The 57,671-nt window shown below is 50.6% G+C and carries 54 protein-coding genes, 1 tRNA gene, 1 other RNA gene and 3 pseudogenes (2 of these 59 cut by a window edge); 11 read left to right on the top strand and 48 right to left on the bottom strand.

The window, feature by feature from the left end:
• Positions 1-582, top strand: partial view of an EFR1 family ferrodoxin gene (locus ACEVJK_RS05615; protein ID WP_374740181.1) — the 3' portion only. It extends 177 nt beyond the left edge of the window; only the last 582 of its 759 coding nucleotides appear in the window; its start codon lies off the left edge, out of view; the stop codon is at positions 580-582.
• A 286-nt stretch (positions 583-868) separates the two neighbouring features.
• On the opposite strand, the gene ACEVJK_RS05610 is transcribed toward ACEVJK_RS05615, so the two are convergent.
• Complete coding sequence (locus ACEVJK_RS05610) at positions 869-1,537, bottom strand: N-acetylmuramoyl-L-alanine amidase (protein ID WP_374740179.1); 669 nt, start codon at positions 1,535-1,537, stop codon at positions 869-871.
• 273 nt (positions 1,538-1,810) lie between these two features.
• Between ACEVJK_RS05610 and ACEVJK_RS05605 the strand changes: the two genes are divergently transcribed.
• The 3 genes from ACEVJK_RS05605 (at position 1,811) to radA (ending at position 4,416) form a co-directional block, all read left to right on the top strand.
• Complete coding sequence (locus tag ACEVJK_RS05605; protein WP_240287650.1) at positions 1,811-2,278, top strand: spore coat protein CotJB; 468 nt, start codon at positions 1,811-1,813, stop codon at positions 2,276-2,278.
• Complete coding sequence (locus tag ACEVJK_RS05600; RefSeq protein ID WP_147571795.1) at positions 2,279-2,905, top strand: manganese catalase family protein; 627 nt, start codon at positions 2,279-2,281, stop codon at positions 2,903-2,905.
• A gap of 137 nt (positions 2,906-3,042) precedes the next feature.
• Complete coding sequence (gene radA / locus ACEVJK_RS05595; RefSeq protein WP_374740178.1) at positions 3,043-4,416, top strand: DNA repair protein RadA; 1,374 nt, start codon at positions 3,043-3,045, stop codon at positions 4,414-4,416.
• A gap of 438 nt (positions 4,417-4,854) precedes the next feature.
• Here radA and ACEVJK_RS05590 read toward each other — a convergent pair whose 3' ends face one another.
• Positions 4,855-5,052, bottom strand: coding sequence for a hypothetical protein (locus ACEVJK_RS05590; protein ID WP_374740177.1), 198 nt, complete (start codon positions 5,050-5,052; stop codon positions 4,855-4,857).
• Between the two features lie 499 nt (positions 5,053-5,551).
• Between ACEVJK_RS05590 and ACEVJK_RS05585 the strand changes: the two genes are divergently transcribed.
• Positions 5,552-6,544 carry a tyrosine recombinase XerC gene (locus ACEVJK_RS05585; RefSeq protein WP_147571775.1) on the top strand — a complete coding sequence of 331 codons (993 nt, stop codon included), beginning with the start codon at positions 5,552-5,554 and terminating at the stop codon, positions 6,542-6,544.
• Between the two features lie 3 nt (positions 6,545-6,547).
• Positions 6,548-6,910, top strand: a complete 363-nt coding sequence (locus ACEVJK_RS05580) for an SdpI family protein (protein ID WP_147571776.1) — start codon at positions 6,548-6,550, stop codon at positions 6,908-6,910.
• A 40-nt stretch (positions 6,911-6,950) separates the two neighbouring features.
• Here the strand turns inward: ACEVJK_RS05580 and ACEVJK_RS05575 are convergent, their stop codons facing one another.
• The 9 genes from ACEVJK_RS05575 to murD all read right to left on the bottom strand — a co-directional run bounded on the left by ACEVJK_RS05575 (position 6,951) and on the right by murD (position 17,232).
• Positions 6,951-7,898 (bottom strand): DMT family transporter, encoded by a 948-nt coding sequence (locus tag ACEVJK_RS05575; protein WP_262670329.1) that lies wholly within the window; start codon positions 7,896-7,898, stop codon positions 6,951-6,953.
• A 131-nt stretch (positions 7,899-8,029) separates the two neighbouring features.
• On the bottom strand, positions 8,030-10,003 hold the full coding sequence (gene ligA, locus ACEVJK_RS05570) for an NAD-dependent DNA ligase LigA (RefSeq protein ID WP_374740176.1): 1,974 nt from the start codon (positions 10,001-10,003) through the stop codon (positions 8,030-8,032).
• Positions 9,996-10,586: a VanZ family protein gene (locus tag ACEVJK_RS05565; protein WP_374740175.1), complete on the bottom strand. Its 591-nt coding sequence runs from the start codon at positions 10,584-10,586 to the stop codon at positions 9,996-9,998. The genes ligA and ACEVJK_RS05565 overlap by 8 nt, the downstream gene beginning before the upstream one ends.
• Before the next feature lie 86 nt (positions 10,587-10,672).
• Positions 10,673-11,404 carry a sporulation protein YunB gene (gene yunB / locus ACEVJK_RS05560; RefSeq protein WP_147571780.1) on the bottom strand — a complete coding sequence of 244 codons (732 nt, stop codon included), beginning with the start codon at positions 11,402-11,404 and terminating at the stop codon, positions 10,673-10,675.
• Positions 11,405-11,449: 45 nt separating this feature from the next.
• Positions 11,450-12,718, bottom strand: coding sequence for an aminotransferase class I/II-fold pyridoxal phosphate-dependent enzyme (locus tag ACEVJK_RS05555; RefSeq protein ID WP_374740174.1), 1,269 nt, complete (start codon positions 12,716-12,718; stop codon positions 11,450-11,452).
• Positions 12,719-12,750: 32 nt separating this feature from the next.
• Positions 12,751-13,749: a M42 family metallopeptidase gene (locus ACEVJK_RS05550; protein ID WP_374740173.1), complete on the bottom strand. Its 999-nt coding sequence runs from the start codon at positions 13,747-13,749 to the stop codon at positions 12,751-12,753.
• Positions 13,750-13,772: 23 nt separating this feature from the next.
• Entirely contained in the window at positions 13,773-14,798 is a 1,026-nt protein-coding gene (locus tag ACEVJK_RS05545) for a M42 family metallopeptidase (protein ID WP_374740172.1), read from the bottom strand.
• A complete protein-coding gene (locus tag ACEVJK_RS05540) occupies positions 14,791-15,831 on the bottom strand; it encodes a M42 family peptidase (protein ID WP_340405721.1) in 1,041 nt (346 codons plus the stop codon). Before ACEVJK_RS05540 ends, ACEVJK_RS05545 begins: the two co-directional genes overlap by 8 nt.
• 15 nt (positions 15,832-15,846) lie before the next feature.
• A complete protein-coding gene (gene murD, locus ACEVJK_RS05535) occupies positions 15,847-17,232 on the bottom strand; it encodes a UDP-N-acetylmuramoyl-L-alanine--D-glutamate ligase (RefSeq protein WP_240287670.1) in 1,386 nt (461 codons plus the stop codon).
• Positions 17,233-17,391: 159 nt separating this feature from the next.
• On the opposite strand from murD, the gene rnpB reads away from it, so the two are divergent.
• An RNA gene (rnpB, locus tag ACEVJK_RS05530) (RNase P RNA component class A) lies at positions 17,392-17,746 on the top strand.
• 515 nt (positions 17,747-18,261) lie between these two features.
• On the opposite strand, the gene ACEVJK_RS05525 is transcribed toward rnpB, so the two are convergent.
• The 7 genes from ACEVJK_RS05525 to ACEVJK_RS05495 all read right to left on the bottom strand — a co-directional run bounded on the left by ACEVJK_RS05525 (position 18,262) and on the right by ACEVJK_RS05495 (position 23,951).
• Positions 18,262-18,990 (bottom strand): YebC/PmpR family DNA-binding transcriptional regulator, encoded by a 729-nt coding sequence (locus ACEVJK_RS05525; RefSeq protein WP_240287672.1) that lies wholly within the window; start codon positions 18,988-18,990, stop codon positions 18,262-18,264.
• A gap of 118 nt (positions 18,991-19,108) precedes the next feature.
• The gene (locus ACEVJK_RS05520; RefSeq protein ID WP_186852582.1) at positions 19,109-19,282 is read right to left on the bottom strand and encodes a hypothetical protein; all 174 of its coding nucleotides are present in this window, start codon (positions 19,280-19,282) and stop codon (positions 19,109-19,111) included.
• 112 nt (positions 19,283-19,394) lie between these two features.
• A complete protein-coding gene (locus tag ACEVJK_RS05515) occupies positions 19,395-19,763 on the bottom strand; it encodes a thioesterase family protein (RefSeq protein ID WP_147571787.1) in 369 nt (122 codons plus the stop codon).
• A 30-nt stretch (positions 19,764-19,793) separates the two neighbouring features.
• Complete coding sequence (locus ACEVJK_RS05510) at positions 19,794-20,459, bottom strand: TIGR03936 family radical SAM-associated protein (protein WP_186852583.1); 666 nt, start codon at positions 20,457-20,459, stop codon at positions 19,794-19,796.
• The gene (locus tag ACEVJK_RS05505) at positions 20,452-22,290 is read right to left on the bottom strand and encodes a TIGR03960 family B12-binding radical SAM protein (RefSeq protein WP_147571789.1); all 1,839 of its coding nucleotides are present in this window, start codon (positions 22,288-22,290) and stop codon (positions 20,452-20,454) included. The genes ACEVJK_RS05510 and ACEVJK_RS05505 overlap by 8 nt, the downstream gene beginning before the upstream one ends.
• A 33-nt stretch (positions 22,291-22,323) precedes the next feature.
• On the bottom strand, positions 22,324-22,935 hold the full coding sequence (locus tag ACEVJK_RS05500; protein ID WP_340405722.1) for a peptidase M50: 612 nt from the start codon (positions 22,933-22,935) through the stop codon (positions 22,324-22,326).
• Entirely contained in the window at positions 22,935-23,951 is a 1,017-nt protein-coding gene (locus ACEVJK_RS05495; RefSeq protein ID WP_374740170.1) for a M23 family metallopeptidase, read from the bottom strand. The genes ACEVJK_RS05500 and ACEVJK_RS05495 overlap by 1 nt, the downstream gene beginning before the upstream one ends.
• 112 nt (positions 23,952-24,063) lie before the next feature.
• On the opposite strand from ACEVJK_RS05495, the gene ACEVJK_RS05490 reads away from it, so the two are divergent.
• Positions 24,064-24,140, top strand: a tRNA-Pro gene (locus tag ACEVJK_RS05490).
• A 246-nt stretch (positions 24,141-24,386) separates the two neighbouring features.
• Positions 24,387-24,998, top strand: coding sequence for a hypothetical protein (locus tag ACEVJK_RS05485; protein ID WP_147571793.1), 612 nt, complete (start codon positions 24,387-24,389; stop codon positions 24,996-24,998).
• Between the two features lie 199 nt (positions 24,999-25,197).
• Here ACEVJK_RS05485 and aroQ read toward each other — a convergent pair whose 3' ends face one another.
• The 23 genes from aroQ to ACEVJK_RS05370 form a co-directional block, all read right to left on the bottom strand.
• Positions 25,198-25,632 (bottom strand): type II 3-dehydroquinate dehydratase, encoded by a 435-nt coding sequence (gene aroQ / locus ACEVJK_RS05480; protein WP_340405717.1) that lies wholly within the window; start codon positions 25,630-25,632, stop codon positions 25,198-25,200.
• Positions 25,629-26,867, bottom strand: coding sequence for a shikimate kinase (locus ACEVJK_RS05475; protein ID WP_374740169.1), 1,239 nt, complete (start codon positions 26,865-26,867; stop codon positions 25,629-25,631). Before ACEVJK_RS05475 ends, aroQ begins: the two co-directional genes overlap by 4 nt.
• A complete protein-coding gene (pheA, locus tag ACEVJK_RS05470) occupies positions 26,867-28,018 on the bottom strand; it encodes a prephenate dehydratase (RefSeq protein ID WP_240287686.1) in 1,152 nt (383 codons plus the stop codon). Before pheA ends, ACEVJK_RS05475 begins: the two co-directional genes overlap by 1 nt.
• A 26-nt stretch (positions 28,019-28,044) precedes the next feature.
• Entirely contained in the window at positions 28,045-29,139 is a 1,095-nt protein-coding gene (gene aroC / locus ACEVJK_RS05465) for a chorismate synthase (RefSeq protein ID WP_240287688.1), read from the bottom strand.
• Entirely contained in the window at positions 29,120-30,364 is a 1,245-nt protein-coding gene (gene aroA / locus ACEVJK_RS05460) for a 3-phosphoshikimate 1-carboxyvinyltransferase (RefSeq protein ID WP_374740168.1), read from the bottom strand. Before aroA ends, aroC begins: the two co-directional genes overlap by 20 nt.
• A gap of 4 nt (positions 30,365-30,368) precedes the next feature.
• Positions 30,369-31,445: a 3-dehydroquinate synthase gene (aroB, locus tag ACEVJK_RS05455; RefSeq protein ID WP_147571771.1), complete on the bottom strand. Its 1,077-nt coding sequence runs from the start codon at positions 31,443-31,445 to the stop codon at positions 30,369-30,371.
• A gap of 2 nt (positions 31,446-31,447) precedes the next feature.
• Entirely contained in the window at positions 31,448-32,461 is a 1,014-nt protein-coding gene (gene aroF / locus ACEVJK_RS05450) for a 3-deoxy-7-phosphoheptulonate synthase (RefSeq protein ID WP_240287690.1), read from the bottom strand.
• Between the two features lie 459 nt (positions 32,462-32,920).
• The gene (gene abc-f / locus ACEVJK_RS05445; RefSeq protein ID WP_374740167.1) at positions 32,921-34,414 is read right to left on the bottom strand and encodes a ribosomal protection-like ABC-F family protein; all 1,494 of its coding nucleotides are present in this window, start codon (positions 34,412-34,414) and stop codon (positions 32,921-32,923) included.
• 729 nt (positions 34,415-35,143) lie between these two features.
• Positions 35,144-36,025, bottom strand: a complete 882-nt coding sequence (gene xerD / locus ACEVJK_RS05440; protein ID WP_374740166.1) for a site-specific tyrosine recombinase XerD — start codon at positions 36,023-36,025, stop codon at positions 35,144-35,146.
• 25 nt (positions 36,026-36,050) lie between these two features.
• A complete protein-coding gene (locus tag ACEVJK_RS05435) occupies positions 36,051-36,671 on the bottom strand; it encodes a stage II sporulation protein M (protein WP_262670316.1) in 621 nt (206 codons plus the stop codon).
• Positions 36,672-36,951: 280 nt separating this feature from the next.
• A complete protein-coding gene (gene scfB / locus ACEVJK_RS05430) occupies positions 36,952-38,376 on the bottom strand; it encodes a thioether cross-link-forming SCIFF peptide maturase (protein ID WP_374740165.1) in 1,425 nt (474 codons plus the stop codon).
• A gap of 103 nt (positions 38,377-38,479) precedes the next feature.
• Positions 38,480-38,620, bottom strand: coding sequence for a six-cysteine ranthipeptide SCIFF (gene scfA, locus ACEVJK_RS05425; RefSeq protein WP_087393998.1), 141 nt, complete (start codon positions 38,618-38,620; stop codon positions 38,480-38,482).
• 149 nt (positions 38,621-38,769) lie between these two features.
• Positions 38,770-39,192 carry a TIGR04086 family membrane protein gene (locus tag ACEVJK_RS05420; protein ID WP_147571765.1) on the bottom strand — a complete coding sequence of 141 codons (423 nt, stop codon included), beginning with the start codon at positions 39,190-39,192 and terminating at the stop codon, positions 38,770-38,772.
• Positions 39,193-39,272: 80 nt separating this feature from the next.
• The gene (yajC, locus tag ACEVJK_RS05415) at positions 39,273-39,548 is read right to left on the bottom strand and encodes a preprotein translocase subunit YajC (protein WP_147571764.1); all 276 of its coding nucleotides are present in this window, start codon (positions 39,546-39,548) and stop codon (positions 39,273-39,275) included.
• Positions 39,549-39,654: 106 nt separating this feature from the next.
• Positions 39,655-40,800: a tRNA guanosine(34) transglycosylase Tgt gene (gene tgt, locus ACEVJK_RS05410; protein ID WP_374740164.1), complete on the bottom strand. Its 1,146-nt coding sequence runs from the start codon at positions 40,798-40,800 to the stop codon at positions 39,655-39,657.
• Positions 40,801-42,084: 1,284 nt separating this feature from the next.
• Positions 42,085-42,855 (bottom strand): helix-turn-helix domain-containing protein, encoded by a 771-nt coding sequence (locus tag ACEVJK_RS05405; RefSeq protein WP_374740163.1) that lies wholly within the window; start codon positions 42,853-42,855, stop codon positions 42,085-42,087.
• Between the two features lie 41 nt (positions 42,856-42,896).
• Entirely contained in the window at positions 42,897-43,280 is a 384-nt protein-coding gene (locus ACEVJK_RS05400; RefSeq protein WP_374740162.1) for a RidA family protein, read from the bottom strand.
• Positions 43,281-43,303: 23 nt separating this feature from the next.
• Positions 43,304-44,296 carry an NAD(P)-dependent oxidoreductase gene (locus ACEVJK_RS05395; protein ID WP_374740161.1) on the bottom strand — a complete coding sequence of 331 codons (993 nt, stop codon included), beginning with the start codon at positions 44,294-44,296 and terminating at the stop codon, positions 43,304-43,306.
• Positions 44,297-44,337: 41 nt separating this feature from the next.
• Positions 44,338-45,342, bottom strand: a complete 1,005-nt coding sequence (locus ACEVJK_RS05390) for a proline racemase family protein (protein WP_374740160.1) — start codon at positions 45,340-45,342, stop codon at positions 44,338-44,340.
• Between the two features lie 23 nt (positions 45,343-45,365).
• The gene (ilvD, locus tag ACEVJK_RS05385; protein ID WP_374740159.1) at positions 45,366-47,021 is read right to left on the bottom strand and encodes a dihydroxy-acid dehydratase; all 1,656 of its coding nucleotides are present in this window, start codon (positions 47,019-47,021) and stop codon (positions 45,366-45,368) included.
• 185 nt (positions 47,022-47,206) lie between these two features.
• Positions 47,207-48,508, bottom strand: coding sequence for an amidohydrolase family protein (locus tag ACEVJK_RS05380; RefSeq protein WP_374740158.1), 1,302 nt, complete (start codon positions 48,506-48,508; stop codon positions 47,207-47,209).
• Positions 48,509-48,616: 108 nt separating this feature from the next.
• Positions 48,617-49,285, bottom strand: a complete 669-nt coding sequence (locus tag ACEVJK_RS05375; protein WP_374740157.1) for a hypothetical protein — start codon at positions 49,283-49,285, stop codon at positions 48,617-48,619.
• An 18-nt stretch (positions 49,286-49,303) separates the two neighbouring features.
• Entirely contained in the window at positions 49,304-49,975 is a 672-nt protein-coding gene (locus tag ACEVJK_RS05370; RefSeq protein ID WP_374740264.1) for a DUF5058 family protein, read from the bottom strand.
• 386 nt (positions 49,976-50,361) lie between these two features.
• Between ACEVJK_RS05370 and ACEVJK_RS05365 the strand changes: the two genes are divergently transcribed.
• A complete protein-coding gene (locus ACEVJK_RS05365; protein ID WP_374740156.1) occupies positions 50,362-51,561 on the top strand; it encodes a PucR family transcriptional regulator in 1,200 nt (399 codons plus the stop codon).
• A gap of 430 nt (positions 51,562-51,991) precedes the next feature.
• On the opposite strand, the pseudogene tnpA reads toward ACEVJK_RS05365, so the two are convergent.
• A pseudogene (tnpA, locus tag ACEVJK_RS05360) lies at positions 51,992-52,195 on the bottom strand (IS200/IS605 family transposase); the annotation flags it as partial.
• A gap of 180 nt (positions 52,196-52,375) precedes the next feature.
• Positions 52,376-52,589: pseudogene (locus tag ACEVJK_RS05355) on the bottom strand (type II toxin-antitoxin system YafQ family toxin).
• 26 nt (positions 52,590-52,615) lie between these two features.
• Here ACEVJK_RS05355 and ACEVJK_RS05350 point away from each other — a divergent pair.
• Complete coding sequence (locus ACEVJK_RS05350; RefSeq protein WP_374740263.1) at positions 52,616-52,843, top strand: type II toxin-antitoxin system RelB/DinJ family antitoxin; 228 nt, start codon at positions 52,616-52,618, stop codon at positions 52,841-52,843.
• An 856-nt stretch (positions 52,844-53,699) separates the two neighbouring features.
• Here ACEVJK_RS05350 and ACEVJK_RS05345 read toward each other — a convergent pair.
• From ACEVJK_RS05345 to ACEVJK_RS05325, 5 genes and pseudogenes are all read right to left on the bottom strand, one after another.
• Positions 53,700-54,482, bottom strand: a pseudogene (locus ACEVJK_RS05345) (transposase); the annotation flags it as partial.
• Positions 54,483-54,788: 306 nt separating this feature from the next.
• Positions 54,789-55,469: a GntR family transcriptional regulator gene (locus tag ACEVJK_RS05340; RefSeq protein ID WP_374740155.1), complete on the bottom strand. Its 681-nt coding sequence runs from the start codon at positions 55,467-55,469 to the stop codon at positions 54,789-54,791.
• 94 nt (positions 55,470-55,563) lie between these two features.
• Entirely contained in the window at positions 55,564-56,355 is a 792-nt protein-coding gene (locus ACEVJK_RS05335) for an aldolase/citrate lyase family protein (protein WP_374740154.1), read from the bottom strand.
• Between the two features lie 64 nt (positions 56,356-56,419).
• Complete coding sequence (locus tag ACEVJK_RS05330; protein ID WP_374740153.1) at positions 56,420-57,412, bottom strand: 4-hydroxy-2-oxovalerate aldolase; 993 nt, start codon at positions 57,410-57,412, stop codon at positions 56,420-56,422.
• Between the two features lie 13 nt (positions 57,413-57,425).
• Positions 57,426-57,671, bottom strand: partial view of a hydroxyacid dehydrogenase gene (locus ACEVJK_RS05325; RefSeq protein ID WP_374740152.1) — the 3' end only. The gene runs 714 nt beyond the window's last position; only the last 246 of its 960 coding nucleotides appear in the window; the start codon falls outside the window, past its right edge; the stop codon is at positions 57,426-57,428.

The raw sequence follows: 57,671 nt of genomic DNA, 5'->3' as shown, positions 1-57,671 counted from the left end.
CATATCTTTGAGGAATATCTTAGAGCCGTAGAGCTGCTGGGGGACAAAAGGGCCTATTTTGTCCTGACTTGTGGCAGTGATATTGGCGGCGCAGGGCGATATCTAGCGGAATTATGCCAGGCAAAGGGGCTTATTTACCGAGGAACCCTAGAGGTGGTAATGCCAGAAAATTATATTGCGTTGTTTCCTGTGCCGGAAGAACAGGAGGCAGAGCAGATCATTGAGAGAGCAGTCCCTGTCCTTCAACATGGTGTTAACTGGATCGCCCAGGATAGGGACTTCCCCCAACGTAAAGTAGGGATTGTGGATCGCATCAAAAGTGGCTTAGTCAACCGTGCCTTTTACCGCTTTGTGATAAAGGCAGACCTCTTTTACGCAAAAGACTCCTGTGTTGGGTGTGGAAAATGTGTTGCAAACTGCCCTTTGAATAACGTGAAACTCAATAACCAAATCCCTGTATGGGGAAAGCACTGTACACATTGTATGGCCTGCATCTGCAACTGCCCTGCCCAGGCGATTGAATATGGAAGTCGGAGCAAAAATAAACCCCGATACCGATGTCTGCCCTATAAGAAACAATGATGCTCTGTCTTCCTATAAAAAGGAGATCCCATCCAACCCGATGGGATCTCCCTTTTTGTAGCCTAAAACCACTCGCCTAGCAAGTGGTTCAAAATAGCGATAAGCAAGTTTGCTATATAAATAGGAGTATGGTCTGCCCACTGCACAAAGAGTAGAGAAGGGAGGGCTTCATGTGCGAATGAATAACAGTTTATCATAAGATATGTAACTCAGTAGTGTCATCCGTGAGGAATAAAGGGCTATGCCCGCATAGAGACAACCACCAGCGAAGCTGGTGGTTGTGTTCTTATGGAGCGGTCAGCCAGGCCCCCACCAGAACAGCGGCCAGTTGTTTCTGATAATCTGGATCCAACAGTTGTGCCTCCTCTTCTGGATTCGTTAAAAATCCACACTCCACCAGGACGGCTGGACAACTAATATGATTCATAAGATAGACCGTATCCGGAATTTGCTTTACCGACCGCTCATTTTCTGGCTGGAGTGTCCCCTTGACTACCGCCTGAATATGTTCCGCCAGTTCCTTAGAGCCCTCTGTGGGCGCATAGAATACCTGTGCGCCGTGATAGCGATTATTCGGATAAGTATTCTGATGGATACTAAGCAGAGTGGCACTTCTTTGTCCCTCAATAGCAGCCACTCTATTTTTTAGATCAGATACCTTCTTTTCACGCAGTGAAACCGCACTGTTGTCGTGGAGGGAAATATCTTCTTCTCGAAGGACCATGGGAGATACTCCGTAAAAGGCCAAAATATCCCGCATCCTCAATACCACTGCCAGATTAATCTGACTTTCCGGCATACCAGTGAGTGAGACAGCACCCCCATCTTCTCCACCATGCCCGGCATCCAGAATCAGATTGGCCTGGCTATTTACTAAAGAGGAAGATGACGCTATTCTATCCATTCTCCCCATGCATAAGCGCAGCGACCAGTTCAGCAAAAACAATACTGTCACGATAGCCAATCCTAGCAATAACATCCGCCGCCTCATAAGACCACCTCGACCTAACATATGGAGACGGACAAGAGCAATATTCCCTATTTAAAATAAAATTTATTTTGGCCACCAAATCTTGTCTTCCTTGGTAAAGAAATAGAGAAGATAACCAGAAAGCCCAAAAGTTCCATCCTTGACTCCCTTTTTCTCCAGGGACCACGTTACCGGTCAGACCATACACTGGGATGAGGGCCCATCCGCCCCTCAAATCCAACCAAGGAGGGAATCCCTTTGAATCAAGAGATCGGTAGTTCCTGCCCCCTGCAGACTAGCTGCCCTGATAATTATGGTACTCTGCCGTCCTGTGCAGGACTGGCAGTCCCTTACGTCCCATTTCAGCAGGATAGACCCAATAAATATTCCCAAAGTGAGGCTCTGAGCAACGGTACACTCTTTCCAGGCCTCAACCTCCCCTTCCATTTGAAGGTGGAAGGTTCCACTTTGCCCACAAATCCGCTGGTAGAGCTCCAGGCTCTGGAATTCGTCGTACTAGAACTTGGGATTTATCTTGACACCCATCCTGACGATACGGAGGCATTCACCCTTTTCAAGCAGTATGCCGCCATGGAAAAGTCGGCCAAAGCCGCTTACGAAAGCAAATTCGGACCCCTGACCAAAGCCGCGGCGGCGACTGGAGAGCGATACAACTGGCTCCAGGAGCCCTGGCCTTGGAATTTCCAGCAGAATGAGGTGAAGTAAATGTTTATTTATGAAAAGAAGCTTCAATTTCCAGTAAAAATTGCCACTCCAAATCCTAAGTTGGCCGCTTTTATTATCAGTCAATATGGTGGTCCAGATGGAGAACTAGGTGCCTCTATGCGCTATCTATCCCAGCGTTATGCCATGCCTTATGCTGAGGCAAAAGGCGTATTGACGGACATCGGCACTGAGGAGCTGGGCCATATGGAGATGGTAGCCGCCATCGTTCACCAACTGACTCGAAACCTCACCGACGAAGATGTGCGAAATAATCCAACCTTTGCTCCTTATTTCGTAGACCACACCACAGGTGTCTATCCTACTGCCGCTTCCGGGTTCCCTTGGAGCGCCGGCTCTATCCAATCTACCGGCGATGTCATTGCCGACTTGACTGAAGACTTGGCGGCCGAACAAAAGGCCCGCCTCACCTATGATAACATTCTCCGCCTTTCCGATGACCCAGATGTCAACAACGTCATCCGTTTTCTGCGAGAGCGGGAAATTGTCCACTTCCAGCGATTTGGCGAGTGTTTGCGCCTGTGCAAAGAGAAGATGGACGCAAGAAACGTCTACCTTACTAACCCGGCCTTTGACAAAGCACAACCCAGGACTCCTGCTAGAGGTTAAAAAAACAGCCAGGCTCCCCTTTATTAGGGGGCCTGGCTCTTCTCAAAGCTGATAGAAACTGTCCGTACAGATTTACAATAAGGCGAAAACCTGCTAGAATAAAATAAATCAAACTCGGCACCAGAAGGAGCAGGACGATGAAAGCAAAGACTCTCTTTTACTGTACAGAATGCGGGAACGAGATGCCAAAATGGCAGGGGAAATGTCCTGCCTGCGGCGCATGGAATACGGTGGTAGAGCAACCCACAGAAAAGCCCGTCAAAAAAGCAGGAATTAACCATCCCAGAGGTTCCGCGGCTGGCGTGGCCGGTCACCGTCCCAAACTCATGAAAGATGTGGAGATCACAGATGAGCTGAGATTTTGTACAGGAATGGGAGAGCTGGACCGGGTTCTGGGAGGCGGTGCGGTCAAGGGATCGCTGGTTCTGATAGGCGGTGCTCCTGGCATTGGAAAGTCCACACTTATGCTGCAGATCTGCGATAATCTGTGCCGGTTTGCCACAGTTTTGTATGTATCAGGAGAGGAATCCGAACGGCAGATCAAACTCCGAGCGCAGAGGCTAAACGTGGCAGAGGAGGGGCTTCATCTGCTGGCGGAAACCGATCTGGAGAACATGATTGATTCAGTTCATCATCTCCAGCCTGATGTGCTCATTGTGGATTCTATTCAGACTTTATACCACGGGGATGTGAATGCCGCCCCTGGAAGCATAAGCCAAGTAAAGGAATGCACACTGGCGTTGATGCAGCTTGCAAAGGGAGAGGGAATTACTGTTTTTGTCATCGGACATGTGAACAAAGAGGGCTTTATTGCCGGGCCTAAGGTGCTGGAGCATATGGTAGACTGTGTCCTTTATTTTGAAGGTGAGAGGCATATGGCCTACCGCATTTTAAGGGCGGCCAAGAACCGCTTTGGCGCGACCAATGAGATTGGTGTTTTTGAGATGGAGGATGGTGGACTGTGTGAAGTGCCAAACCCCTCGGAAACTCTGTTAGCTGGCCGTCCCATGGATGCTCCGGGTACCTGTGTTACCTGTGTTATGGAGGGAGTACGCCCGGTGCTGGCAGAGATCCAGGCCCTAGTGGTGCCCAGCAGCCTAGGAAATCCTAGAAGAGTGAGCAATGGCTTCGAATATAACCGCACCATGTTGTTGCTGGCCGTGCTGGAAAAACGCGGCGGCCTTTTACTGGGAAATTGTGACAGCTATCTAAATGTCATTGGAGGGCTAACATTAGACGAACCAGCGGCAGATTTAGCAGTTGTGTTGGCTATGGCCTCCAGTTTTCGGGACAGACCGGTACCTCATGATCTTGCTGCTATTGGGGAAGTGGGGCTGACCGGAGAACTTCGGGCAGTCAGTGCGTTAGGCCAACGCCTGTCCGAAGTCCAGCGGCTAGGCTTTACAAAATGTCTGATTCCAAAGCGTGTCCAGGGCAAACTAATTGCTCCGGAGGGACTAGAGTTGATCCGGGTTTCCAGTATTCGGGAGGCTCTGGCGACGTTGCTGTAAAGCTTTTTTACTTAAGGGAACAAAATTAATACAGCTGGAGCTAGAAGTTAACCCGGAGGAGGCGGCTCGGTAGAGAGAACAGTATCCGTCCTTCTGATAAACACAGGAATCAGTGCACATGATCAAGCTCATTCTTTTCACCTCCAGTATCGAGAGTAAGTAGTATGTCCTAGAGTGGAAAAGATATGAGATATGGAGGGATATGAAAAATTGGTTTGGAAGCTTGAAGGATAGTGAGTAAGTTGCTGTTCTAGGGCCGCCAGTCCTGATGATGCCCTGATCAAAAAAGGTATTGTTCAACGGCGTTTTTATCGGCCTAAGAAAAAGCGGATAACCTTCCGCCTTCGGCTCTCTCTGGTCGTGTCCTCCATTCTGGATAAATTGAAACGTCCCAGGACATAAAAAAGGGGAGAGGGCCGCCGCCCCTCTCCCGGTCGCTTACATAATTTTCGGTAGTGGAAATTCGATGCTGTTTCCAGCTTTTTCCGCCCACTCTAGCAGGGTGTTTACTCCGTCCCGGACTTCTGCTAGTTCTTCTCTTATGGGTTGCACTTCTTCTTGTATTGTAGTTTTCATTCTTGCTTCGCTCTCTTGGAGCATTTGCTTCATAGCTTGTAATAGTTCTTGGTCCGTCATGTCGAGCCCTCCTGGTCTGATTATATATGGTATCTGTCATTGTACCGGGTCCGGGGGAGTTTGTCAATCTCTCGTTTCCCGCCTCCCATCCTGGTTTTCGTCGGCTTGCCGAACTCGGCGGCGGCGAGTTCGGTTGTTCACATCGTCCATAAATTCCTAATAGGGTCAAGGAGGCCGTAGGCCGCTCGACAAAGAAACTGGCTCTTTGGAGCCAGTTTCTTTGATCCTTGACGCTATTCGGTATTTATGGCCTATCCCGTAGGGATACCTTATGAAAATAGTGCTTGACTTTCTTCCTTTTTTGTGATTATATTAAGTTAGCTTATCCGGAAGGGAAGGAAAAAAAGTCTGACTCACCTTAAAAGCTAGACTTTTGGTCCAACAATAACCGTCCATTTTGTTGACCGCCTCGGTCCTTTATTTTTTTAAGATAATAGGTCAACAAAATAAAAATTTTGTTGACCTAAAAGGAGGGGAATCGGTAGTTTAACCGGAAACTATGGATTATCGAACTGAAGCTCCCGCACTAATCAGAGATTTTCTTGTCTATCATGAAACTATCCAAGGACATTCCAGTCGCACAATAGATGAATATTTTCTGGATCTGCGTAGTTTCTTTCGCTATATTAAACAGAAAAAAAATCTTATATCTAAGGATGTTCCATTTGACAGTATCATGATTGATGATGTCGACCTATCTCTGGTCCACAGCATCACATTAAGCGATGTCTATGATTTTATGAGTTTTCTCTCCCAAGATCGCTCACTTACAGCTACGTCAAGAGCTCGAAAAGTCGCTACAATCCGCTCCTTTTATAAATACTTGACTAATAAGGCCAAGCTGTTAAGAGAGAATCCTGTGCAAGATTTGGACTCACCTAGGCTACGCAAATCACTCCCAAGATATCTGAATCTTGATGAAAGCATAGAGCTTCTGGATTCAGTGGCTGGAAAAAACTCTAGTCGTGATTATTGTATTCTTACTTTGTTCCTAAACTGTGGATTGCGTATTTCTGAGTTGGTAGGCTTAAATGTAACAGATGTTCGAGGCGATCAACTGCGTGTTTTGGGAAAAGGAAATAAAGAGCGGATGCTCTATTTGAATGAAGCTTGTCAACAGGCGCTTCAGGATTGGATAACTGAGCGAAGCATGTTGACGTTAGTCGATCAAAAGGCGTTATTTGTCACGTTGCAAAATAGGCGTCGGATATCCAGAGCGGCAGTCCATAAACTGGTCAAAAAGCATCTATTAGCTGCAGGGCTGGACAGTAGCCAGTATTCAGCGCATAAACTGCGCCATACAGCGGCTACCCTTATGCTTCAAAACGGTGTAGATGTACGTACCCTCCAGGAAGTTTTGGGGCACGATAATCTCAATACTACCCAGATTTATACCCATGTAGATAGTGATGATCTTCGTACCGCAGCCAGGGCCAATCCCCTTGGCCGAGTATCTCGAACAAAGACGAAAAATCAAAAGAAAGAGGTTTGATACATGTACGCTGCCTGCTTTATTCTGACCATGCTCCCCCCTATCCTTATTCTGTGTGTGGGAATCATATGGAAAGTATCCCCGCCCAAAATGGACAGCAAGGGGTTGGCCTACCGTACAGCGTTGTCTACACGCAGTGAAGAAACTTGGAGCTTTGCACATCGCCATTGCTCAAAGCTCTGGATTCGTCTTGGCATCGTACTTGGGTTGGTGACCGCTCTGCTGATGTGGTTTTTTCGGGACCAGTATCTCAATTTTATTTTGTGGCTTCTGGCCGGTCAGATGGTATTTTTTTGTTTGTCCGCCTTTCTAGTAGATTTGCTGTTAAAAAATGGATTTGATGAACATGGAAACAAACTAATATAAAAAAGACCTCCAAGTTTTTTCTTGGAGGCCTTTTTATTATTTAATGTGATACAGTCGGGCGTTTGGCTTCCAAAATACCTGGGATGATGGAACACAGAGAGCCAACGACAATCAAAAGGATACCAAGCAGCATATTTCCCGGGATATCTTCCCTATGGAGCCACCAAGCCAGTATCGGTGACAGAGCGGGCTTAAAAAAGTATACTAGGGAAACTACACTAGCTGGCTGATATTCCATAGCCAAAAAGTAGGAGCAGAACCCGATACCTGCTACACCGGCAGAAACATAGAGCACATAGGGGAGATTTTCTATGGTATAACCGGCCAGGATAGGAATGTTGGCGAAATTTGGCAGACCAGCCGAGGTGATCGCCGCCGCCACAGCCGGAATGTGAGATAGGACGATAAAAAGAAGTACGATGAGGCTTCCAAATAGGAAACTAAAGCAGGTCACGACCACACCGCCATACTCAGCACACTTCCGCTTTCCCATAACCCCGTACAGAGAAAACAACAGGGTAGATAGCAACGCCAACGATACCCCCAACATATTCAGGTTGCTGTGGAATGGATTGATGATCGCCAGAGTCCCGATGATTTCAAAAATAAGGGCTGCCACATGACGTTTTTTAATGGGCTCATGGAGCAGAAAGAAGGCCAGGAAGGTCACGAATACCGGATTACAACTGAAGAGGACCGCAGTGACCGAGGAACTGGTATACTCGACAGCTAGATGGAGAATTGTCATGCTCAGAGATATCCCAGTGAACCCTAAAAGGGCAAAATAAGCCAGAGTTTTCGTATCAAGCCTCTTTTTCCTCTTTCGAAGTGTATGCAGGGCCAAAGGTAATAGGAAGAGAAAGCCAATAACAAAACGAGCAAAGGTCAACTGGACAGGGTTCAGTTCTCCAGCAATAAATTTCAATACCACCTCAAAGGAGCTGAACATGACTACCGCAATAGCAATATACAGATATCCTGTTTTCACAAATAACGCCTCCCCTCTCGATAGAATAATTATACCATATGCTAAAGAAAATGGAACTGCACAATAGTAAAAAACTAATAATGAAAGAAGGGCCCCCAAATAGTATTGAGGGCCTTTAAATCATCAAAGTATTATTTCAGAAGTGCTGAAAAATCATCCTCTGTCAAGATCTGGATTCCTAGCTCCTGTGCTTTGCGCAGTTTTGATCCGGCGGACTCCCCTGCTACTACATAGGTGGTCTTTTTAGATACAGAACTGGCGGCCTTTCCACCTCTTGCCTCGATCAATTCAGTGGCCTCATCCCGGGTAAAGCGTTCCAGTGCCCCTGTCAAAACAAAAATCATACCAGCGAAGCGCTGGTCATCTCCCCGATCAGTTGCCGTCATATTGACGCCTGCCTCCCGCAGACGAGAGATCAAATGCCGGCTTTGAGGGCTGGACATCCACTCCAACAAGCTGTGTGCTGTAATCTCTCCAATATCATCAATGGCGGTGAGCTCCTCTAACGTAGCCGTTTCCAAAGCATCTAGGGTCTTGAAGTGGGCAGCCAATACTTTTCCGGCCTTCTGGCCCACCTGACGGATACCGAAGGCGTAGATCAGTCGGGACAGGTCCTGGGATTTAGAGTTCTCAATCGCTGAAATAAGATTTTGAGCTGATTTTTTACCCATCCGGTCCAGCTTTGCGATATCTTCCTCACAAAGAAAGTAGAGATCACCTGGGGTCTTGACTAGGCCGGCCCCAACAAGGTTCTCCACCACTGCGATACCCATACCATCGATATCCATGGCATCCCGGCTGGCAAAATGGGCTAGATTGCGAAGCAGCTGCGCTGGACATTCGGATCCAGTACAACGGATATGGGCCCCGTCCTCATCTCGTTCCACCGGAGCCCCGCACACCGGACAGACAGATGGCAAAAAGTAGGGGCGTGTTCCTTCCGGACGCTGCTCCATAACGACAGACAGAACCTCTGGTATGATCTCCCCTGCTTTCCGAACCAGAACTGTGTCGCCAATGCGAATATCCTTTTCCGAAATAAAATCCTGATTATGCAGAGTCGCGCTGGTCACCGTAGTACCGGCGAGCCGGACCGGCTCCAGTACTGCTTTGGGTGTCAGTACCCCAGTTCGCCCTACCTGGACTAAAATATCCGTCATTTTGGAGGGCTTGACTTCAGGCGGGTACTTATAGGCAGCGGCCCAGCGGGGAAATTTTGCGGTGGAACCTAGGCGTTCTCTATCTGACAGGCTATTTACCTTTACGACCGCTCCGTCAATATCGAACTGGAAGGAATCACGGTTCTCTCCGATCTCTGCGATATGGTCCATCACCTGCTCCATCTGTTGACAGTTGTAATGCGGAATCACCTTGAAGTTATTGCGTTTCAAGTATTCCAGTGTCTCCAGATGTGTGGACAGAGCGGCCCCCTCAATCCACTGGATGTTAAATACTAGTATGTCAAGCCTCCGAGATGCGGCAATTTTGGGATCTAGCTGGCGGAGCGAGCCAGCGGCGGCATTTCTTGGATTGGCAAAAAGAGGTTCTCCCCTGCGCTCACGTTCCTCATTGAGCGCATGAAAAACCTGTTTAGGCATGAATACCTCACCGCGGACAATCAGGTGAGCCGGCATATCCGGCAGACGCATAGGGATAGAGCGGATCGTCCTCAAATTTTCTGTGACATCCTCCCCTACCCGGCCATCTCCCCGTGTTGCCCCACGGACAAAGAGACCATTTTCATATTCCAGCGCGACAGAAAGTCCATCCACCTTAGGCTCCACTACATAATGGGCATCCGGGACCACCCCTCGGACCCGGATGTCAAAAGCCTTCAGTTCTTCAAAATCAAAGACATCCTGGAGCGACTCCAGGGGGACCCGGTGCTCTACTTGAGAAAACGCCTCCAGTGCCTTCCCACCCACCCTCTGGGTGGGAGAGTCAGGAGTTATTGCCTCTGGGTGGGCTGCCTCCAGCTCCTCAAGACGGCGCAATTTGTGGTCATATTCATAGTCAGACATGGTTGGCGCATCATACACATAATACTCCAAACCGGCCTGTATCAGCTCATGGCGTAGTACCTCGAGCTCCTTCAATTCATCCATATCCAGGTAACTCCTTTGTGGTGCACTGAAATTTAATGGTCAGCTGTGGCAGCAGGGCATTTATCAGCCAGAAGATCCAGAATCCCACCAGAGTGCCCGCAGTATTGAGGATTACATCATCCACATCGCTACTGCGCCCAATGAAAAACTGGACAAATTCAATAAAAACAGAGGTGCAAAGACCAACCAGAGCGGATTTCCACCACCGCCAGCCCCGCCACAGTAAAGCAGGGAAAAAACCAATAGGGCAGAAGATACCGATATTCGCGACCATTAAAAACATGACCCATGGCCCGCGAAAGGCCCGAATGATCTCTTGAAAGGGGGTGAGCTGTAAAGTATCCCACTGGATCTGCCAATCGACAGGCGGAAATAGAGGCTCCATTCCATGCAGGACCCAGTACCATCGATTCAAGCTCCAGAAATTAGCAGGAAAAAGGGTTACAGAGGCCAATCCAGCGCAAAACATGACAAAAAGGAGCAGAACAGCCTCTCTCCCGCTGCTGCTTGACAGCCCAAGACTGGCCAGTCTTCTTTTGCGGGACGGCAGGAACAGAAGAAATCCGAATACTCCGATCAGCATACAGGGAAGCATCTGCAGACCGTAATCCAAGATATTACCCCAATACCATTGTATTGTTTCCCAAAGACTCATCTGTAAAACTCCGTTTAATGGCCTGATATCCCGTCCAAGCTGAGATAGGTGTTGGGTACCTGTCCTACGATCACTGTTTCCGCGACACAAAGCTCTGTATCCAGCGGCACTTCTATGGCGCTGCCTGCCAGCAGGACTGTGGCGGGAATGGAGAGATGGAGCCAGATCCGGTGACGAGTCTGGTTGACTCCCGCCTCCGAAAATTCGCTCTCAAACTCCGCTTGGACAGTTCCTACGGACATAGCCCTGACATGAAGCGAGGGTCCAGCCGCCCAGAGTAGCTCAGAATCAAAGAGGCTCCCTATTGGGATCTGAATGGTTGAAACATCGATACCATCTAATTCTTCTAGGATTTGATTAACCAGATATGCCCTGAGCTGGTTCATAGATGCCATATCCGTGGAAAGTGAGGTAATCGCACCGCTTTCCTCACGCTGTATCGTAACTAGATCGCCATATCCCAGTTGGCGCTGTGCCAGATCTTCTACAACAGATCGCTCGATCAGGCCTGTTAATTGATTTTGAATCTGGGTAGTAGCCGCCGCCGCTATAACGGGCTTTATCCTGGACTCCAAGAAACTGATGATTGAGAAAGATAGGAGCAAAGCGACGCCAAGTGTGACCAGCCAACGCGGGACGTGAACTGGAAATGAATAGGACCGTCCCACTCCCCTGCCGGCCGATCTATAAAATAGGCCGCCGTGTATTTTTCGGTATAATTCACGCCGTAAAGGACCCATGACCATATCCTCACCCCCCATAGGGAGAAGATATGTAATTTCCGGCTTGGCCTATTCCCTGGGAACCGGCTGATCTGAGCCAAGGAGCTCTTGGACGGCCAGCAGGATCCCCAGTCTGCCCGACTCGAAGGTCAGGCCGCCCTGGAGATACACCGTATAGGGCGGACGCATGGGGGCATCAGCGGACAGTTCGATGGAGGCTCCCTGAATAAAGGCGCCAGCAGCCATAATGACTTGGCTGTCATAACCGGGCATATCCCAGGGTTCCGGGGTCACATAGGAGTCCACAGGCGCGCCGAACTGGATGCCCTTACAAAATTTTTTAAGGGCTTCCGGTTCCCGCATATGAATCATTTGGATGATATCGTGACGGACGGCACTGGAGTGTGGCTCTGTTTCATAGCCCAGCAGTTCCATTACTTTTGCGCCAAAAACAGCCGTTTTAACAGCCTGAGCCACGGTGTGAGGGGCCAAAAACAGTCCCTGGTAAAGCAGACGGTTCTGGCCCAGAGTACAGCCGCACTCCCCACCGATTCCTGGAACTGTAAGCCGTTGGGCCGCCCCCTCTACCAGATCGCGGCGGCCAGCGATATAGCCTCCAGTGGGTGCCAGTCCGCCGCCGGGATTTTTAATCAGGGAGCCTACTACTAGGTCGGCCCCTACATGGGTCGGCTCCAGAGTTTCTACAAATTCACCATAGCAGTTGTCCACCAAAATGGCGGCATTGGGATTCGCCCTTTTGATGATAGCACACATCTCTCCAATCTCCGCCACAGAGAGGGAGGCTCGAGTAGAATACCCTTTTGATCGCTGGATCAGCACCGCTTTTACCTTGGGATTGGCCGCCATCCGGGCAATCCCCTCCAAGTCTGGGGCGTCGTCTACCAGCTCCACTTGACGATATTCCACGCCGTAGTCCTTTAGAGATCCATGCCCCTTTTCCGCTGTACCTATGACACCTAAAAGGGTATCATAGGGGGCCCCGACAGCGGAAACCAGCACATCACCAGCCTTCAGAGCGCCAAAAAGAGCGGAGGCGATGGCATGGGTACCGTTGACGAACTGTATCCGGACAAGAGCGGCCTCTGTGCCAAAAAGAGCAGCATAGATCTCATCCAGCTTGTCCCGGCCAAGGTCATCATAGCCGTAGCCGGTGGTGCCGGCAAAATAGTTATCCGCCACCCGGTGGTCTTGAAAGGCAGCCAGCACCCGCTGGGTATTTTCCTGGGCTATGATATCGATGCGGGAAAATTCATCAACCAGCTCCCTCTGGGCCTGATCACCCAGAGCACGCACTTTATCGCTTAACTGTAAAGGCATTTTATTTGTCAGTCCAATCTTTTTGTCTCTTGTTATACATTCAACGCAGTCTGGGCGAAGGCTTCCACCAGTTTTATGCAGGCTTCCGCATCTCCAAGGTCGGCCATCTCAACAGGGGTATGGATATACCGACAGGGCACAGAGATCCCTCCGGTTTTTACCCCCAGGCGGGTGGTATGAATGGCGCCAGCGTCAGTACCGCCGCCGCGCATAATATCCCTTTGGACAGAGATCCCCTGTACCTGCGCGAGTCCCTCCAGCTTCGCTACCACTTCTGGGTGGCAGATGATAGAGGAGTCCATTACCTTGACAGCCGCTCCCTGGCCCAACTGAACTGTGCCTGACCGCTCTGATCCAGGGGTGTCATCTACATCAGTGACATCTACGGCAATGGCCCAGTCCGGATCAACAGCCCAGGCGGCGGTCTTAGCGCCCCGCAGCCCCACCTCTTCCTGGGAGGTAAAGACGAAGTACAGGTCGTTAGCGCTGGTCTGGATACGCTCCAGCACAGCTAGCAGGACCGCGCAGGAGATGCGGTTATCCAAATAGGGAGAGATTACGCGGCTGTCCTGGAGAAAGCAGGGGGAGTCATACACTGCCGTATCTCCCACCTGGACCAGTTTTTTCGCCTGCTCCTCGTCTCTGGCTCCGATATCAATATAACATTCATCTAGCTTCAGCTTGCCAAAATCGGCTTTTTCCTCTGGTACGACCACGCCCCGGACACCGTTTTTGAAACGAATGGGGGTATAGACAGCCTCCTTGGGGCTGATCCCCCCCAGCTTCCCCATTCGGAGGAATCCCTCCTTCTCGATGTGAGTTACGATAAAACCGATGGAGTCCATATGGGCGGCAAGCATTACCTTCGAGCCGGGTCCCTTCCGGTGAACGATGAGGTTTCCCATGGTGTCCCAGGCCACCTCATCGGCCATGGGAGAAGCCAATTCGGAGAGGATATTCCTAATATCGGCCTCATCCCCAGAGGGGCCGTGGGCAGAGCTTAACGTCTGTATCAATTCAAACAGTTCCATATGAATTACCTATTGTCCTCCCATCAAAGCTGTGCCGCCTGATCGGCCAGAAACAGTCGGGTCAGCTTCCACATATTTTCAAAGTCGGCCAAACTGCCGACCGTGGCCGGCGCATGAAGGTAGCGTACCGCGGCGGACAGAGCGGCTACCCGGACACCGGATCTGGATCGCTGAATGGTGCGGGCGTCGTTGCCTCCGGCAATATATTCCTTGGTCTGCCAGGGAATCCCGTGCTCCTCCGCCAAGCGGCGCAGATTCTCAAAAAGGTCCCGGTCATAGATGGTAGCGCCGTCCATATAGGAGATTACAGGCCCCTTGCCTGGGGCACATACTCGGCGCGCTCCCTCTACCCCAGGCAGATCGGCAGCGGTCGTGGTTTCCAGCACCAGCGCCACCTCCGGCGACACCGAGAAGGCACTCCCAAAGGCTCCACGGGTGCCTACTTCCTCCTGAGCAGTGAAGGCAAAGGTCACATCCAGGGGCAGATCCTCCTTCAACAGCTCCAGCATAATCGCACAGCCAATCCGGTCATCAATGGCCTTGGCCTTCAAGAAGCCCTGTCCAAACTCCTGGGGGGGGCCAACAAAGGAGCCGTAGGTGCCAGGCGGGACCAGCTTCTCTGCCTCTTCCCTATCCTTCGCTCCGATATCAATATAGAGGGCGTCGGTCTTTGGGACCTTCTCCTCCTCCTCCCTGCTCACCAGGTGGATGGCCTTTAGTCCAATCAGTCCAGGAATCTCATTTTCGCCCAGGACCACCGGCTTACCAATGGCCACACGGCGGTCGACACCACCAACAAAATCAAATTTTAGAAAGCCTTCCTCCGTAATCCTTGTAACAATCACGCCCACCTCATCCATGTGGGCGGCGAGAAGGAGCTTATTTTCGTTAGACTTCTTTCCACGCTTAAAAACGATCAGATTTCCTAGCGCGTCGCTGCGCAGGGAGTCGGCATATGGCTGTGCCTGTGTCTGGATAAAGTTTCGGACCGGGTCCTCTGCCCCAGAAACGCCGTTGAGTCGGCACAGTTCCTTCAGTAGCTCAAGCATAGCTGGGGACCTCCCTCCCAATGCCCCGAATAAAGGCGGCCAGAAGCTCGGCCGTCGCTTCTAGATCCCGGCAGTTGACAGTTTCCACTGGGGTATGCATATACCGCAGTGGTAGGGATAGGACGGCGGTAGCCACACCTTCCCGGCTCACCTGAAGGGGCCATCCGTTGGTACCGCTGTGACCAGCCATGACTTCCAGCTGGAAGTCCATATCCAGCTCCCGCGCCTTGTCCCGCAGCCTCTGGGACATCCAGCGGGCACAGTTTGGGCCAAGCCCAATGACAGGGCCCCCTCCCAGCCGGAACGTCTTATCTTTAGAGGCATCCGGGCTGTCTCCGTGTGTCACGTCCACTGCCACACACAGATCAGGGATGATGCCATAAGCGGCGGTAATAGCGCCGGTACTATGCGTTTCCTCCTGGGTGGAGCCTACTACATATACGTCCACATCCAGATCTTCTCCCGCCAGACGCTGGACAGTGTCCAGCAAAATGGCAAAACAGGCCCGGTCATCCAGTGATTTTCCGCATATCAGATCCTCCCCCAGTGGCACACAGCTGGTGTGATATACGGCCGGCGTGCCAACGGGGACCAGTTTTTTGGCATTTTCCTTACTCTGTCCGATGTCGATAAACAGTTCCTGAATGGGCTGGGACTTGTCCATGTCCTCTCTACTCTGCACATGGGGCGGCAGGCAGGCTACCACACCCAGCATGGGAGGATCGGTGAGAATGGTCACTTCCCGGTCTGGAAGCATCCGAGGATCTACACCGCCCAAGGATGCAAAACGGAGGAAACCGTCCTCATGTCCGGTAATGATAAAACCGATCTCATCTAAGTGGGCATCCAGTACAAGTCTAGGTGCATTTTCTTTTCCACACCGCCGGACGCCTACTACACTGCCCATTTTTTGGATCTGTACTGCGTCCATCCAGGGGGCCAGAAGCTGGGCGGCAGCCTCCGCTACCGCCCGCTCAAAGCCGCTAGGGCCCGCTAGGGCACACAGCTGCGGCAAAATGATTCTATAATCCAAGCCTATTCCTCCGCATCAGAGCGCGTTGACAAGCTCTTTAAATATTCGTCCGCGCTCCATAAAATTTTTAAATCGGTCAAACGCGGCACAGGCGGGAGATAGAACCACCACATCACCCGCGACTGCGGCCCCCTGAGCAGCGGCCACAGCGGCGGACAAATCCTCGGTTTCAATCAGTTTTAGCCCGCTGTCCCTGTAGCCCTCCGCTTCTTCCACAGCCTTTCGTATGGCAGGGGCGGTATCACCCGTCAAAATCAACGTTTTTACCTTCTTTATAATCTCCACGCCTAGCTGCGTAAAGGGGACTCCCTTATCATATCCTCCCGCGATCAAAATGAGCTTTTGATTGAAGGAATCCAGGCAGGCCATGGTGCGGGTAGGGCTGGTACCGATAGAATCATTGTAATACTTTACGCCATCCAATTCACGGACCAACTCAATACGATGTTCGACACCGGTGAATCGCTGTGCAACGGCCCGAACCTTTTTGTCTGGCACTAAGCCATCCACAGCCGCAATGGCCGCCATATAATTTTCGATATTGTGGACACCAGGAATTTGGATGTCAGCCAGGGGGAGCACCTCACGGCTGCCGATTTCATTGGTCAGCCAGATAGCGCCATCCCGGAGATAGACTCCCTCTTCCAAACTCTGCTTTCTGCTGAACAGCATGACGGCGGTCGGGGCCTGTTTGGACAGGGCACGTGTAATATCGTTATCGTAGTTGAATATTGCACGGTCACCCGGCTCCTGGTACCGGAAAATATTAATCTTAGCGGCGGTATATTCCTCCATGGTGTGATGATAGTCCAGATGGTTGGGGGAAAGATTGGTAAAGACCGCCACATTGGGGCTCTGCCCCATAGACATCAGTTGAAAAGAGGACAGCTCCACCACGACCATATCCTCCGGGGTCATACCGGCGACATCCGGGAGAAGTGGTTTGCCGATATTACCCCCCACATAGACATTATACCCAGCTTCTTTTAGAAACTCACTGATCAGCGTTGTGGTCGTGGTCTTTCCGTCGCTGCCAGTGACACCGATGATCTTACAGGGACACATCTGAAAAAAGAGCTCCATTTCAGAGGTAACGATGCTCCCCCTCTCGGCCGCCTCCCGCAGTTCAGGGGTGTTGGGACTGAGGCCGGGCGTTCGGAAAATAAGGTCGAACCGCGCCAACCGGTCCAGATAACCAGGTCCCAGATGAAGTTTAGCCCCCAGGCTCTCCAATTCCGCGGCCTGCTCCTCCACCCGTTCCCGGGGCGCCTTATCACAGACCGTGACCTTCAGACCAGCCCGAAGGAACATTCGAATCAGAGGGGTATTGCTGACTCCCATACCAATGACAGCGATGGAATAGCCATGGAGGGACTCAAGATATTCAGTAATGGTGGACACTGAAACGTCCTCCTTCCAAGTTTTTCTTTCCCAGCACTTTATATTAACATACCGGGCAAAAAAATTCAATCGAAACTGTGAGCGGCTCCATATGCTTGGAAGTTTCCAGTCCAGGAAACCATTTGACATACACTCCGTTTTCCTGTATGATAGACCAGTCAAGCAGGCTGGACAGCCGCGCGGATGGGGCGAAAGGCCCATCTGTGAGGAAAGTCCGGGCTCCACAGGGCAAGGATAACGGGTAACACCCGCCGGGGGCGACCCTAGGAAAAGTGCAACAGAGATATACCGCCTCGTTCTCCTTGAACGGGGTAAGGGTGGAAAGGTGAGGTAAGAGCTCACCCGATGGCGTGGAAGCGCCCATCGCTGTAAACTCTATCCGGAGCAACGCCGTGGAGGGACAACAGGCTGGCCCGGCCGTTCCATGGAGGCGGCTTGAGTGCGTCGGCAACGACGCATCGAGATAGATGGCTGTCTTAAAAGACAGAACCCGGCTTACAGGCCTGCTTGCGATACAGCGTTCCAGTCAGAGGGCAGGGACGCTGTATTTTTTATTTTATCCCAATTCGTCTTAGTATTCCTGGTCGGAACTGAGAATAATAGTATGAATACTATAAGAAATACTCAGAAACATGAAATAGCTGAAGGCAACTTTAGCTGTTATACGATTCTTTTTTACATTCAAGGATTATTTAATGATGAAATGTAACATCACAGAATTTTTTGCGTCCATATGGATGAACAGTATTTTATTGGACTTGAATGAACAGATAATACCCAGCCAATCTAAAAAAATGATTTGATTGATATTCTTACATAAAACCTATCAATGAATCAATGTACGTTCATTTTTGAATTAGACTTTGGGACCAAGAAATTAGGAGTTTATTTTATGGAAATTTCATCTTCTGTTACAAAGTATGATACCTATACTGGCACCAGTCAGTTCTGCATTATCATCTATGACGAGTAACAAAAAAGGGCCCTGGAGCGGTTTTGCGCTCCAGGGTCCTTATCTTATGAGAAGAATCAGTCCTGGTCCCAGTTGTGATACACAGCCTGGACATCATCATTTTCCTCCAGGAGATCGATCAGCTTCTCCATATTTTTGATATCGTCCTCAGCGGTAAGCTTGACATAGTTCTGGGGGACCATCTGGACTCCAGCCTCCAAGAAGACATAGCCTTTCTTCTCCAGAGTTTCGGTCACAGCGGCGAAGGCATCGGGATCAGTATAGACCTCAAATACCTCGTCGTCAGCCTGCATATCGTCGGCGCCGGCCTCCAGAGCATCCATCATAACAGTATCCTCGTCTAGGTCTTCCGACTCGATGACAATGACACCCTTGCGGTCAAAGGACCAGGATACACAACCAGTGGCGCCCAAGCCCTTGCCATACTTGTCCAGCAGGTGGCGCACCTCAGGGGCGGTGCGGTTGCGGTTGTCGGTCAGCGCCTCGATGATCACGGCGACGCCATTGGGGCCGTAGCCCTCATAGGTCACGTTCTCAAAGCTGTCGGTATTGCCGGAGCCCAGCGCCTTGTCGATGGTCCGCTTGATATTATCGTTGGGCATATTGGCCGCCTTGGCCTTGGCAATGACGGTGGCCAGACGGGAGTTGTTGGCGGGATCACCGCTGCCCCCGGTCTTGACTGCTACGATCATTTCACGGGCAATCTTGGTAAAAATTTGGGAGCGCTTGGCGTCGGCCGCACCCTTGGTCTTCTGTATATTGTGCCACTTGGAATGTCCGGACATGGTAATATCGTTCCCTTCTTGTGTAATGAGCGCAAATATTATATCACTCTTTATCGGCCTTGACAAGCTGTTTTCTCAGGGGATCGTCCAATCTATATAGATTACAGAAATTGCACCGTCAATTTCTTTCGGAAATGGTAAGAAGTGTGCCACGCAACAACTCTGCAAAATAAGAAAGCGAACTATCCAAACCAGATCCTGCCCGTTCAATTGCTTGAGACAAAAGAACGCCAAAAATTATAATAGAAATGGATAAAGTGATCATACCTAAAAGAAATACCCAATTTTTCATTGTTTAACCTCCTTTGGTACAATTGCTTTCAAAGTTCGCAATACTTTCCATAGACAATATAGGTGTAATTGAAGTCAGGAGATCCCAAGGCCTTTCGGATACAATGCCAGCGTCACTGGACCTGACTCCGGTCTTTGTCAGGCACCATGATACGCAGATGCCAACCCTCACCACATTTGCCCTTCTCGTCAAACACTTCGATGTCAAACCACATCTTCCGGCGCTCGATTTCCCGGAGGGTGGCGGTAGCCCACACCTTCATCCCAACGGGTGTAGGGGCCAAATGCTTGACGTGCGCTTCCGCGCCTACGGTGGTCATCCCATCGTCCAAAAATTCACGGGCCAATTCCAGAGCGGCCCCTTCCATCAGGGCCAGCATATTGGGGGTGGAAAGGATCTTGGCGCCGGCGGTTCCGATGCGCTTGGCGGTCATATCGTCTGTGACTGTCCAGGTCAGTGTATGCTGCTTCTTCTCCTCCATGGGTATTCTCCTCCTGTGTATTGTGCCCCTTCAGCGGAAGGGAGTTCCATCTTTGTCCAGTACCTCTCGGCGGTGGAAGGTAACCATGTCTGGCCGGAATTGAGGATATTCCTGGCAAAAGGCGCTGTGGATAAGTTCGGGGTTCAGGCCGGGATTCTGGGCTGACAGTACCGCATCTAGCGTCATAGTGTCGCTCTGACATTCCAGATTCCAGCCGCGGATCAAAGGAATGAGATCCACTTCTGTATATCCCTTTTTGGCTTTGTTAGATTTCTTTTGCATAATCAAACTGTCGCGGCCCAGCAGCTCCCGCATGGCAGACTCTGTCTCCTGGGGACGGCCTGCCGGATATTCCATATTCATGATGTAGTTGACATAGGCCAACTCCTTGAGTTTTCGCTGTGCTGGATAGCACTGATGGACCACGATCCCCTCCGGCATGGCGGCGGTCAATCTGCCCGGCACCTCTTCCCTGCCGGTCCCCTCCATCAGTCCAAACTCCAGTATTTCACACTGGCTGGAGTAGCCCACCGAGAGGGGCAGCGCAATGGAAACAAAGGGATGTGGATTAAACCCTTCTGTATGCTTGATCGGGATCTTGGCGCGAGCGAAAGCACGCTGAAAGGTGCGCATCAGATCCAGATGAGAGATATATTTGGCTCTCCCTGTCTTGGAAAATAGCAGGCGGTCAGCCACAGGTCCTACCTCCTGTCAGCATTTTGTTGGCCCCACAGGCCGAGCAGCGTGACCGGCAGTCTGGAGTGGTGACAGACTGGTAGCAAAGCTCCCGCTCCCGCCACAGGAATTCCCGACTGACCCCGACGCTTGGTACTGCCCAGGGGAATAGCTCGTCCTTTTCCCGGACCCGGTGGGCATAGAAGTCCCCATCCAGCCCACAGGCGGACAGAGCGTCCATCCATCGCTGGTAATCGAAATATTCGCTCCAGGCGTCAAATTTGGCTCCATGCTCCCAGGCCCATTCCAATACATCGGCTAAACGGCGGTCTCCCCTGGAGAAAATGGCCTCCAGATAGCTGGTCTGGGGGTCGTGCCAGTTGTAAGTGATCGACTTGTCCCGCTTCAGCGCATCCCGCAACAAATCCACCCGGCGCTGGTACTCCTCTACCGGGATTTGGGCCTCCCACTGGAAGGCGGTGTGCGGCTTTGGAACGAACCAGGAGGTGGATACCGTGATTCGTACTCCACGGGCCTTGTTTGGAGTGCACTCCCGCCAGGTAAAATAGACCTTACGGGCTAGGTCGGCGATGCCCAGGACATCCTCATCTGTTTCTGTGGGCAGTCCCAGCATAAAATACAGCTTTACTCCACTCCAACCGCCGGAAAAGGCGGTGCGGCAGGACTGGAGAAGGTCCTCCTCCCGGAGATTTTTGTTGATGGCGTCTCTTAGGCGCTGGGTCCCAGCCTCCGGAGCGAAAGTCAATCCGCCCTTTCGGACCCGCTGGAGCCGCTCCATCAGATTCATGGAGAAGGTATCCGCCCGCAGGGAGGGCAGAGACAGGCCAATATCCCGTGGGGCGCAGTAATCCAGCAGGTCATCACACAACTGCAGCAGACAGGGATAATCCGTGGAGGACAGGCTGGACAGTGTCATCTCCTGATAGCCGGAGTCCTCGCAGGCTTCCTTCCCATATCTGGCCAGCAGTTCTGGGCTGCGGCTTCGGACAGGGCGATAGGCATATCCAGCCTGGCAGAAGCGGCAGCCCCGGATACATCCCCGAAACAGCTCCAGCATCACCCGGTCGTGGACGATCTCGGTGGAGGGAATGATGGTCTTTACTGGGAAATAGGCTTTGTCCATGTCCTGGATGATCCGTTTTGTCACGGTGGCGGGGGCGCCCTCCTTTGGAGTGATGGCTGCCACCCGTCCGTCCTCATGGTAAGTTACCTCATAAAGCGAGGGGACATAGATACCAGGGATACGAGCCGCTTCCTGTAGAAGCTCCTCTTTAGACCATCCTTCCTCCTGGGCCCTTTGGTACAGGTCTATGTACTCCAGAGTGACCTCCTCCCCTTCGCCAAGGACGAAGAAGTCAATAAAAGGGGCCAACGGTTCAGGATTATAACAGCAGGTGCCACCAGCTACCACAAGCGGAGTAAGACCTTTCCGGTCCGCGGATCGGAGCGGCAGTCCCGCCAGATCCAACATATTCAAAACATTGGAGTAGGCCATCTCATACCCAAGAGAAAAGCCGATGATATGAAAGTCTGCGATGGGATCCCCGCTCTCCAGCCCATAGAGGAGCAGTCCCTCCCGGCGCATTTCCTCTTCCATATCGCCCCAGGGGGCATAGCAGCGCTCGCACCACACATCGGGCCTCTGATTCATGACGCCATATAAAATGCGGCATCCCAAATTGGACATCCCAATCTCATAGGTATCCGGAAAACAAAGCGCGAAACGAGTGGTCACAGAACACTTCTCTTTGACCACTGCGTTATACTCGCCGCCAGTATAGCGGGCGGGCTTTTGTACTTTGGGTAAGATATGCTCTAGTGTGCGATTCATATTGATCCTCCAGTTGAAACGCCTAGGAGCGAATCAATATAATTTTACCTTTTTCTTATCTATAAGGCAAGCCCTATTTCCCCTCTTTTTTCCTTTGGAAAAAACAGCCAGCAGCCACAGCCCAACAGATAACAGGGTGATATTTCCGTTTTTCCAGGCCAGCAGCGCCCCCGCCAGAAGCAGCGAGCCTACCAGACATCCGTCCAGCAAGGCTCCAATTTGCTCTGCCACATTCAGGCCACAAAAGACAGCCAGCAATCCATGTAAAAAACGGCCGCCGTCCAGCCTCCCGACCGGCAAAAGATTAAAACAGCCTAGAGCCAGATTCAACCCGGCGAAAAGTGTTCCCCAGCTCCAGCGGCAGCAGAGGACAGCCAGCAGCAGATTCACGCCCGGTCCCGCTAGAGCCGCCACCATCTCCTGGCCATATCCCATCGGCCTACACAGTACCATTTCCGCTCCAACAGCTGTAAGGCGGATTAGCTTGATATCTCCACTCAACAGCCGTATCGACAGGAGATGCCCCAGCTCATGGAAACAGCAGGCCAACACGCACAGCGGGACCAGCCCCTGCCGGTCCAGGTAGTTCAGCCACGCCAACATGAGGAAAAAGGGCGCTGTTACTTCCAGCTTTCCAATGCGCATTAGTTTTCCAGGACCTGGATATAGTAAATTGGATCCAGATGAGTTTTATTGAATTTAAGTTCCAAATGCAGGTGTGGCCCAGTGGCGGCGCCGGATGAGCCCACCTCCGCAATCTTCTCCCCCACAGCCACAGACTGTCCCTTACTGACACAGACCTTGTTACAATGAGCATAGAATGATTTGACGCCATTTCCATGGTCCAGTTGGAGATAGAGCCCATAGGAGTCGTCTTGGCCGACATACTCCACCGTGCCGGTGGCAAAGGCGCTGATCGGATCGCCTGTCTGTCCACCAATATCCACGCCGCCGTGAAACTGATACACACCATTAATAGGGTGGTCCCGGTATCCATAGACAGAATTTAAATGGCCAAGAACAGGGGTGACTGTTTCGAGATCTCCCAGTGAGAGCTTATCCATGGTATAATTATTGGGCAGTTCCTTCCCACTATAATCAGATTTGAGGAGCAGCGTACCCGCGGCCGGCACCACGGCTGGCTCCTCCACTGCCGCTGGCTGCTCCGACTGTTCCACAGGCTCCGTATCAAAGGAAATATCCAGCTTTGGGAGATCGGAGGAAAATAGGTTCTGGGTCAATTCCTCCGGATCCTGTCTGCCCCCTGTCAGGAGCACGATCTTTGATTGGGAGGAATCATACAAATTTCCTGCCTGCTGTGGATCTACGTCGGAACTAGAAAAACCGCCGAATACTTCTACGCAAAATTCACCAAGTTGGTCCAGCAGCGTGCCTTCCCCCCCAATCGTGGCACCAAGTTTGGAAAAAGCAGCTTTAAAATCGATATTATAGGTGATAAGCTGAACGATATCGTCCCGCACCTGAAGCAGTTTGGCTGGGAAAATTCCCTTCCCTAAAAATACGGTTAGGAATAGGACGACACAGACCAACAGCTGACGTAGACGTGTCCTCTCCTGGTTGCTGGATCCTCTACTATGCCGGCCTGCTCCGGTAGGTGAGAAATGGATATTTTTTCGGGCAGTGTGTGCGGCGCGATACATCCTGGCCCCTCCCTTTTCAGATATCGGTGATAGGTCAGTCTATTCTGAAGCGGTTTTGGATATTACACTTGACATCTTTGATGAAAGATTTTATAATATAGCAGTTAGAACTCCGGGTGTGGCGAAGCTTGGTATCGCGCTTGGTTCGGGTCCAAGAGACCGTGGGTTCAAATCCCGCCACTCGGACCAAATAATGATAATCCGAACTACATTATCCAAGTGGGTAATGTGTTCGGATTTATCATTTCTATTGAAAATGTACTTTGATTAGCAAGAATTGGGGGATTGGGAACAACATTCCAAATCCTTGCTTTTTGTTGTGCTTCTTATTATAATTATAGCAACAATACATCATTTTGTCTGCCGATTTACTCCAAGAAATTCCTCAAAAATGTTACATTTAGAGCAGTATGATATCGCTGAACGGAGGTTAATATGAAAAGAAACGTAGTTATTGTGACCATATGTTTGCTTGTATCATTCGCATTTTCCGCTTGCGTACCTGCAACCCCTAGCGACCAAACACCTGAATTTTTTAATGACATTGGAAAAACACTTAGTGAATTAAGAAATGAGTATCCCGAAGGCGAATTTATTGTAAGATTAGATGGATTCCCGGATTGTGCTGCTATATGTTTTGGGGATCCGGAGGCGGAATACGTTTCCTACTTTTTCGGAACACAGAGCGGTGATGCTGAAAAGGCTATGAACGAATATGAAGACCAGTTAAAATGCGCTGGTTTCATCACAACAGCAAATGTACTTTTTCCAGACATGGAAGATGACATGTCCTTTGAAGATTTCTTCTCCTTGATTGGTGTCGATGATTATGAGTACTTCGGAGAAGACACGATAACCGCAGAAGGCTGGTTAAGATTCATGTATAGTGGTATGGAAGTAATGGTGAACACAAACGAAGCCGTTGCTGGCGGCGGATGGGATATCACAGGAGCAGAAAGAGTAAAGAGTAATGCTCCGGTATCTGTTGTAGACCAAGAAATATCAAATACCAATCTAGACTTAGCTGAGACGGTTATGTTCGATTAGACTGTGGCATGAGAACACATCGCTACAGCTGGCGTGTATTTAATCCTTGAGGGATTAGCAAAAAATAATGGTTGCTAAATAAGTAAACCAGGAGGGAACATCATTTCAGATGTCCCCTCCTTTATTATGCGTGTTTGTATTATTTAGACTTTAGACTGTTGCCGTGCTTTCCACTCTGCAAACTCTTGTTTCCAGGTTATCAGTGGCCGTATTTTTGGCAGAGATACTGGATGGCGCGCCGGTAGCCCTCGAAGCCCAGTCCGATAAAGGACTCCTCGCAGGCCATGCCCGCATAGGAGATTTGCCGAAATGGTTCCCGGCTGTTCACATCGGAGAGATGGACCTCTACCGCCGGCAGCGCCACCGCCTTTAGGGCATCCAAAATAGCTACGCTGGTATGGGTATAGGCGGCTGGGTTGATTACGATACCGTGCATTCTGCCATAGGCAGATTGAATTTTATCCACAATCGCTCCCTCATGATTGGATTGGAACAACTCCACAGACACCCCACTCTCCTGGGCTGCCGCCTGGATAAATCGTTCCAAGGCGGCAAAACTCTGGTCGCCGTAAATGTTCGGCTCCCGGATACCTAACAGATTCAAGTTTGGACCATTGATTACAAGTAGATTCATAGCTCCAGCCTCCTGATGATCTCGTCCACTGTTTCCTCTACTGTACCTTGGTTGTCAACCGTAAGGTCAGCCAACTGACTATATAGAGGTGCGCGCTGCCGGTAGAGCTCCTCCAGAGAATGGAACTGGGATACCGGACGTCCATCCGTGGGGAGCAGTTCCAAGTCCCGGCGGAGATAAATAACTGTGGAATTTTGGCGGATAGGGTCCCAGTTCTCACGTTTGGTGACGATTCCGCCGCCGCAGGCAATGACTTTACCTGACTGCTTGGCCAGCTGACAGAGGGCCTGATGCTCCCTGCTTCGGAAGCTCTCCTCCCCTTCCCAGGAAAATATCTCCGGAATAGAACAACCGCTGTTGGCAACGATATGCTGGTCAATATCTTCCAGGGGCCGCCCCAGACGGCGGGCCAGCACCTGCCCTATCGTAGTCTTTCCGCAGCCCGGCATCCCAATCAGAAGAAGATTGAGAGCCTGACGTTCAATACAGGCGGTGATTTCCACCACCCTGCTGTCCTGAATCGTTTGGCCTAAAAACCGCTCCGCTGCCGTTTTGGCCTGGGCTACCAGCATTCCTAAGCCATTGGCCCAGAGCATTCCTCGTCTAGCACCATCCAACAGGAACCGGGTCCGGCTTGGGTTGTAAATGAGGTCAAAGACCTGGCCGCAATGTGGAAATTGCGCCAAGTCCACAGGAGAAGCCTCTACATTGGGATACATCCCCACTGGCGTAGCGTTCACAATCAGTTCCGCATCCTGGTGCCGCTCCAGATTTTCGTAATTGTCCGGTCCTTTGCGGGATATCCCTACGGCCTGCCCAACGCCTAAATCCGAAAGGACCGCATGGACAGTGAGCGAGGCTCCTCCACTTCCAAGTACAAGCGCTTTTTTTCCTCTTATCTGGGCCCCGGCTGAACGAAGCAGATACAAGAAACCGTCATAATCGGTATTATCCCCATACAGTGTCCCATCAGGTCCCTTGATAATGGTATTGACACTGCCGATCCGCTGGGCCGCAGGGGAAAGCTGGTCACAGAATCTCATCGCTGTTTTTTTGTAGGGAATCGTCACATTGAGTCCGCGAAACTGCCCTTGACGCAGGAAGGGCCCCACCTGTTCTGGAGACAGCTCCACTAGTTGGTAATCATAGCCCCCCAACTGCCGGTGGATTGCTGGGGAGAAGCTGTGAGCAAGATGCTCCCCCAGTAGTCCAAATTCCAGATGACGCGGGACCATCAGCAGATGACCTCGTTATAGGTCCCAAGGTAGCGGAAGTACTCGCTCTCCTCATCCAGATCTTGGAACAGACGTTCCATCTCCGGGGCGTATACAGAGCACTCCAGATCGAAGTAGAACATGAACTCAAATTCCCGGTCCGGAAGCGGGCGGCTCTCCAGCTTGCGAAGGTTGATCCCCAGAGCATAAAATTTGGACAGTACATGGTAGAGCGAGCCTGGTCTATGGGGCAGGGTCATCATCAGCGAGGTACGGTCCGCTCCGGGATATATTTCAGGGATTTTTGAGATACAAATGAACCGGGTATAGTTGTTATCCTGGTCCTGAACATTGGTCTGAACCAGATTGAGACCATACTCCTCGCCACAGAAGCGAGAGGAGATAGCGGCAACATCGGTACGGTCAGATTGTGCCACCATACGGGCGGCCACCGCAGTATTTTCTACCATGGTCACTTTGATGTTCTTCATTCCAGCCAGATAGTCCGCGCACTGGCTGATCGCCTGCTCATGGGAGAACACCTCTCGAATGTCACCTAGCTTCGTCCCGTGCTTGGCAAGCAGATTGTGGCTGACCTTCAGGCGGACAGAGCGGACAATGGAAAAGTTGTGCTGGATCATCAGATCATATATCGCGTTGACGGAACCGGCGGTACTGTTTTCGATGGGCAGTATTCCATATTGGCACATGCCGCTCTCCACCGCTTTGAATACATGATCGAAGGTATCAAAATAGAGGATCGTAGGAGATTTAAAGATGCTGTCGCAGGCCATCTGGGAGTAGGCGCCCTCTATCCCCTGGCAGGCCACGGTGGCCCGCTGGGGAAAGAGCGCCGGGGTCTCAGCCAAGGCCGTCCGGATGGTTTCATAGACCTGGGACTTCACCCCGCCACACTGGTTCTGATAGGAGCGGCCCACCGCCAGGATGGCACGAAATACAGACTCTGTGTAATCGGCCAGCTCCTCACCAGCCTCCGCCCCTACCTTGGCCAGCAGCACCCGTTCTCTGCCGGCATCTAAGGTGGGCAGTCCGTTTTTCCTTTTGTATAGAGCTACATCTCTGGAGACAGCCATCCGCTGTTTCAGCAGGTCTACCAGTTGGCTGTCAATGTGGTCAATTCGCTCCCTTAAGTCATTCAGATTGTGCTCCATGGGAAATCTCCTCCTAAATTTTTATCCTAGATATGGTCGGTATTTTGATCCAGCAGGGCGTCCAGTACGACGGCGGCAGCGACAGCCTCTACCACTGGCACCGCCCGGGGTACGATACAAGGGTCATGGCGGCCGGTGATGTGAAGCTCCTCCTCTGTGTGGGTAGAAAGGCGGACCGTACGCTGAGACTGGGCGATAGAGGGGGTAGGTTTAAAGGCAACTCGGAACAGGATAGGCATCCCATTTGATATCCCACCCAGTATTCCACCGGCATGATTTGTTTCAGTCCGGATAGCCCCATCCTCCAAAATAAATGGGTCGTTGTTCTCTGATCCCCGCAGGTTGGCGGACTGAAAGCCGGTGCCAAACTCCACGCCCTTTACAGCCGGGATGGCGAACAGGGCCGCGGCCAGTTGGCTCTCCAGGCCCTGAAACATGGGAGAGCCTACCCCGGCCGGCAGCCCGGTGACCATGCACTCTACAACACCCCCTACCGAGTCCCCTTCCCTCTGCGCCTGGAGGATGACCGCACGCATCGGCTCCTCCACATTGGGGTCTAGGACTGGGAATGAGGCCGCCTGAACCCGCCGCAGCACTTCTGTCTGTTCTCCCAGTGGGTCAAATGGCTTATCTTCTATCTGTGCGATAAAACGAATATGGGCCCCAATGGCAATCCCGCGTCGGGACAGGAGCTGGGCGCAGATGCCGCCGGCGATACAAAGGGGGGCTGTGAGCCGCCCAGAAAAGTGTCCGCCGCCCCGCACATCCTGATGGCCACCATATTTGATCTGGGCAGTAAAGTCTGCATGTGCGGGGCGCGGCTTATCGCATAGGTCATTGTAATCCTGGGACCGAATATTGGTGTTCTCGATGATAGCGGTCAGAGGCGCTCCACAGGTCTCTCCCTCCAGCAAACCACACAGAATACGAGGGATATCTCCCTCCTTTCGAGCGGTAGCGGTAGTGTCCCATCCAGGGGCGCGACGATGGAGAAAGCGTTGGAGTCCCTCCAGATCCACGCTCTCGCCGGCTGGCAGTCCATCCACTGTCACGCCGATCACCTGGGAATGGGACTGCCCAAAGATAGAGATATGGATATGCTTACCGAAGTACGAGGCCATGTATATTCCCTCCTAACACTTGAAAATGCTCCCAGAAATTGGGGTAGGACTTGTTTACGCACTCCGCACCTAAGATAGTTACTGGCTTCTGGCAAGTCTGGGCGGACACAGCGGCCATCATTGCAATGCGGTGATCGTTTTGGCTGTCAACCATTTCGCCTCCCATCAGGCTGTCCCGGCCCCGGATGGTAAGGCTGTCCTCCCCTTCCCTAATATCCGCTCCTAAAGCAATCAGAGCTGCCGTTACTGAATTGAGGCGGTCACTCTCCTTCATTCTAAGCCGCCCAGCGTTATTAAAGCGGCAGGTCCCTTTCCGTACCGCGGCCATTGCGGCCAGAGGGGGTACAAGATCAGGGTACTGGGACATGTCCAGATCCACATCACCTGGCCGCGCCAGTTTCCAGTAGAAGGAGGCCACAGCCTTGTCTCCCTGGGCGGAGGTGGGGTTCAACCCCTGAATCGTAATCTGTCCACCCAGAAAATTGGCGGCGTACCAAAAGGCTGCCTGGGACCAATCGGATTCCACAGTATAATCCATCGCCTTGTAAGCAGTCTTTCCTGTGATGTGAAAATACTTTATAGTATTGTGAAGCTCGGTCACTGTTACCCCTGCGCCTGCCAGGGTATCCAAAGTCATGGCGAGGTAATCCCGGCCCTCTATGTGGGTAGTAGGTACAATGCGTGATATCCCTGACACCAGAGGTAGAGCATAGAGAAGACCTGTAAAAAATTGGCTGGACACATTTCCGGGTAGCTCGTAGTCCCCTGCCTTCAGTTGTCCAAGGACTGTCAATGTATCCCCCTCCCTGTTCCAGGAGATCCCCTTTTCATGGAACAGGTGGATGTAAGGCTCCTGGGGCCGCTCCATCAGCCGGCCCCGGCCGGTAAATATCCCGCCTCCTGCTACCGCCAAGGCAATCGGGATGAGAAAGCGCAAGGTAGAGCCCGACTCTCCACAGTCAAAGTGTGGCAACTCCTTTCCCGGCTGGAAGATCCCCCCCATACCGGTCACCTCTAAGGTCCGCTCCCCCTTCCGCTCCCAATGTGCCCCCAGGGCACCGATACAACTCAGGGTAGCGAGGATATCCTGGGAAATGGCCACATTCTCCAGCCTGCTCCTGCCCCTGGCCAGGGCAGCGGCCAGAATGACCCGGTGTGTCTGACTCTTACTGGGTGGCGGAGTTACCCTGCCCTGTAGTTTGTTTGGAACAATGGTCACATCCATAAGCTCATCTCCCGTACATACACTTCAGCAGTCCCAGCAGCTCATCCCGAGCCATCTTTCGGTGTACCGCCTGCCCCAGCTTTTCCAGGACGATGAGGGATATGTGGTCCCCGGCGTTCTTCTTATCTAGTCCTACCGCCTCTGTCATAGTCTCCCAGGGGCAGGGAATGTCCAAGGGTAAGTCAAATTTTTTCAGAAGCTCCTGAATGCACTCCACCGTTTCCGGTGGCGTGACGCCCAGCTCTACGCCAAGTTGGGCGGCCCAGTTCATGCCAGCGGCCACTCCCTGCCCGTGAGTCCAGGTTTCATAATGTCCGGCCAGCTCAAAGGCATGGCCGACAGTGTGTCCAAAGTTCAGTAGCTGGCGCAAGCCGGTGTCCCGCTCGTCCTCTACAACCACCCGGCGCTTCAAGTCGCAGCAGGTATAGACTACATCTACAATGCGCTCCATCACTCTCACCCGGCTCCCGCACCGATTCAGGAGTTCAAACAACTTCCGGTCCAAGATACAGCCGTATTTGATGACCTCGGCCATGCCGTCGGAGAAGGTCCTGTCAGGCAGGGTATCCAGGCAGCCTGGATCGATGATTACCAGGCTGGGCTGCCAGAAGGCTCCTGCTAGATTCTTGCCAGCCCGCAGATCAATGGCCACTTTTCCGCCTACGGAGGAATCGACCTGGGACAGCAGGGTGGTAGGGATCTGGACATAATCTACCCCGCGTAACAGGGTGGCTGCCGCAAAGCCCGCCAAGTCCCCCACTACGCCGCCCCCAAGAGCTACCACAGCATCCGTGCGGGTCATACCAAAGGCCATCATCTTTTCCCAAAGGATAACAAGCTGCTCCGCGCTTTTTGACGCCTCCCCAGCAGGGACGGTAAGGCATTGAATCTGAAAGCCCATCTGCTCCAGGCTGTCTGCCGTCCGCGCCAAATACAGGGGCAGAACTCTGCTGTCGGTGACGATTGTCAGCTTCCGGGCGTTGGGGATCGCCTGACGGCACAGTACACCAGCCTGGTCCAGAGATCCCCGCCCAATCTTGATCTCATAGGGCCGGGAGGTATTGACGGCCAATGTTTTCATAGTCAGACCTCCTGGGCCGCCGCCCGAATGGCATAGACGGCCTTGACCACATCCTCAAACTGCTCTGGACGAAGGGACTGGGCCCCGTCGCATAGAGCGCGTGGAGGGTCATTGTGGACCTCGATGATCAGGCCATCCGCCCCGCAGGCCGCCGCCGCCATAGCCATGGGTTTGACATAGCGGGCCACACCAGTTGCGTGGCTGGGATCCACGATGACAGGCAGGTGGGTCAGCTCATGGAGCACGGTCACGGCGGACAGATCCAGTGTGTTCCGGGTCGCTGTTTCGAAGGTCCGAATCCCCCGCTCACAAAGAATGATGTTTTCGTTGCCGCTAGCCATAATATATTCTGCGCTCATCAGTAGCTCCTTGATGGTATTGGCCAGACCGCGTTTGATGAGGATCGGCTTCTGGGTCTTTCCCAGTTCCTTGAGTAGCTCGAAATTCTGCATATTCCGAGCACCAACCTGAATCACGTCCACGTCCTCGAACAACGGCAGGTGGTTGGCGTTCATGATCTCGGTGACAATAGGCAATCCAGTCTCCCTCTTCGCTTCCAACAGCAATTCGATGCCATCCGCCTTCAATCCCTGGAAATCATAGGGAGAGGTCCGGGGTTTGAAGGCTCCACCCCGGAGCATGGTGGCCCCAGCGGCCTTGACGCTTTTAGCCACGGAAATGATTTGCTCCTCGCTCTCCACCGAGCAAGGGCCGGCGATCATAACAAAGTTGCCGTGCCCCACCTTGACGTGCTCCTGGCCTACTTGGATAATGGAGTCCAGGGGATGGAATTTCCGGTTGGCGCTTTTGAAGGGTTCCGACACACGCTTGACTCCCTCTACAATATCCAGCCCACTGACCAGGCCCTCGTCTAGCTTGCTGGTATCTCCAATCACACCGATAATTGTCGAGTAGTCCCCGGTAGAAACATGGGTTCGGAGGTCCTGGGCCTCGATCCACTGAATCAGATCCCGGATTCGCTCTTCCTTTGCGTTCTGCTTAATGATGATAACCATGATGCGCTTCCTTCCTTTCCTCTGCGCTCTCCACCGGGTCATAAAAAATGACCTGCGGTGAAGCGTTTGTTCACCGCAGGTCATTCAATGTTCCAACACTCCGCCTAAATTGCGGAGGGGAGCCGTCTGTTTGCAGCAAAAAACACTTTTACCTTTTTTGCACGAAAGCCAAAAAAGTAAAAGTAGCTAAAGAAGTAAGCTGCAAACTGCTTCATAAAAGCGTGGCTCCTTTCCTCAAAATGTATATTGGTTATTTTTATGGTAGCACTGGTCATTCCGTCTGTCAATTCAAAAAATATATTATTTTTTACAAACAATTTTATTATACTGTCAAAAATATATTCAAATAATACAATTCAGAGTATCAAGACGATTGTATTGACCGATAGAATACTCAGGTCGCAGGGTATCCGTTAGCAGTCGCCCGTCCTCCTGCTTTACTCTATTTTTACTGTCTATTCAACAATCACTCCTGAGCCTGACTGTGTTGGTGGCGATTTTCTGCCGGAACATCTGGTCGTGCTCTACAAAAAGCAAGGTAGGCTGAAAGTCCAGAAGCAGGTCCTCGATTTGAATGCGGGAAAACAGGTCGATATAGTTCAGCGGCTCGTCCCAGATATAGAGGTGGGCGCTTTGACACAGGCTGACCGCCAATAGCACCTTTTTCTTTTGACCCTCGCTGTATCCGGACATATCCCGTTCAAACAGAGCACGGGAGAAATCCAGTTTTCGTAAGACAGTGAAAAACCTCGTCAGATCTATCCCCTGTCTTTCCGCCCATTCTAAGGGGCTGCCCTTCAGATGGTCCGTTTTTTGGGAGACATAGGATATCTTCAATCCAGACGCCCGCCAGAGTGTTCCAATATGGGACAGATTCTCCCCCAGGACAGCCCTGAGCAGACTCGTCTTTCCGCTTCCGTTTCCCCCATCCAAACATATCCGATCACCACGTTTTAGTGTAAAGCTAACTCCCTTGCAAGCAGGACTTTCCTCATAACAAACCGCAAAATTGCGCAGCTCCAGGATTCGCTCACTGTGATAGTCCAGCGGTGTTAGCTTCAAGCTGTCCGCACACTCTACATCCCGGAGCAGGGCAGACTTTTCCTGGATGGCGCTCCGCTGCCTGGCCTCAAGGGTTTTGGCCCGCTTCATCATTTTAGCTGATTTATGGCCGATAAATCCACGGTCTACCCGCGGTCCTGAATTCTTACTGTTAAATTTGCTCTGTTCCGTCCGCTCCGACCAATCGGATGCCCGGCGGGCTGCCTGTTCCAGTCGCCGGATATCCCTTTTCAGCTTCTCATTTCGCTCCTGCTCTCCCCTGTCCCGGGCCTCTTTTTCCTGAAACCAGGTAGAAAAATCTCCACGCATCAGTTCCGGGCCTGTCTGGTTCAGCGCCAGCACATGGTCGATACAGTGATCCAGGAAAGCTCGGTCGTGGGAAACCAACAAAAAACCCCGGCGCGTATTTTTCAGATAAGCGGCTACCAGTTCCCTTCCCTGGACATCTAAATGGTTGGTGGGCTCGTCCAGCATGGGATAGCTGTCCTCGTCAAGGAAAATGGCGGCCAGAGCGGCTCGTGTCTGTTCTCCCCCGCTTAGACTGTGAAACGGCCGGTCCAGTAGATCTTCCCCCAGTCCAAGGCGTGAAAACTCCCTGATTAACCGCCACTCGTCCACATCCTCCATCCCATCTAACAAGACCTGCCGGGTAGGAAGGTCCATGTGGAGCACCGGTTTTGGATAGCGGCGGCATCGTCCAGGGAGAATGATCTGGCCCACGCCCTCCAATTCTCCCTCTAACAGGCGAAGCAGCGTGGTCTTGCCCCTGCCGTTGCGGCCTACCAGCCCCAGTCTCCAGTTGGTGTCTAGCTGCAGGTCCAACCCTTCAAATACCGGCGTATAGTCGCCCTCGTAGGTAAATCCAAGGTCTTGTATCATGATCTGTGACATAAGACATTCCTCCTGTCGTATCAAAAGTAAAAGCCGCAAGAGGGTATTCCTCTCGCGGCAGACAACGACAGAAAGACAGCCGGAAATTCCGATGTCATTCCTCCTGTTTGACCGAAAGCAGGTACGAATCCCTCTTACGCCTGGTACGACAGACCAGGGCCACAGAGGTGGCCCGAAGTTGTCATACCATATTCAGCAAGAGAGATTGCGCATTTTCCCGCCTCCGTTTCTTTCATATCGCGCCTATCATAGCACAGGAAAAAATTGATGTCAATAGAGTGGAAAAAGCTCCTTCTTTACATTTGGACTGATTGGTTTCCAACTCCGTCGATTTCACTATGCATTAAATAGAGCAGAAAAATATGATAAAATAAATTTGAAACTGATATCAGTGGATAATAAATTTCATTGCAGAGGAGCATAGGATATGGATTATTGGGGAGCAATCTTGTTTGGTGTGTTTATATATGCTGTTCTGTGCCTTATTATCGCTGTTATACGGTCACTGCTTTCTCAAAGAAGCACTAAGAAACAGAAATTCAAAAAAACATTTTGGACTTGGTTCCTTGAAGCACTTAACCCATTCCATTGGTTTTGGTGATTATTGATTAGCTCCCTGTGGACAATATGCCTCTCTTTGTCTTTTCGACAAAGGGAGGCATTTATATCCTAAATCAGCCCGAAGGAAAAACGGGAGAAAAAAGCCAGGAACTAAACAGTTCCTGGCTTTCACGCTCTAGGGTGGGCTTTGAGATAGACATCTTTGAGCTTTTGGTTCAGCAGCTTGGAATATATCTGGGTGGATGAGATGTCGGCATGGCCCAGCATCTCCTGGATGGAGCGCAGATCAGCGCCGTTCTCTAGCAGGTGTGCCGCAAAAGAGTGCCGCAGGGTATGCGGAGTGATGTCCTTTTGGATTCCAGCCTTCTCCTGGTAATATTTAATGAGTTTCCAGAAACCCTGACGGCTCATCCGTTCCCCGTTCATATTGACAAAAAGGGCGGTCTCTTCCACATCCTCCACCAACTGGGGACGGACATTATGTACATATTCGCTCAGTGCACGAATGGCGGTCTGGTACAGAGGGATGATTCGCTCCTTCCCCTTACTATAGCATTTAAGTACCCCGCCCGGAAGATTTAGATCATCCAAATTCAGGTCGATCAGCTCACTGACCCGGATTCCGGTGGCATACAACAGCTCCAGCATAGCTCGGTCCCGGTAACCCTTCAAATCTGTACAATCAGGCTGCTCTAAAAACAGCTCGACTTCCTTTCCAGTCAGAACCTGGGGCAGTTTACGCTCCACCTTGGCCGGGGCCACCCCCTTGGCCGGATTACGGTCCACTTTCCCAAGGGCGATCAGACAGTTATAAAAAGATTTGATAGACGCCACAGAGCGGGTTACCGTGGCGGGAGACTTCCCCTTTCGTACCAAGGATTTGGTGAACCCCTCTACATCTTTGGGTAACACCTCAGTCAAGGACACACCGCTATCCTCCATAGACTGAGCGAATTGATGAACGTCACGGACATAGGAACTGACCGTGTTTGCCGAGGCGTGTTTTTCAGTTTTCAAATAGTCCTCATACACTGTCAAAAGCTCAGACACGTTCCTATGCTCCCCTACAATGATTTTACAACACAACACGGGCAGCTGCCCGAAGAAGAACTGGGATCACATGGTATTCTACTAGGCCACACAAAAGGATCAGGATGAAGCTGACTGTCAGCTTTCCCCAATAGACTGGCGCGAAGGGTAGTGCGTTGCGCCCATCACCAAGGCCACGCAAAAGCAGCTTGCGCGAACCATTCAGCCCTTGGACACCAGAGAGAAAAAGAGCCGGTCCCCACAACAGCGCTGGCAAGCCAAACAAAAACAGGGCGGGCAGCAAGCCAGAAGATCCGAATACACGGCAGAAGCAGGCCACAGAAAAAGCGAAGAAAAAACCCCGCACCCCAAAAAGTAACGGCAGACCCACCACACCGATCCCAGTAAGGCCGAGCAAAAAAACAGCAAGCAGGTACCGAAGCTCCTCCCACAAGCCGGACCAAAAGTTATGAAAGAGGGCACCATCTCTGACCAGCCCCAGGTAATCCCGCAGATAGTCACACAGCTCCTGTCCACCCTGCCCGTCTGCCAGACTGGCAAAGATGGAACCGCAAAGTCCCCCCAATAAAAAGAAACCTGATAAAATAGCCAAGGGGACCCATTGTTCCGACGGCAAGTCCCATTTTTTTCGTTCCCTCTTTCCCATCGCTGTCACCTCAAGATAACCTTATGAGAAAGGGGAAAAAAATAGACATGGAAAGCTCAAAATAAGGCCCACCATTTTCTATATTCTTAATATAGCCTCTTCTTCCGCTTCGCGCAAGTGTTTTCGGTCATATTTTCAAGAAATATTTTTTCTGCTCCAATTTTATGTAAATTGCGTTATGTAAATTTAGGAACCAAAAAATGAAGTGAGGCGCTAAAGTGGCGCCTCACTTCACAAAATGCAGTACATAAAACACGCCGCCGACACTATATGTTGAAATTCATTCAGATTCCACTAGACTGCACTCAATACAATCTGTATTATTACAATTCGTATTTCTTTTGCTTCCCATACCGGCTTCAATGGCGTTCAGAGCGATGGCACATTCCAGCCGCTTGCGTTCCATCTGGCAGGCTACATCATTCGATTTTGTTATGTCGCCATTGACAAGCAGGTTAGATGCGGAACAGCCGCCGCTGCAATAGAAACGGGCCCAGCACTCCCGGCAGGCCGGGCGGGTATAGATGTTCTGCTGTGCAAAGGTTCCGGAGATATCCATATCAAAGGAGCCATCGAACACGTTGCCCATACGGTACTCCTCCTTCCCTACGAACTGGTGGCAGGGATAGATATCTCCGTCAGGCGTAATGGCCACATACTCACAGCCAGCGCCACAGCCGCGCAGACGCTTAATCACGCAGGGCCCCTGGGCCAGATCTACATTGAAGTGGAAAAAGTTGATGTCTGGCCGCTCCATCAACTGGCCGGCCAATTTCTCATATTCTGCTTCTACCTTTTCCAAGTCCTCCTCTTTAATGGCGAAAGGATCATCCAGCGGTCCGCTGGCGGGCTCTACCGATACATGGCGGAAACCCAGATCCCCCATGTGGAGCACATCCTGAGAAAAGTCCAAGTTATCCCGTGTAAATGTCCCACGAACATAGTAATCCTTGGTTCCACGGCCGGCCACCAATTTTTGGAATTTTGGAACGATGACCTCATAGCTCCCCTTCCCGTTCACAGTAGGCCGCATCCGGTCGTTGACAGGCTGACGACCGTCCAGAGACAGGACAACATTGGACATCTCCCGGTTGATATATTCTATCGTCTCATCATTGAGCAGGACACCGTTGGTCGTAATCGTAAAGCGAAATACCTTGTTGTGCTCTTTTTCCAGGGAACGGGCGTATTCCACAGTGCGCTTCACCGTATCCATCGCCATGAGAGGCTCCCCGCCAAAGAAATCAATCTCGATATTTCTACGCTTTCCGGATTTTGCCACGACCCAGTCGATGGCCCTTTTGGCCGTTTCAAAGTCCATGGTCATCCGATGGCCAGTGCCGAAGTCGCCTGTCGAGGCAAAACAATATTTGCACCGCAGGTTACAGTCATGAGATACATGGAGACAAAGCGCCTTGACCACTGCCGACTTGGGCAGGGCCATAGCGGCTTCCGGATTGATGTATTCGTCATCAGAAAAGAGAAGGCCCTGGTCCTGAAGACCTCTCAGCTCCTCCCAAGCCTCGGATAGCTCCTGTGGATCATATTGGTCCAACTGCTCCGCCAGTTTTTGAGGCAGCCTCTCTCCCATTGGCCCTTCAATCAAAGAGAGCAGGTCAAAGCTCAACTTATCCAACACATGGACCGCGCCACTGTTCACATCAGCGGCCAGATACTGGCCGAGCGCCGTAAAGGTATGTACCATATCGAACTTCCTTCCTCGATTTCCCTATCGATATCATTTGGACGGAGAAATAGACATGAAAAAGGGCAGGCTGACGCCCACCCTTTTCAGGTATGTTGAGAACTTACTTATTCTCGCACTTCTGATTGGCAACAGTGCAGGAAGTCTTGCAGGCAGACTGGCAAGAAGTCTGGCACTCGCCGCAGCCGCCCTTGGCGGCACTGGCCTTCAAAGTGGCCCCGTTGAGGGTCTGGATATGCTTCATTGGTATCTCCTCCTGAATCGCTTAGTGCAACAATTATACCACAGTTTTTCTCTGGACGCAAGTCCGGCAGTTCCTTTGGTGGAAAACTGAAGCTGGGCAATATCGCTGCTATCAAGTGGTATTGTAGCATAGCGAACCGGATATTTCAATCATCTTTTCCGCTTTTTCTTGGGCTTTCTTCCCAGTATACCGGCTATCGCTCCCCCACACAGGCAGGCGCAGAGTATGCCAGCTCCCCCCTGCTCTAACGATGCGGTATCATAGGCCAGAAGGCCTGCCGTCAGCAGAAGCAGGAACAGGATTGCTCCTACTCCTGTCCCCACTAGCAAAGATTTGGAGCGGATCCTTTTGATGCTGTATATCCCGCCAACAGCCCCGCCTAAGACACAGACCGCTAGTACCGCTCCCTGAGCCCACTGTTCCCGCAGGACTCCTGTTGAAATGAGCAAGGCGCACAGCAGAAGTGCTAGCACGGCCGAAAAACCGGCGAGCACCCCACCCTTGAGCAGTTCACACATACTGTTGACCCACTGTTCGCCCGATTCCTCTTGCCGTCTTTCCCTCTTTTTCATAACACAATGCCCTCCCCGCGGTCTTCTGTTTTCACGAAAACCTATGCGAGAAGGGCATATAGTATGTCTATTTTCTGTGATTACTTCTGCTCCGCAGCAGCGGCAGAGGAGTTCTTAGTGGAAACAGCCCACTTGGTGAACTCGATGCGGACGCGGTCAGCCCCGGTCTCAATCACGATGGTATTCTCCTTCACAGAACAGATGGTGCCGATGATACCGCCGATGGTAGTAATCTCATCGCCGACAGTCAGCGAATTGCGGAGGTTCTGAGCCTCCTTCTTCCGCTTGTTCTCGGGGCGGATCATAAAGAAGTAGAGCATTGCGAACATTAAGGCCATCAGTATTAAGGTTTCCAAAATTCGTTCCCTCCAAAGTTGTTGTCAGCTGTTTCCAGTCAGACGCATTAGTGCTATTATAGCGGGTTTTTTTCCTGTTGGCAAGTCCTTTTGTCAAATTCGAGGACTATATTCCTGGGTCTGCTGCGGGTCTGTCCAGCTTTCCAGAAAATTTCTGTCGGAATGCCTCAAATCGTCCCTGATCCAGTGCCTCGCGGATGCGGAGCATCAATTCGTTATAGAAATGGAGATTGTGGAGCACTGCCAGACGCATAGCCAGCATCTCCCCGGCCGTCAGCAGGTGCCGGAGATAGGCTCGGGAAAAGGAGCGGCAGACCGGGCAGTTACAGGTGGGATCAATGGGACGGGAATCCAGCTTGTACTTCTCATTTTTGATATTTATGGTGCCCTCCCAGGTATACAGCTTTCCATGGCGGGCGTTTCGTGCCGGCATAACACAGTCAAAAAAATCCACGCCGCGGGCTACTCCCTCAATGATATTGGAGGGGGTTCCCACTCCCATCAGATACCTAGGTTTCTCTTTCGGCATATGGGGCTCCACCGCTTCGATAATATCATACATGGTCTGTGTGGGCTCCCCTACAGCCAGACCGCCGATGGCGTAACCGTCACAGTCCAGTTTGGCGATCTCATCCATGTGCCATTTCCTCAGGTCTGCATAGGTCCCACCCTGGTTGATGCCAAATAGCATTTGGCCGGGATTGACGCAGCCAGGCGCCTCATTGAGCTTTCTGTGCTCCACTGCACAGCGATCCAGCCATCGGGCTGTCCGCTCGCAGGAGGCCTTGACATAGTCGTAAGGCGCCGGGTTTTCCACACACTCATCAAAGGCCATGGCGATATCACTGCCCAGATTGGATTGGATCCGCATGGACTCCTCCGGTCCCATGAAGATGCGCTTTCCATCAATGTGGGAGGCGAAGGTAACGCCTTCCTCTGTGATCTTCCGCAGTCCGGACAGAGAGAACACCTGGAATCCTCCGCTGTCAGTGAGCATGGGGCCATCCCAATCCATAAATTTGTGGAGTCCACCCATCTGTCGGACTACATCGTCACCCGGACGCAGGTGGAGATGATAGGTATTAGACAACTCGATCTGACAGCCGATTTCTTTCAGGTCGTGGGCGGACACCGCCCCTTTGATCGCTCCGCAGGTGCCGACATTCATAAAAACAGGAGTCTGCACAGTGCCATGGGGGCAGGTAAATACTCCCCGGCGGGCCTTCCCCTCGGTTTTTAGTAATTGAAACATAGATTTCTCCTTAAAGTGTGTGATACCAGCGACTTCATTCCGCCTTACGCGCTGGCTGCAGTTGGCTGTCTTGGGTCCCGGTCCTTCGCGCCGGTTAGCGCCTCCAACTGCTGGAGTCACGCTTCGGGATCCAAAACATTTCTGATTTTTTTGGAACACTTCTTCCGATCCCATCGCTCGAAGCTGCTCTGTAGCGGATATTACCGCCCCCTCTAGGCCGACCGCGAGAGCCTGACCGATATTGGGCAAGTCTATCAGCCGTGACGTGCTTCCTAAGAAATGAACATGGCGTCTCCAAGTCTATGGTATATTAGAAATTTCAATTTGCCACGTAATTATACAAAGTAATCTTCCTTATTTTAACATAGAAAAAGCGTGGCAAGCGATTCCCTTCCACGCTTCTAATGTTTTTTTGACACACACACATAAAGAATGACCTGTGTCATATAGAGCTTTCTCTTGATCTCTTCGGCACTGTATTTAGGGAGTGAGACTATGACACAACTCTCTCGTACAATTCATACAGAGCTATGTCCTATCCTTAATCCCGGTTCCTCCAGGGAGCATCCGGGCTGTACGAAAGTATGCGTTATCTTTCGCTCTCCGTACCATGGGCTACCTATATATGGAGTGACATCAAGCATTTAAAATTACTTCCCGGTTAATTATTTTCGCCTTTATCGTACCCTATTAAATAGGGCTTGTCAATATACCATCAGAAAAAGCTGAAGGAAATTTTCCCAGATCCTCCGTTTGAATCATTCTATAGCAAAGAAGAAATTCATATTTTAGAGAATATCCATATCTTTGCCGACCTACTTCGCTACGGTCAATGCGCATTTGTCAGAATAAATACTCCTCGTATAATAAGTTTGAAAGTTAATAAATTCAGGTATCAGCAGGCTCAGAGATGCCCGTGATACAATAGCTGTTTGGCAGCAGGGTCAAGTTCTTAATCCTCCAGTTGAGCCGAAAGGTTGCTTCACGGATAGTCCGTTCCCCTGATTCGGAAGTTAACTGCACTCATTGGCTGTTTGCTGGAGGCAAGGCCGCCCTTTCAGCAGCGAGGGATATCGCATTGGTCTTCTTCGGAATGATTCTGATACGCGAGGTTGCGGATGCTCCGGTTATCATGGATATCTCAAAGCCTGCTGATACCTGAATTTATTAACTTTCAAACTTATTATACGAGGAGGATACGGTCTGCACTGTAAAAATTGAAAGCTGGCGACAGAGAATTCCTTCTTACATGCTCCCTGTCGCCTTTGATTTCTTTACTTAGTTCTATACTACAACATACTTTTTACGATTGCAGACTACATCAATAAATGCTTTTGGAGTCACACAAGTAAACTGTTTAAAATTTCTATTGAAGTGCGCCTGGTCATAGTAGCCTAGCCCAACAGTCACATCCAGAATATTCACAGACTCCAGATAGCGTAATGCCATCTGCATGCGGACAATATCAGAATATTTTTTTAGAGGAACCCCATAATTCTGCTTAAAGATGCTATTTACGTAATGCTGGGTATATCCCATCAGATCGGCAATATCAGAAACCCGCTGCGCACCGGTGGACTGGGTAATCATTTGAACTGCGTTGCAGGCAATTACCGGCAGAGTATAATAGTGTTGGTCCTTGAAAAACTCCAGAGTTTCCTCCAGCATCTCTTCTAGCTCAGAGCATCCACATAGCCGCTTCTCCAGAAAGGAAACATCCAGATAGTCGGAAAGAGGAATCCGCCGGTCAACCAGCCCCACCATGCTCTTTCCCAGAAAGCAGAACCTCATATTCCATCGCAACCTAAGCCCAAAACACTGGCGGTATCTGCTGACCGCCGACTTCTGCCCCTGGAGAAAGCTTCCGCACACATATCCGCGGCACGTATTCTTCTCCCAAGTAAACTCAAAATCAATACTACCATCTGGAATGGCAATGACTTCCATCTGTTCTGGATTTTCTATAAGGTAGAATTTCTCAAAAATAGGATCGGAGGATAATATCTCACGGTAATAGATGTGACGGTTATTGATACAAAACGTCCGGAATCTCACAGTTTCCTCCCTCCTTTTCCCATCTCTATTCTAACTATTAATCAGGGTAAGTATGCCGTTACAATCATTTCAACCTTTACGCCAGGCAACATCTCATGTACTGCCACTGTGGCCCTAGCAGGCAGAGGCACTACATTGATTTTCTCCTTATAGGCCCGGTTCATCTCGTCAAAATCGGACATCTGCAGCAGATAGACTGTGACATTTATAATATCTGTCAAAGAGCCGCCCGCCTTCTTTAGGAGACTCTCTGTGTTCTCAAAAATACGGATAGTTTGTTCATAGACTGAATCACTGACTACCTCGCCAGTACCATCTGAGCCAATTACACCGGTATAAAACAGGTGTTCACACACGATCCCCTGAGAATAAGGCCCGTGTGCAGGGCCGATATTGGCCTCGTCTGCTACACTGTATTTGTTCATTCTGCTTCTCCTTCCTATAGTTGTTACAACTTTAACGCCGCACGGTTAACAATAGATGAAATACCGTCATAGTTTCCCTTCATAGCACAAATGATGGTATGGCAGGAAATATCCTGTAAGTCCCGGGCAGCCTGAATGGAGTAGAAGCCAACATGCGGTGTAATAATAACGTTGTCTCGGCCCAGCAGTTTTAATGTAGACAGATCGGGGGACTCAGAGTCTAGTACATCTAGTCCTGCGGCACAGATCATTCCTTCATCTAAGGCGGTCACCAGATCATCCTGTATCACGCTTCCGCCGCGGCCCGTATTGATGAAGATTGGATGCTTGGCACAGCGGCTGAACTTATCCAGATCAAAGAACCCCGCCGTCTTGGCATTGAGTTCCTGATGGTTGGAGATAATGTCCGAGGTAGCCAGCGCTGTGTCGCAGTCCACCAGCTTAAGCGCAAGCTCTTTTGCCTTCTCCGGCTTGAGAGAGCGGGAAACTATCTGTACATTCATACCCATAGCCTGAGCCCGATGCGCCACAGCCTTGCCAATCTTCCCAAACCCGAAGACAGTCAGAGTCTTGCCACTGATACGCTCCAAATTACCACCTACTGTGTAGTCCCACACATGATCCTCAATCGAGTGGATATATTTCCGCAGTCCACGGCATAGGGCAAAAATCAAGGTCATGGTGTGTTCAGCTACTTCTACAGTGCAGTACTCTGAGGCCGGACAGACCATTACACCAAATTCACTAGCGGCATCCACGTCCACCATGTTATACCCCACGGCATTTAGAGCGATGGCTTTGAGCCGCTTGCATCGGGAGAGCACATCCCGGTCGAAGGTCACATAGGTGTTGATGACAGCGTCCGCATCAGATAACATGTCAATCAGCTCCGCCTTGTTGTCCTTGTACTCATATACTTCAATCTCCACACCGGGCAGGGCATCTTCTAAACGTTTTTTTTCATACGTGAGATCTCTGGCCAAGTCTGTTTTATAATCACAGATAACGATTTTCATAAAATTAAAACTCACCAACTTTCGTAACGATTATCCTTCGGTCACCCCAAGGAAAACCCGGACTTCACCGGATCATCATCATCGATCATCCATTGGGCATATCCAGTAATATATGCGCTGCCAGTCACCTGAGGAATAATTGCTCGATAAGAACCCACTTTGGTTTCCCGCAGGGCCTTACCCACAAACTTAGTGTTGATCACACTTTCATAGACAAACTCTTCTCCCAGCTTCAACTTTCCCTTGGCCCACAGAGTGGCTACCTTCGCACATGTGCCGGTCCCACAGGGAGAGCGGTCGATCTGATTATCGAAGATCGTAATGTTCTGTAAGTCAGCGTCGGAGGACTTGGCCGGACCATAGATCTCACACAGATCAATGGTCTTGATATGCGGCAGCTCAGGGTGAGCAACCTGGATCTGTTTATTGGCCGCATGGATAACAGCCATGCCAGCCTTCGTCAGCTCACCGGCGTTTTCTGGACAGATATCCAATCCCAGTTGCCTAGCATCGATGATGGCAAAGAAGCTGCCACCGAAGGACACGTCAATAGTCAACTTTCCGTAGCCAGGCACCTGGATTTCTGCATCTTGCTTGTAGAGAAAGGCAGGGACATTTTCAAATGAAACGCTCTTAGCGTGGCCGTCCTCCACTTGGACATGAACAGTAACTAGGCCTGCCGGAGCCTCCATCTTGACTGTGGTTTCCGGCTCTGTCACCGGCACCATCCCTGTTTCCACCAGGATAGTGTTTGTCGCGATGGTGCCATGACCGCACATATTGTGGAAGCCCTCTCCATGCATAAAAATGGCACCCACATCGGCCTCTGGCATGGTGGGCTCGGTCAGAATACAGCCGAACATATCTTTATGACCACGGGGCTCCTGCATAAGAGTCCGACGCATATAGTCGTAATGTTCAATAAAATACTGACGTTTTTCTGAAATAGTGTTACCCCGCAGTGTTGGAATACCGCCCACTACCAGACGCAAGGGTTCCCCCATAGTGTGGGATTCTACCGTGAACAATGCCTTTTTTGCCTTCATTTTGTACTCCTTTGTCTTCCTACTCACCAGGGTTGCATAGCTCCGCCCTCATGTGCAGGGCGGCAGGTACGTGCAAAAATGTTTAGGCAACCCTTCTGCTCCTTGAGAGGGGGACATACCCAGCGCTTTTTGCGATCTGCCAGTTCTTCCTCTGAAACCTCCAGCTCCACAGTTCCTTTGATAGAGTCTACCGTGATCATATCCCCATCTTCCACCAATGCAATATTGCCGCCGTCATAGGCTTCAGGAGAAACATGTCCCACCAAAGCACCGTGACTGAAGCCGGAGAAACGGGCGTCGGTCACCAGACCCACGCTGGTATGCAGGCCATGTGCCACCAGCGCATCATTGGAAAGCATTAATTCTTTCATACCAGGAGCACCTTTACATCCCTCATAGCGGACGACAAGTACATCGTTGGGGACAATTTCCCCTGCCACAATGGCCTGGTAAGCCTTGGTATCATTGTTGAAACACTTAGCTCTGCCACGGAAAACGCGCATGTTTTCAGGTACACCGGTGGGGCGGATGATAGCACCGTGAGGGGCCAGATTACCCCGGAGGATCTGCAGTCCAGGCAGATCAAAGTGTGGATTGTCTAGCTCCCGAACAATGTCACTCATGCGGTCAGGCACTTGCTCAAGCAGATTTTTCCAGGTTGTGCCGGTCATAGTAGGTACATCACCGAAAATTTTATTCTCCAGCTTCTTCATTACAGCCAGAGCGCCACCCACATAATAGAGATCATTGATGGTATAGGGTCCGCTAGGAATAACGCCCACAATGCAGCGGATATCCTTAGCGTAGGCCTCAAAGTCCTCAATTGTGACTCCCAGACCTAGCTCATAGGACATAGCCAAGATATGCAGCAGGGCGTTTGTAGAGCCCGCGATAGCCATATCAAAAATGATGGCATTGAGCAGAGTTTCCCGCGTGATAAGATGAGAGGGGCGGATATTCCGCTTTACCATCTCCACCATGTACTCACCGGCCTCACGGGCTTTTCGAATCTTCAGGCTATCCATCGCAGGAATACAGGAAGTTCCCGGTAGTACTAGGTTGAAAATCTCTCCCATCAGTTGCATCGTGTTAGCAGTCCCCATTGAGGGGCAGGCGCCGCAAGTGGGGCACACACATTCCTCTAAGTCGTTGAGTTCGTCCGCAGAACAGCCAGAAAAACGAGCCACATCCACATCAGCCTCTACCACCCGCTTACCATTGTGGGAACCAGCTCCCATACAGCCACCAGTCACCACCATGGCAGGAATATCCAGTCTGGCCGCCGCCTGATAGCACCCGGCGATGATATTGTCGCAGGAAGCAATCATGCAGATCCCGTCAAACTGATGTACCTTACTTACAGCCTCCACAGACATGCACACAATATCGCGCATAACCTGCTCATACTTCATCTCCTCCACTCCGTTTGGAATATTACCACATGTGGCGGGGATACCAAACTCTACAGGGATACCGCCGGCAGCCCATATTCCCTGCTTCACCGCTTCCGCAATCTGACGCAGATGGGCAGTGCCGGGCGATCCCTCCTGGAAGCTGTTTGGTACTCCAATGTGGGGCTTTGTTCGGATGTCCTTATCTCCATATCCGGCGGCTTTCAACATCACCCGACGGTGTGCAGCACTCGCTCCGTTCCAAAATTCGGGCCCATACTGGCTCATAACTCCAACTCCTTACTTTAAACTGACATTAACTGACGGGAAAGTACATCCGTCGGTTCTTCTCAGAAGTCATTTCTTGTACCGCTTAACCCACCCGGCGGCTGATTTCCGACAGATGGGCCAAGCAGCTTTTCGAGTCCAAGCGTGCCGCACCCACGGCACGCTTGGGGAGAGGTAGTCTGCCATTACCCCTCTATAAGATCTTCAAACTTGCAGTAATTGCCGTATTGATATTCAGCCTTGTACTCCTTGCCATCCTTCATAACAAAGACGCACTTGGTCAGACCATAGGGATCAGTCAGCAGGTCGGCATCCCAAGCGGAGATGTCAGCCAGCTTACCCTTCTCCAAAGTGCCCACCTTATCAGCCAGACCACAAATCTGAGCATTTACGGAGGTGGCGGCTTTCAGGCTGCGGTAAGCGCCCATGCCGTGTGTCAAATAACACCAGTACTCCTTACCGCACTCATAGACCTGGTGACGGCAACCCATTACAAAGTCCGTACCGTAACCGATGAGCTTGATGTTACTATCCATAATCACCTGGCGTCCGGCCTTCAGGTCACTGGCCCGCTGGACAAACTTGATGAAAGCGGGGTTGCATCCATTGAGCCCCTTCTCGCCGTTTATGATGGCATCCTCGCCGGGGGCGAAGGTTGGAACCACATAGGTGCCGGCTTCCTCCATCATGCGGGCGGCTTCCTCATCCATCATGGTGCCATGCTCGATACCGTCAATGCCGAACTTAACCAGCTTCTTGACCCCGGCGGCGCCGTAGTTGTGGGCGGTAACAGGGATGCCCAGGGACTTGGCGGTATCGAAAATACCGGCCAACTCCTCGTCGTTGAGCTGCACATCGGTGGGCTGATCGGTCTTGCTCATCACGCCGCCAGAGACCATGATCTTGATAAAGTCTGCACCCAGCTTACGCTCTCTGCGCACTGCGTTGACAAAGAAGTCCTTTCCGCAGCCGATAGTTGGGTACTTCTCATAAGCCAGCCAGTCGGCTAGATCAGGATTGGTGTTAAAGCTCTGGGAACCGTCTCCATGACTGCCGGTGGTGCCCAGCAGGTGGGGAGCCGCAATGACCCGGGCGCCCTCGTGCATTCCCATATCAATCATTCGCTTCACGTCCAGGATATAGTCCTCGGCAAACCAGCCCAGGTGGCGTACGGTGGTGAAACCGGCGTGGAGGCAGCGCTTTGCACTGTATAGGGCGGCCAAGGTTCTCCATCCATTGGAGTAATGAACTGCGTCAATATTTTTGTCTGTCACGTCGATCTGACTCAGATGTACGTGGGCGTCGATCATACCAGGAGTTACGGTGCTGCCGGACAAGTCGATGATCTTGGTTCCCTCTGGGTAGCCCAAGTTCTTACCCACTTCCTCAATCACATTGTCTTTGATCAGGATTTCCATGTTCTCGTACATTTCCTCATGGATGCCGTCGAACATTTTCCCGCATTTAATCAGTTTGTAACTCATCATCTCCGTAATTCCTTTCCAGTTTAAATATTTTATTTCTACCGGTTGTCCGGCGTTATTTCAAGCAAGCCCATGGGCTTAAAATTATTCGATGAATCTGGATGGATCGTATCAAGCTGCTTTGTTATATTTATACCCCACCAGATAATAGGCCAGTGCGCCCAGGACAATTGTGATGATCATATAGTACGCAGCTCCCAGGCCAGTGTTCATCAGCAGATAGCATACTGCCACACAGCCCAACCACACTGCTACCTCTTTCTTACCTTTTAACACGCTCTGAGCCACTAAGCCACCAAACAGGGCGGGTAAGACGTAGTCAAAGGCAGGCTTCAAAGTAGGATTCTCCAGTACAGGCTGCAGCGGTACAGCCAGCAGCATACCGATCGCCAAAACTGTAATGGAAGTTACTACAGAACCGGCGCAGGCTAGAATTGCTAGGGTGTGACACTTGTCGGTATTAGGTTCCACCCCTAAGTTATTGATAGTGCCCACGGTGGCAGGCATACGCAGGTTAGAGATGTTACCAGTGATATAACCCATATACATGGCGCCTGGGCCCATGGTGGACATATAGCCAAAGTGCTCGGCAGGCCACCAGGGAAGCAGGTAAAGTACCATAGCCAGATAGGCAGGCCATAGTTCTGCCACGCTAGGCCACACACCGTAGACAATAGAACATACCACAGGAAAACCGAACATGGGGATAGCTAAAATGATACCGGCAGTAATCCCAAACCGATGAACCCAGCTTACAAATTCACGTCTACTGTTATCCATAATCCCCTATCCTCCTACTTAGAAGATGATGACTGCCACGAGCATGGCGATGACCATGGCCACTGCCATCAAAGCGTCCTTCACCCACGTTTGCTTCGGCATTTTCTTGGCAAGGACAACCATGAGGGCTCCTACCAAGAAACTGACACCGAAGATGACGCCTTTGGTGTTGATGGCTCCCAAACCAAAGTTGATGGTGGCATACCCCATCACTCCAAGTAGGCATCCGGTACCGATGGCCAGAGGCAACCTAGTGTCTGCCGTCTTTCCGCCCTCATAGAGCTTTGATATGGGTTTTGTAAAAATAACATTGAAAATAACGGCCGTTGTCTGGGCAAAGCACATAACATATGCGGCAGCGATCCAGCCCTTGACAGAGTAGCCACCTACTTCGAGGACCTCTCCTACCGCCTCTACGCCAGCGTTGGCAGACATGGCCTCAGCTGCGGCACCTCCTATGACAGACAGGCGCAGCCAAGGCAGCGGTGCTCCCAGCAGAGGGATCAGACCAATCATCGTGATTACAACAGGAATAGTCGGAAATATGCTAATGGCAATGCCAGTAGTCAGTGGCTGGCGCAGTTCCCTTTTGGTCAAGCCAATCTCCAAACCGTGTTTCCATGCGTGTTTTGCAAAAATGAAAGAGTGGAGGCAGCAGGCTAAAATAAGTAAGGCAACGAAAACATACATCCATGGGGAATTACAAATTTCAGTATAACTTAACGTACTCATTTAATTACCTTCCCTTCTGTACCCCCTTCTGTTGTACAGTCTTCACCTATAACAAAAGGATGGTCGTTGCATACATATCTCACAAATCGATTTGTGTTTTTAATATATCTTATTGTTTAAAAATTATAAATCCGAAATGTGCACAAATTTTACTCTACATGTTAAACAGCAAAATGCACGACGATTTCTTTAGATCATCCAAAAAATGCACAGCTCCTTAGTCGTAGTACTGATTTATCTCTGAGATTTCTTGACACTTTAGCCATAATCGATTATTATATAGAAGAAACTTTCTCAGCTTTCTACAACAGTCATATGTTTTCGGATATGTCAGGAGAGATTTTATGCTGACTTGCAGAGACCTTTTTCAATTGGAATCGTTCAAGGAAATTTCTCTGGTGGCTGGCCGTGCTGGACTGGACAATAAAATAACTTGGCCATATCCTAGGCACACTAAGGTAATCAGCCCTTGGGTTCGAGGCGGAGAATTTATTCTGGTATCTGGCTACGAATACGGTGTCAATGACACTGAGTTGCTCGAGCTGTTGGACGAGGCGGAGATGAACAACCTGTCAGGAATCTTAGTGGAGGGAGGTATTAACTTCAAAAAAATCAGCCAGCGGGTGATCGACTACGCTGATAAGCTGAGTGTCCCTTTGTTCTTTGCACCTCGAGTGGTGAGTTTTCTGGATATTTGTCGGGAAATGACCAATATTATTCTGGAAGCAACTATGTACGAACGCTACACCTCCTCACTGCTGAAAAAACTAGTTGAAAGTGAATCTATCAGCCGCAAAGGAACACTGTTGCTGGTTAAAGAAGCAAACGTCCCTATCAATGCCCTCTATCAGGTCATACTTTTTACTGCAGCCCCTGGACAAGCCAACAAGACGGCTATATCTTCCCCAACCTTTGACAACCTAGTTCACGAGATCTTTAACTCCGTCCAAAAAGCCTGCAGTACAGTATTTCATAATGCGAACCTGAAAACCATTGTCTACCTCGGCGCTAGTTCCCTGGCCTATCTGATTTATGGAAAGAAACAGGACGACTTAATCGAAATCCTTCAACACATGAAGGAGATTCGAACCCAGCATGCTCAAACACAGAGGAACTGCCGTATCCTTCTTTCTTCTAGTTCCATCGTCAACGATTGCACTGAAATCTCTCGGGCCTACCAACAGTCCATGTACACTTCGTCCCTGATGTGTGGCGGTATAGTTTCCGAAACATTTTATTCTTTTGATGATCTTGGGAGTTATCAGCTTCCATTTTATATCGACGACAAAAATGTCCTCTTTGACTTCAGAGACCGATATTTAAAAAAACTCATTGATAATAAGCAGTTGCTGGACACATTGCGCACTTACTTCGCCTTTAGTGGTAACATGATGCGCACCGCCGAGGCGCTCTTTATTCACCGCAATACTCTTTCCTACCGTCTAGAACGTATCGAGGCTCTCACCGAAAAAAATCTTTCCGACCCATCCGTCTACCAAGATTTTCTTAATGCCCTGATGCTGATGGATATTTATCCATACTGATCATATCTGCCTCTTTTGTTCTCCAGGATATGAGTCCGCTGTAATATAGAATCGAAAAATTGCGCTAGTCCTTATTGTGGTTGTATCTTCGTAAAGGCCGTTCTTCGCATTATATATAGATAAAAGACACAGACCTGACCGCCACATAAAATACCTATTTTATTGAAAGAGCCATCTTCCCTGAGAACAGCGCAGATGGCTCTTTCAATGTGGTCCAAACAGTATCTTGTTGTCTATATGAGAAGTATTCCTATCAGCAACCTCTTTTGTTTTACTTACTACCATACGGAAATTCTTCCAGAAAAATTATTAGTATCAGATACTTAATTCAGTAGTGATTGTCTCTGCATAGTCAAAGTTATTTTTCCATTCCTTAGACTGCAAAAATCCTTTGAAATCAGGGGTTTTAAGCTATCGTTCTATAAATCTGCATCCTTACCAACATATGGATGTGATCTGGACATACTTCCGCTTCTATAATCTCAACTTGTTTCCACTCGCATAACCTTCTCAATATTTCCTCGATTTCTTGCTTCTTTTCCTGATAAAATAGCTTCCTATGATACTTGGGGGCAAACACTATGTGATATTTACAGTTCCACCTTGTAGGTGATAAACTACTGCTGTCATTCATTTTGGATGACCTCCCTTTGCTTCTTTGGTGCAGTTGCCACACCGCACTTCAAGTATAGCAAAGGGAGTTTTTATTGCATACTCTCCGCTAAAGCTTTTACGGAACTCCCCGGCATAGCCGGGGGTTTTCGGAATACAATAAGGCGTGACAGATTTTCTGCCACGCCTTTTGCAATTCCTCTCAAAACAAATCACTGTGCGTTCCAGTCCGCATCAGATATAAAAGGTCTTTGCCCTTGGTCCGATAAACAAGCAGCTAGTCAGAAGCAATGTGGCATTCTCTAGTCTCCCGATAGAGCATAATCCTTGTTCTTCTCTGGAAGCGGCTCCCGCCTTGCGAGCTTATTAACAATTTCATCCAGAAACTCAAAGTTCCATCCGCGCCTTGCAGCCAGCTATATTGGCAATCGGGCAAAAGGTGATGCCGATTCTCAGCGAACTCGGGCTTGACCTTTCAACGGCGGTAGGAATGTTCCTGCGGCAAACCATTCGGCATAAGGGCATTCCATTCAATGTTACCCTGAATGTTCCGAATGCGGAAACCCAGGAAGCCTTGCGGGAGTTCCAAGATATGAGAGAACCCCTCGAATTATATAAGCGGTATAGTAACTTCGGGGATGCGCTGAAGGAGGTCGTTGAGGATGCTTGAGGTAAGTATTTCATCCCATAGGGCATAGAATGCGTAGGTCCCCCGGTCCATCCTCCCCTGCCCCTCCGGTATAACCTCAAAGTCGAGGTAAAGCTGCTCCATGGAGTGCATGAGCGGATGCCCACACGGGACCGTAAAACTCCCCCCCACCCTTCATCATCATATTTTAGAAGCCCTTTACTCCGGTGTATGGGTGTCTCATCGAAAGGAAGTAAAGAGGCCATGAACAAACATCTCGACAAAGCGATCCTTCAACATCGGAAAAGCAGATGCGCTCATTCGCCCTTGTGCTTCCCGCACCTACATCTTTTTGGTATATCGTCAAAGTCTGGTTATTACCGCCCCAATACTCCTCACAATTAATTCCACCCTCCCCCAACCTCCATCTAGACAGGGCCCCAAAATATATAGGCTATCCCTAGGAGTAAAGTTTCTATACGGTGATGTGTTATCATAGACTGTGGTGAGCATTAATTCTTCCATATTATATTTGGAAACTCCAGCGGCCAATGTAGCCTCTTGGATGGAGAATACAAGTCCTTGGTCGATGGTTGAGATCATATCTCCGCAATTCAGCATGATGTAAAATCCAAGTATGAGCGCCTTCAACTTTTCTATTCAAGATTTTAAATTTAGAGAAAAAGGTCCTGTAAAACCGGACCCCTGAGCAATTAAAAATTGAAATGGCGGTCAGCCGAACATTAATTCCGTATGCAATCAGTTTAGATAAGCGGTTACCGAGGCGTAGTAGAGACCCAGAAACTTATTAGCAGAGGTCATCATGAGGAACAAAGCTCTACGCAGAGCAGTGGAACCGCACTTAGAGATGCCTCACAGCTGTGAATGTCTCCATTTAGCCGGATTGACCAGGAGGGGCATCAATACCTGCAAAGGGCTTTCTTAGAGGGTAGAACCGACGACGCACCTCACCAATATCAAACACGAGTTGCAGATTCAGCACAGAACCAACGACGAAGATTTCCATAACTACCGGATATTCGAGCAAAAAAGCGGTCAGAGACTGCATCTCCTGTTTGAGCACGGCCAACGGCCTTAAGTTGCACAATTGCCTGTTGTATCAAGAGCATGGTCGTCCTATTTCGTATTTCAGAGTATAACGTCAATATAACCTTATGCTTTGGAATGAAGCGCCAGTGCCTTCTCCTAACTGAAATAGCACCCATATTTTCTGTATCACTTCATATATTTGGCAGAAAAAATTTTCAGGGACAATGCTGAAATGCACTGCGCAATGTCAGAAGGCCGAGAGAAAATCAACCCTTTTCTCACTTCCGGCAGTACGAGGAGAACTATTGAACAAGCGTTTGACCTCCAGGAATGCAGTATCCTTCTTGTCTGTTTTGGCTCGTCTCAAACTATTGTTCCCATGCACTCATTAACTGCGGAGACGTAAAGCCCTGCATTATGGAACAGCGAAGCCACTGGTGCATGGGCAATTGCTCGCAGATTCCATGACCACACGGGTTTTGCCGTTCAGACTTTTGAGCAAGTTTTCAAACTCGCTCAGTTCACTGGAGATGTGCTATACTTCAGAGGGCGAGATCACCAACTCTCTGAAAGGTCGCATGACGGCGATCATACTTTTTTCTTGGAAAACATCAATGCCAACGCAGTTCATTCTCCAATTCCTCCAATACCGAGAATCCGCAACCGGAATCCATCTTTTCTTGTTGCCGATTCAATCTATTATGTGATGCCAACTCCCCGATATCCGGTGGTTTAACCTACTTAAACCGAATGCCACAACAAGATGATGGCTAACAGTCTTTCGCACAGACATAGATGTCCAAGGAGGCCGTAGTCAGCCAGTTACTCCTTAAGCACAAGACACAAAGAAAGCCGGACCGGTTGCCCGAATTTTCTGTCCAAATTTATTGTAATATGAGGTCGGCATATTTTTGCACCGGCCTCCTTTTTACATCAATCAATTGTACTTTATATCCGCCTCGTCCGGAAAATCTACCACATCTTGGTTTGTGTTTAGGTGCTCCAGGAATGCCGCTACATATCTTGCCTGGTCCTTGTTCCGAATGGCCTCCAGCATGGCTCCATGCCGTACGCTGAACCGGGCATTCATCACAGGCTTGGTATAGGACTGAAGATTTTCAATCCGATACTTGATGATATGCCAAGTATCCATCAGAAGTGCACTGCCGCTGAGGGTAAACAGACGCTCATGGAACAGTACATCACTCCGGATGGACTCATATAGATCCTGCCGGTCATAGGCCTCGTCCGCGCTGGCGAACAGCTCCTCATAATACTGGATGTCTTGGTCGGTCAGCTTTGGGAAGCTCTTTTCTGCCGCCATCACTTCCAGGTGACGGCGCAGAAAATATACATCCTCCAAGTACTGCTTGGTGATAATTGTCACATAGGTTCCTTTATAGGGAAACACCGTCAGCAGGCCCTGATTAGCCAGTCGGGCAAAAGCCTCCCGCACGGGGGTAATACTGACGTTCAGCTCCTTGGAAGTTTTTGCCTCCACCAGACGGCTCCCTGCGGGAAACTCATGAGTCAAAATGGACTGCCGCACAGAATTATAGACAAAATCACTGGTGCTCCGCACGATGGTATTTCTCGCTATGGTTAAATTTGTTGCCATAATCCACCTCAACAGTCCGGTTGGTATAAATTTCTTTCTGCTTGTATTATAATATGTTTTCCATTTTATTGCAAGAGGAATACCGCCGCCAACCTCAGTCTTTCACCAATTTTCGAAGCTTTTCACCGTCCTGGAACCAGAATCGCCGCAGTGCGGCCATTTCATCATTGAGGCAGAAATCCTTGACTCCTAAAGACTTGTAGTACTCTGCCGCCTCGGGTGAGGTGATTTCGCAGCGTGGGCGCACACCGTGGCGTAAGGCGCAGGCAATCATCTCCCGTTCAGCTGCTTTACATTCCTCGGGACGATCCGTACGGTCAAAGCCCTGATTCATCCCCCAGTCTCCGGAGCCGAACTGCACCATATCCACCCCGGGAATGGAGCAGATTTCCTCCAGATTTTCCATGGCGGCCACCTTTTCGATCATAAAGCAGCGCACCACCTGCTTTACCCGCTGGGCATGGGTCATGGGGGGGACGTGGGACTGGCCGCCAATAAAACGCCGCATGGGATAGCCGTACAGTCCCTTGCAGTCCGGCGTAGCAGGCGTGGTCAGACGGATGCTCTCCCGAACCTGCTCGGGTGTCTCGTGGTCGGTAAACATGATGGCCTGAAAGCCTGCCGCCATGGCTTTCTGGGCCACGTAGCCCCGGTTCTGAAAGTCCACTTTAATGAGAGTGGCCATATTGTAGAGCTCTGCAGCCCGACAGATATTTTCCAGGTCCACCTGGCTGAAGGGCGCGTACTCCGCCGCAAATTCGATGTAGTCAAAGTTTTCACTGTTTCCAATGGTCTCGGTAATAAAGGGATTGGTGCTCCAGATTCGGGTGGCCACCGTGGGCTCGCCGGACTCCAGCTTCTTTCGCAGCAGATTTTCCCGGATCATTCGGACTCTCTCCTTTCTAAATGTCCCCTCCTCCGTGCATACGGGATGAGGGGACTGGTGTGTGTTACTTCAGTTTTGCCGCCACCTGACGGATCAGCTCTTCGCTGGGCGCCTTCTGATCCAGCTTGGAAGTCTCTACAACCAGAGGATACAGAGGTACGTTGTACTCCTTGGCGATGTCCTGGAAGCGCTTGGTGAAGCTGGAGTGACAGCCGGACAGACCCAGAATCAGGTCATAGGGCTTCACCGCAACATGGTAGTTGTGCTCCTCCATGGCAGGAATCAAATTCTTGTCCAGGAAGTCCAGCAGCCCGTACAGGTCAATTTCCTTCAGCCAGCCCAGACGCTGGAAGGTGGCAACTAGCAACTCGGTGGCGCAGTTTCCGGCGCTGCGAGCCATGCCCAGAAGACCGGTGTCAAATACCGTAGCGCCTGCCTCGGCGGCAGCAATGGCGTTGGCAACGGACAAGCCCAGGTTGTTGTGGCCGTGGAAGGCCACGGGGATATCCACCGCCTTTGTTAACGCCTTGGTGTATTCGGTGACCTGATGGGGCATCATGGTGCCGGCAGAGTCCATGATGGTGATCTCATCCAAGCCGCAGTCTGCCAGCATTTTGGCTTCCTCTGCCAGCTGCTCAGGGAAAAGAACGTAAGCCTTCATCATGGAATAACGGCATTTCAGGCCTGCCGCCTTGACCCGGCGGACACCATCACAGGCGCCTGCTCCGTCGCTGGCATTAGCTCCAATGCGCAAAAACTTCAGGCCGTACTTGACCGCCAGATCCATGTTGGCCTGGGTAGCGTTTTTATAGCCCATGAACATACCGATTTCGGCCTTGGGAAGATAGGGCTGAATCAGCTCCAGATACTCCACATCGGTGCAGGGCGCAATGGATTTATCTGCCTCATAGGCGCCCAATCCGAGGCAGTTGCCCATCTCAATGGTAGTAATTCCAGCTGAAATCATACCCTCGATCATCATTTTGGTCAGACGGGCGTCAAAGCCCTTGCCAACTACATTTGCCCCGTCGCGCAGGGTGCAATCCATTACCATCATAATTAAACACTCCTTATTGTTCCGGCCACACTACAGGCCATGTGGGTTTCTGTCCGTTGAACACTTCAATGAGACCTCTAGCTACATCTTTAGACATGTGATCCATAGAATCATACGTGGCACCTGCACAGTGTGGTGTCATAATCACATTGTCCATGCTATGAAGCGGATTGTCGCCCCGGGCGGGTTCCGAATCACTCACATCCAGGCCCGCTCCGGCCAGTTGTCCCTCCTGCAGGGCCTGAATTAGCGCCTGCTC

Source organism: Flintibacter sp. P01028, from assembly GCF_041925235.1.
GTDB lineage: Bacteria > Bacillota > Clostridia > Oscillospirales > Oscillospiraceae > Lawsonibacter > Lawsonibacter aceti.
The sequence above is the reverse complement of the archived record's forward strand: the minus strand, read 5'-3'. Positions and strand labels throughout refer to the sequence as shown.

Excerpts from the sequence above, each read along its gene's own strand:
- ligA (WP_374740176.1), bottom strand. The coding sequence starts at position 10,003 with ATGGATGAATTGAAGGAGCTCGAGGTACTACGCCATGAGCTGATACAG.
- ilvD (WP_374740159.1), bottom strand. The coding sequence starts at position 47,021 with ATGAGCCAGTATGGGCCCGAATTTTGGAACGGAGCGAGTGCTGCACAC.
- scfA (WP_087393998.1), bottom strand. The coding sequence starts at position 38,620 with ATGAAGCATATCCAGACCCTCAACGGGGCCACTTTGAAGGCCAGTGCC.
- ACEVJK_RS05600 (WP_147571795.1), top strand. The coding sequence starts at position 2,279 with ATGTTTATTTATGAAAAGAAGCTTCAATTTCCAGTAAAAATTGCCACT.
- ACEVJK_RS05375 (WP_374740157.1), bottom strand. The coding sequence starts at position 49,285 with ATGGATAACAGTAGACGTGAATTTGTAAGCTGGGTTCATCGGTTTGGG.
- ACEVJK_RS05380 (WP_374740158.1), bottom strand. The coding sequence starts at position 48,508 with ATGATGAGTTACAAACTGATTAAATGCGGGAAAATGTTCGACGGCATC.
- ACEVJK_RS05335 (WP_374740154.1), bottom strand. The coding sequence starts at position 56,355 with ATGATCCGGGAAAATCTGCTGCGAAAGAAGCTGGAGTCCGGCGAGCCC.
- ACEVJK_RS05555 (WP_374740174.1), bottom strand. The coding sequence starts at position 12,718 with ATGCCTTTACAGTTAAGCGATAAAGTGCGTGCTCTGGGTGATCAGGCC.
- aroQ (WP_340405717.1), bottom strand. The coding sequence starts at position 25,632 with ATGAATCTACTTGTAATCAATGGTCCAAACTTGAATCTGTTAGGTATC.
- ACEVJK_RS05495 (WP_374740170.1), bottom strand. The coding sequence starts at position 23,951 with ATGTATCGCGCCGCACACACTGCCCGAAAAAATATCCATTTCTCACCT.
- ACEVJK_RS05340 (WP_374740155.1), bottom strand. The coding sequence starts at position 55,469 with ATGGCAACAAATTTAACCATAGCGAGAAATACCATCGTGCGGAGCACC.
- ACEVJK_RS05350 (WP_374740263.1), top strand. The coding sequence starts at position 52,616 with ATGCCGATTCTCAGCGAACTCGGGCTTGACCTTTCAACGGCGGTAGGA.
- ACEVJK_RS05330 (WP_374740153.1), bottom strand. The coding sequence starts at position 57,412 with ATGATGGTAATGGATTGCACCCTGCGCGACGGGGCAAATGTAGTTGGC.
- aroF (WP_240287690.1), bottom strand. The coding sequence starts at position 32,461 with ATGGTTATCATCATTAAGCAGAACGCAAAGGAAGAGCGAATCCGGGAT.
- ACEVJK_RS05590 (WP_374740177.1), bottom strand. The coding sequence starts at position 5,052 with ATGACGGACCAAGAACTATTACAAGCTATGAAGCAAATGCTCCAAGAG.
- ACEVJK_RS05550 (WP_374740173.1), bottom strand. The coding sequence starts at position 13,749 with ATGGAACTGTTTGAATTGATACAGACGTTAAGCTCTGCCCACGGCCCC.
- ACEVJK_RS05580 (WP_147571776.1), top strand. The coding sequence starts at position 6,548 with ATGTACGCTGCCTGCTTTATTCTGACCATGCTCCCCCCTATCCTTATT.
- scfB (WP_374740165.1), bottom strand. The coding sequence starts at position 38,376 with ATGGTACATACCTTTACGGCGCTCGGCCAGTATCTGGCCGCTGATGTG.
- ACEVJK_RS05515 (WP_147571787.1), bottom strand. The coding sequence starts at position 19,763 with ATGGAGGAGAAGAAGCAGCATACACTGACCTGGACAGTCACAGACGAT.
- ACEVJK_RS05370 (WP_374740264.1), bottom strand. The coding sequence starts at position 49,975 with ATGTATGTTTTCGTTGCCTTACTTATTTTAGCCTGCTGCCTCCACTCT.
- ACEVJK_RS05500 (WP_340405722.1), bottom strand. The coding sequence starts at position 22,935 with ATGCGCATTGGAAAGCTGGAAGTAACAGCGCCCTTTTTCCTCATGTTG.
- ACEVJK_RS05545 (WP_374740172.1), bottom strand. The coding sequence starts at position 14,798 with ATGCTTGAGCTACTGAAGGAACTGTGCCGACTCAACGGCGTTTCTGGG.
- ACEVJK_RS05520 (WP_186852582.1), bottom strand. The coding sequence starts at position 19,282 with ATGAAAAATTGGGTATTTCTTTTAGGTATGATCACTTTATCCATTTCT.
- ACEVJK_RS05505 (WP_147571789.1), bottom strand. The coding sequence starts at position 22,290 with ATGAATCGCACACTAGAGCATATCTTACCCAAAGTACAAAAGCCCGCC.
- aroC (WP_240287688.1), bottom strand. The coding sequence starts at position 29,139 with ATGGCCTCGTACTTCGGTAAGCATATCCATATCTCTATCTTTGGGCAG.
- ACEVJK_RS05475 (WP_374740169.1), bottom strand. The coding sequence starts at position 26,867 with ATGGTCCCGCGTCATCTGGAATTTGGACTACTGGGGGAGCATCTTGCT.
- ACEVJK_RS05435 (WP_262670316.1), bottom strand. The coding sequence starts at position 36,671 with ATGGGAAAGAGGGAACGAAAAAAATGGGACTTGCCGTCGGAACAATGG.
- ACEVJK_RS05585 (WP_147571775.1), top strand. The coding sequence starts at position 5,552 with ATGGATTATCGAACTGAAGCTCCCGCACTAATCAGAGATTTTCTTGTC.
- aroB (WP_147571771.1), bottom strand. The coding sequence starts at position 31,445 with ATGAAAACATTGGCCGTCAATACCTCCCGGCCCTATGAGATCAAGATT.
- ACEVJK_RS05395 (WP_374740161.1), bottom strand. The coding sequence starts at position 44,296 with ATGAAAATCGTTATCTGTGATTATAAAACAGACTTGGCCAGAGATCTC.
- radA (WP_374740178.1), top strand. The coding sequence starts at position 3,043 with ATGAAAGCAAAGACTCTCTTTTACTGTACAGAATGCGGGAACGAGATG.
- pheA (WP_240287686.1), bottom strand. The coding sequence starts at position 28,018 with ATGGAGCACAATCTGAATGACTTAAGGGAGCGAATTGACCACATTGAC.
- abc-f (WP_374740167.1), bottom strand. The coding sequence starts at position 34,414 with ATGTCACAGATCATGATACAAGACCTTGGATTTACCTACGAGGGCGAC.
- yunB (WP_147571780.1), bottom strand. The coding sequence starts at position 11,404 with ATGGTCATGGGTCCTTTACGGCGTGAATTATACCGAAAAATACACGGC.
- ACEVJK_RS05565 (WP_374740175.1), bottom strand. The coding sequence starts at position 10,586 with ATGCTGATCGGAGTATTCGGATTTCTTCTGTTCCTGCCGTCCCGCAAA.
- ACEVJK_RS05420 (WP_147571765.1), bottom strand. The coding sequence starts at position 39,192 with ATGAAAAAGAGGGAAAGACGGCAAGAGGAATCGGGCGAACAGTGGGTC.
- ACEVJK_RS05365 (WP_374740156.1), top strand. The coding sequence starts at position 50,362 with ATGCTGACTTGCAGAGACCTTTTTCAATTGGAATCGTTCAAGGAAATT.
- ACEVJK_RS05390 (WP_374740160.1), bottom strand. The coding sequence starts at position 45,342 with ATGAAGGCAAAAAAGGCATTGTTCACGGTAGAATCCCACACTATGGGG.
- aroA (WP_374740168.1), bottom strand. The coding sequence starts at position 30,364 with ATGGATGTGACCATTGTTCCAAACAAACTACAGGGCAGGGTAACTCCG.
- ACEVJK_RS05485 (WP_147571793.1), top strand. The coding sequence starts at position 24,387 with ATGAAAAGAAACGTAGTTATTGTGACCATATGTTTGCTTGTATCATTC.
- ACEVJK_RS05400 (WP_374740162.1), bottom strand. The coding sequence starts at position 43,280 with ATGAACAAATACAGTGTAGCAGACGAGGCCAATATCGGCCCTGCACAC.
- tgt (WP_374740164.1), bottom strand. The coding sequence starts at position 40,800 with ATGTTTCAATTACTAAAAACCGAGGGGAAGGCCCGCCGGGGAGTATTT.
- ACEVJK_RS05525 (WP_240287672.1), bottom strand. The coding sequence starts at position 18,990 with ATGTCCGGACATTCCAAGTGGCACAATATACAGAAGACCAAGGGTGCG.